This window comes from Bradyrhizobium sp. Leaf396 (assembly GCF_001424605.1).
Classification (GTDB): domain Bacteria; phylum Pseudomonadota; class Alphaproteobacteria; order Rhizobiales; family Xanthobacteraceae; genus Bradyrhizobium; species Bradyrhizobium japonicum_C.
In genome coordinates this window covers 57247-112971 of sequence record NZ_LMQJ01000008.1, presented here as the reverse complement: position 1 = coordinate 112971, position 55725 = coordinate 57247, and the positions used below count along the sequence as shown (strand labels likewise).

The 55725-nt window shown below is 63.5% G+C and carries 56 protein-coding genes and 1 tRNA gene (2 of these 57 cut by a window edge); 26 read left to right on the top strand and 31 right to left on the bottom strand.

Going from position 1 to position 55725, the window contains the following annotated elements; all coding sequences use genetic code 11:
• Nucleotides 1–73 (top strand) — tRNA-Ile (locus tag ASG57_RS10250) (it extends 3 nt beyond the left edge of the window).
• Between the two features lie 186 nt (nt 74–259).
• On the top strand, nt 260–1483 hold the full coding sequence (locus tag ASG57_RS10245; RefSeq protein WP_012046213.1) for a tyrosine-type recombinase/integrase: 1224 nt from the start codon (nt 260–262) through the stop codon (nt 1481–1483).
• Between the two features lie 321 nt (nt 1484–1804).
• On the opposite strand, the gene fdhF is transcribed toward ASG57_RS10245, so the two are convergent.
• The 4 genes from fdhF to ASG57_RS10225 all read right to left on the bottom strand — a co-directional run bounded on the left by fdhF (nt 1805) and on the right by ASG57_RS10225 (nt 6992).
• On the bottom strand, nt 1805–4534 hold the full coding sequence (gene fdhF / locus ASG57_RS10240; protein WP_057196171.1) for a formate dehydrogenase subunit alpha: 2730 nt from the start codon (nt 4532–4534) through the stop codon (nt 1805–1807).
• Between the two features lie 21 nt (nt 4535–4555).
• Entirely contained in the window at nt 4556–5350 is a 795-nt protein-coding gene (gene phnC / locus ASG57_RS10235; protein ID WP_012046215.1) for a phosphonate ABC transporter ATP-binding protein, read from the bottom strand.
• A complete protein-coding gene (gene phnE, locus ASG57_RS10230) occupies nt 5347–6237 on the bottom strand; it encodes a phosphonate ABC transporter, permease protein PhnE (protein ID WP_041750969.1) in 891 nt (296 codons plus the stop codon). Before phnE (ASG57_RS10230) ends, phnC (ASG57_RS10235) begins: the two co-directional genes overlap by 4 nt.
• 68 nt (nt 6238–6305) lie before the next feature.
• A complete protein-coding gene (locus ASG57_RS10225) occupies nt 6306–6992 on the bottom strand; it encodes a phosphate/phosphite/phosphonate ABC transporter substrate-binding protein (RefSeq protein ID WP_200948543.1) in 687 nt (228 codons plus the stop codon).
• A gap of 190 nt (nt 6993–7182) precedes the next feature.
• Here ASG57_RS10225 and ASG57_RS10220 point away from each other — a divergent pair, with 190 nt between their 5' ends.
• From ASG57_RS10220 to ASG57_RS10210, 3 genes are read left to right on the top strand one after another with little or no spacing between them, the layout of a single operon-like run.
• Nucleotides 7183–8157, top strand: coding sequence for an NrtA/SsuA/CpmA family ABC transporter substrate-binding protein (locus tag ASG57_RS10220; RefSeq protein ID WP_012046218.1), 975 nt, complete (start codon nt 7183–7185; stop codon nt 8155–8157).
• On the top strand, nt 8154–8978 hold the full coding sequence (locus ASG57_RS10215) for an ABC transporter ATP-binding protein (protein ID WP_082528907.1): 825 nt from the start codon (nt 8154–8156) through the stop codon (nt 8976–8978). The genes ASG57_RS10220 and ASG57_RS10215 overlap by 4 nt, the downstream gene beginning before the upstream one ends.
• Before the next feature lie 20 nt (nt 8979–8998).
• Nucleotides 8999–9778 carry an ABC transporter permease gene (locus ASG57_RS10210; protein WP_041751665.1) on the top strand — a complete coding sequence of 260 codons (780 nt, stop codon included), beginning with the start codon at nt 8999–9001 and terminating at the stop codon, nt 9776–9778.
• A 379-nt stretch (nt 9779–10157) separates the two neighbouring features.
• On the opposite strand, the gene tnpC is transcribed toward ASG57_RS10210, so the two are convergent.
• From tnpC to ASG57_RS10175, 7 genes are all read right to left on the bottom strand, one after another.
• A complete protein-coding gene (gene tnpC, locus ASG57_RS10205) occupies nt 10158–11741 on the bottom strand; it encodes an IS66 family transposase (RefSeq protein WP_012040933.1) in 1584 nt (527 codons plus the stop codon).
• Nucleotides 11742–11817: 76 nt separating this feature from the next.
• Nucleotides 11818–12165 carry an IS66 family insertion sequence element accessory protein TnpB gene (gene tnpB, locus ASG57_RS10200; protein ID WP_012040934.1) on the bottom strand — a complete coding sequence of 116 codons (348 nt, stop codon included), beginning with the start codon at nt 12163–12165 and terminating at the stop codon, nt 11818–11820.
• A complete protein-coding gene (tnpA, locus tag ASG57_RS10195) occupies nt 12162–12563 on the bottom strand; it encodes an IS66-like element accessory protein TnpA (RefSeq protein WP_012040935.1) in 402 nt (133 codons plus the stop codon). Before tnpA ends, tnpB begins: the two co-directional genes overlap by 4 nt.
• A gap of 56 nt (nt 12564–12619) precedes the next feature.
• Nucleotides 12620–13435, bottom strand: coding sequence for a phosphonate ABC transporter ATP-binding protein (phnC, locus tag ASG57_RS10190; protein WP_230646637.1), 816 nt, complete (start codon nt 13433–13435; stop codon nt 12620–12622).
• Between the two features lie 15 nt (nt 13436–13450).
• The gene (gene phnE / locus ASG57_RS10185; protein WP_041750970.1) at nt 13451–14263 is read right to left on the bottom strand and encodes a phosphonate ABC transporter, permease protein PhnE; all 813 of its coding nucleotides are present in this window, start codon (nt 14261–14263) and stop codon (nt 13451–13453) included.
• Between the two features lie 58 nt (nt 14264–14321).
• Nucleotides 14322–15200, bottom strand: a complete 879-nt coding sequence (locus tag ASG57_RS10180; protein ID WP_012046223.1) for a phosphate/phosphite/phosphonate ABC transporter substrate-binding protein — start codon at nt 15198–15200, stop codon at nt 14322–14324.
• A 307-nt stretch (nt 15201–15507) separates the two neighbouring features.
• Nucleotides 15508–16398 carry a phytanoyl-CoA dioxygenase family protein gene (locus ASG57_RS10175; RefSeq protein ID WP_057196170.1) on the bottom strand — a complete coding sequence of 297 codons (891 nt, stop codon included), beginning with the start codon at nt 16396–16398 and terminating at the stop codon, nt 15508–15510.
• 401 nt (nt 16399–16799) lie between these two features.
• Here ASG57_RS10175 and ASG57_RS10170 point away from each other — a divergent pair, with 401 nt between their 5' ends.
• Nucleotides 16800–17540, top strand: a complete 741-nt coding sequence (locus tag ASG57_RS10170; RefSeq protein ID WP_012046226.1) for a GntR family transcriptional regulator — start codon at nt 16800–16802, stop codon at nt 17538–17540.
• A 232-nt stretch (nt 17541–17772) separates the two neighbouring features.
• Here ASG57_RS10170 and ASG57_RS37630 read toward each other — a convergent pair whose 3' ends face one another.
• The 3 genes from ASG57_RS37630 to ASG57_RS10160 are packed head-to-tail and all read right to left on the bottom strand — an operon-like array spanning nt 17773 to nt 18579.
• Complete coding sequence (locus ASG57_RS37630; protein WP_148221526.1) at nt 17773–17988, bottom strand: hypothetical protein; 216 nt, start codon at nt 17986–17988, stop codon at nt 17773–17775.
• A complete protein-coding gene (locus tag ASG57_RS10165; RefSeq protein ID WP_041750971.1) occupies nt 17985–18251 on the bottom strand; it encodes a conjugal transfer protein TraD in 267 nt (88 codons plus the stop codon). Before ASG57_RS10165 ends, ASG57_RS37630 begins: the two co-directional genes overlap by 4 nt.
• Nucleotide 18252: 1 nt before the next feature.
• Nucleotides 18253–18579, bottom strand: a complete 327-nt coding sequence (locus ASG57_RS10160; RefSeq protein WP_063996990.1) for a conjugal transfer protein TraD — start codon at nt 18577–18579, stop codon at nt 18253–18255.
• A 171-nt stretch (nt 18580–18750) separates the two neighbouring features.
• Here ASG57_RS10160 and traA point away from each other — a divergent pair, with 171 nt between their 5' ends.
• The 4 genes from traA (at nt 18751) to ASG57_RS10140 (ending at nt 22977) form a co-directional block, all read left to right on the top strand.
• Nucleotides 18751–21699, top strand: a complete 2949-nt coding sequence (traA, locus tag ASG57_RS10155; protein ID WP_012046228.1) for a Ti-type conjugative transfer relaxase TraA — start codon at nt 18751–18753, stop codon at nt 21697–21699.
• Between the two features lie 129 nt (nt 21700–21828).
• Entirely contained in the window at nt 21829–22044 is a 216-nt protein-coding gene (locus ASG57_RS10150) for a helix-turn-helix transcriptional regulator (RefSeq protein ID WP_012046229.1), read from the top strand.
• Between the two features lie 253 nt (nt 22045–22297).
• Nucleotides 22298–22579, top strand: a complete 282-nt coding sequence (locus ASG57_RS10145) for a hypothetical protein (protein ID WP_156402632.1) — start codon at nt 22298–22300, stop codon at nt 22577–22579.
• Nucleotides 22580–22710: 131 nt separating this feature from the next.
• Nucleotides 22711–22977, top strand: coding sequence for a helix-turn-helix domain-containing protein (locus ASG57_RS10140; RefSeq protein ID WP_041750973.1), 267 nt, complete (start codon nt 22711–22713; stop codon nt 22975–22977).
• A gap of 358 nt (nt 22978–23335) precedes the next feature.
• On the opposite strand, the gene ASG57_RS10135 is transcribed toward ASG57_RS10140, so the two are convergent.
• The 3 genes from ASG57_RS10135 to ASG57_RS10125 all read right to left on the bottom strand — a co-directional run bounded on the left by ASG57_RS10135 (nt 23336) and on the right by ASG57_RS10125 (nt 28834).
• The gene (locus ASG57_RS10135; RefSeq protein WP_156402631.1) at nt 23336–27151 is read right to left on the bottom strand and encodes a hypothetical protein; all 3816 of its coding nucleotides are present in this window, start codon (nt 27149–27151) and stop codon (nt 23336–23338) included.
• Between the two features lie 148 nt (nt 27152–27299).
• Nucleotides 27300–27833, bottom strand: coding sequence for a hypothetical protein (locus ASG57_RS10130; RefSeq protein WP_057196167.1), 534 nt, complete (start codon nt 27831–27833; stop codon nt 27300–27302).
• A 5-nt stretch (nt 27834–27838) separates the two neighbouring features.
• Nucleotides 27839–28834 (bottom strand): LysR family transcriptional regulator, encoded by a 996-nt coding sequence (locus ASG57_RS10125; protein ID WP_057196166.1) that lies wholly within the window; start codon nt 28832–28834, stop codon nt 27839–27841.
• Between the two features lie 93 nt (nt 28835–28927).
• Between ASG57_RS10125 and ASG57_RS10120 the strand changes: the two genes are divergently transcribed.
• Nucleotides 28928–29914 carry an MBL fold metallo-hydrolase gene (locus ASG57_RS10120; RefSeq protein ID WP_502690780.1) on the top strand — a complete coding sequence of 329 codons (987 nt, stop codon included), beginning with the start codon at nt 28928–28930 and terminating at the stop codon, nt 29912–29914.
• Nucleotides 29915–29946: 32 nt separating this feature from the next.
• On the opposite strand, the gene ASG57_RS10115 is transcribed toward ASG57_RS10120, so the two are convergent.
• Entirely contained in the window at nt 29947–30423 is a 477-nt protein-coding gene (locus ASG57_RS10115) for a DUF3833 family protein (protein WP_057196222.1), read from the bottom strand.
• 241 nt (nt 30424–30664) lie between these two features.
• On the opposite strand from ASG57_RS10115, the gene ASG57_RS10110 reads away from it, so the two are divergent.
• A complete protein-coding gene (locus ASG57_RS10110) occupies nt 30665–30967 on the top strand; it encodes a hypothetical protein (RefSeq protein WP_057196165.1) in 303 nt (100 codons plus the stop codon).
• Between the two features lie 25 nt (nt 30968–30992).
• Here ASG57_RS10110 and ku read toward each other — a convergent pair whose 3' ends face one another.
• The 3 genes from ku to ASG57_RS10095 form a co-directional block, all read right to left on the bottom strand.
• Complete coding sequence (ku, locus tag ASG57_RS10105; protein WP_057196164.1) at nt 30993–31961, bottom strand: non-homologous end joining protein Ku; 969 nt, start codon at nt 31959–31961, stop codon at nt 30993–30995.
• Nucleotides 31962–32132: 171 nt separating this feature from the next.
• Nucleotides 32133–33089: an SDR family oxidoreductase gene (locus ASG57_RS10100; protein WP_024341681.1), complete on the bottom strand. Its 957-nt coding sequence runs from the start codon at nt 33087–33089 to the stop codon at nt 32133–32135.
• Between the two features lie 61 nt (nt 33090–33150).
• Entirely contained in the window at nt 33151–33870 is a 720-nt protein-coding gene (locus tag ASG57_RS10095; RefSeq protein WP_057196163.1) for a hypothetical protein, read from the bottom strand.
• Between the two features lie 283 nt (nt 33871–34153).
• On the opposite strand from ASG57_RS10095, the gene ASG57_RS10090 reads away from it, so the two are divergent.
• Nucleotides 34154–34702 (top strand): TetR/AcrR family transcriptional regulator, encoded by a 549-nt coding sequence (locus ASG57_RS10090; protein WP_230646636.1) that lies wholly within the window; start codon nt 34154–34156, stop codon nt 34700–34702.
• Nucleotides 34703–34742: 40 nt separating this feature from the next.
• Here ASG57_RS10090 and ASG57_RS10085 read toward each other — a convergent pair whose 3' ends face one another.
• Nucleotides 34743–35540: an adenylate/guanylate cyclase domain-containing protein gene (locus ASG57_RS10085; RefSeq protein ID WP_057196161.1), complete on the bottom strand. Its 798-nt coding sequence runs from the start codon at nt 35538–35540 to the stop codon at nt 34743–34745.
• Nucleotides 35541–35710: 170 nt separating this feature from the next.
• Between ASG57_RS10085 and ASG57_RS10080 the strand changes: the two genes are divergently transcribed.
• From ASG57_RS10080 to ASG57_RS10065, 4 genes are all read left to right on the top strand, one after another.
• A complete protein-coding gene (locus ASG57_RS10080; RefSeq protein ID WP_028146025.1) occupies nt 35711–36079 on the top strand; it encodes a rhodanese-like domain-containing protein in 369 nt (122 codons plus the stop codon).
• Between the two features lie 95 nt (nt 36080–36174).
• Nucleotides 36175–36381: a hypothetical protein gene (locus ASG57_RS10075; RefSeq protein WP_024341685.1), complete on the top strand. Its 207-nt coding sequence runs from the start codon at nt 36175–36177 to the stop codon at nt 36379–36381.
• A gap of 86 nt (nt 36382–36467) precedes the next feature.
• On the top strand, nt 36468–36647 hold the full coding sequence (locus tag ASG57_RS10070; RefSeq protein WP_024341686.1) for a hypothetical protein: 180 nt from the start codon (nt 36468–36470) through the stop codon (nt 36645–36647).
• Between the two features lie 177 nt (nt 36648–36824).
• Nucleotides 36825–37118 carry a hypothetical protein gene (locus ASG57_RS10065; RefSeq protein WP_057196160.1) on the top strand — a complete coding sequence of 98 codons (294 nt, stop codon included), beginning with the start codon at nt 36825–36827 and terminating at the stop codon, nt 37116–37118.
• 26 nt (nt 37119–37144) lie between these two features.
• Here ASG57_RS10065 and ASG57_RS10060 read toward each other — a convergent pair whose 3' ends face one another.
• The 3 genes from ASG57_RS10060 to ASG57_RS10050 all read right to left on the bottom strand — a co-directional run bounded on the left by ASG57_RS10060 (nt 37145) and on the right by ASG57_RS10050 (nt 41238).
• Nucleotides 37145–38335, bottom strand: a complete 1191-nt coding sequence (locus ASG57_RS10060) for an adenylate/guanylate cyclase domain-containing protein (RefSeq protein WP_057196221.1) — start codon at nt 38333–38335, stop codon at nt 37145–37147.
• Between the two features lie 150 nt (nt 38336–38485).
• A complete protein-coding gene (locus ASG57_RS10055; RefSeq protein WP_057196220.1) occupies nt 38486–39070 on the bottom strand; it encodes a HutD/Ves family protein in 585 nt (194 codons plus the stop codon).
• Nucleotides 39071–39150: 80 nt separating this feature from the next.
• Complete coding sequence (locus tag ASG57_RS10050; protein ID WP_057196159.1) at nt 39151–41238, bottom strand: adenylate/guanylate cyclase domain-containing protein; 2088 nt, start codon at nt 41236–41238, stop codon at nt 39151–39153.
• Between the two features lie 315 nt (nt 41239–41553).
• On the opposite strand from ASG57_RS10050, the gene ASG57_RS10045 reads away from it, so the two are divergent.
• From ASG57_RS10045 to ASG57_RS10030, 4 genes are read left to right on the top strand one after another with little or no spacing between them, the layout of a single operon-like run.
• Entirely contained in the window at nt 41554–41859 is a 306-nt protein-coding gene (locus tag ASG57_RS10045; protein ID WP_024341691.1) for a BufA1 family periplasmic bufferin-type metallophore, read from the top strand.
• A 43-nt stretch (nt 41860–41902) separates the two neighbouring features.
• Entirely contained in the window at nt 41903–42820 is a 918-nt protein-coding gene (bufB, locus tag ASG57_RS10040; protein ID WP_024341692.1) for an MNIO family bufferin maturase, read from the top strand.
• The gene (locus tag ASG57_RS10035) at nt 42810–43592 is read left to right on the top strand and encodes an HvfC/BufC N-terminal domain-containing protein (RefSeq protein ID WP_057196158.1); all 783 of its coding nucleotides are present in this window, start codon (nt 42810–42812) and stop codon (nt 43590–43592) included. Before bufB ends, ASG57_RS10035 begins: the two co-directional genes overlap by 11 nt.
• On the top strand, nt 43589–44128 hold the full coding sequence (locus ASG57_RS10030; protein ID WP_024341694.1) for a DoxX family protein: 540 nt from the start codon (nt 43589–43591) through the stop codon (nt 44126–44128). Before ASG57_RS10035 ends, ASG57_RS10030 begins: the two co-directional genes overlap by 4 nt.
• Before the next feature lie 82 nt (nt 44129–44210).
• Here ASG57_RS10030 and ASG57_RS10025 read toward each other — a convergent pair whose 3' ends face one another.
• The 3 genes from ASG57_RS10025 to ASG57_RS10015 are packed head-to-tail and all read right to left on the bottom strand — an operon-like array spanning nt 44211 to nt 46294.
• Nucleotides 44211–45056: an SDR family NAD(P)-dependent oxidoreductase gene (locus ASG57_RS10025; protein WP_024341695.1), complete on the bottom strand. Its 846-nt coding sequence runs from the start codon at nt 45054–45056 to the stop codon at nt 44211–44213.
• Between the two features lies 1 nt (nt 45057).
• Nucleotides 45058–45618: a carboxymuconolactone decarboxylase family protein gene (locus ASG57_RS10020; protein ID WP_024341696.1), complete on the bottom strand. Its 561-nt coding sequence runs from the start codon at nt 45616–45618 to the stop codon at nt 45058–45060.
• Nucleotides 45596–46294, bottom strand: a complete 699-nt coding sequence (locus ASG57_RS10015) for a TetR/AcrR family transcriptional regulator (protein ID WP_057196157.1) — start codon at nt 46292–46294, stop codon at nt 45596–45598. The genes ASG57_RS10020 and ASG57_RS10015 overlap by 23 nt, the downstream gene beginning before the upstream one ends.
• A gap of 167 nt (nt 46295–46461) precedes the next feature.
• Here ASG57_RS10015 and ASG57_RS10010 point away from each other — a divergent pair, with 167 nt between their 5' ends.
• The 4 genes from ASG57_RS10010 to ASG57_RS09995 all read left to right on the top strand — a co-directional run bounded on the left by ASG57_RS10010 (nt 46462) and on the right by ASG57_RS09995 (nt 50225).
• Nucleotides 46462–47673 carry an ABC transporter substrate-binding protein gene (locus ASG57_RS10010; protein WP_024341698.1) on the top strand — a complete coding sequence of 404 codons (1212 nt, stop codon included), beginning with the start codon at nt 46462–46464 and terminating at the stop codon, nt 47671–47673.
• Nucleotides 47674–47701: 28 nt separating this feature from the next.
• Nucleotides 47702–48571 (top strand): MBL fold metallo-hydrolase, encoded by an 870-nt coding sequence (locus tag ASG57_RS10005; protein WP_230646635.1) that lies wholly within the window; start codon nt 47702–47704, stop codon nt 48569–48571.
• Nucleotides 48572–48694: 123 nt separating this feature from the next.
• Nucleotides 48695–49663, top strand: coding sequence for a Bug family tripartite tricarboxylate transporter substrate binding protein (locus ASG57_RS10000; protein ID WP_024341700.1), 969 nt, complete (start codon nt 48695–48697; stop codon nt 49661–49663).
• A 25-nt stretch (nt 49664–49688) separates the two neighbouring features.
• Complete coding sequence (locus ASG57_RS09995; protein ID WP_024341701.1) at nt 49689–50225, top strand: VOC family protein; 537 nt, start codon at nt 49689–49691, stop codon at nt 50223–50225.
• Nucleotides 50226–50309: 84 nt separating this feature from the next.
• On the opposite strand, the gene ASG57_RS09990 is transcribed toward ASG57_RS09995, so the two are convergent.
• Nucleotides 50310–51854, bottom strand: a complete 1545-nt coding sequence (locus ASG57_RS09990; protein ID WP_057196156.1) for a L,D-transpeptidase — start codon at nt 51852–51854, stop codon at nt 50310–50312.
• Between the two features lie 266 nt (nt 51855–52120).
• On the bottom strand, nt 52121–53557 hold the full coding sequence (locus ASG57_RS09985) for a lipopolysaccharide biosynthesis protein (protein ID WP_024341703.1): 1437 nt from the start codon (nt 53555–53557) through the stop codon (nt 52121–52123).
• 347 nt (nt 53558–53904) lie between these two features.
• On the opposite strand from ASG57_RS09985, the gene ASG57_RS09980 reads away from it, so the two are divergent.
• Complete coding sequence (locus tag ASG57_RS09980; RefSeq protein WP_024341704.1) at nt 53905–54972, top strand: endo-1,4-beta-xylanase; 1068 nt, start codon at nt 53905–53907, stop codon at nt 54970–54972.
• A 3-nt stretch (nt 54973–54975) separates the two neighbouring features.
• Here the strand turns inward: ASG57_RS09980 and ASG57_RS09975 are convergent, their stop codons facing one another.
• A protein-coding gene (locus tag ASG57_RS09975; RefSeq protein ID WP_024341705.1) for a DUF6492 family protein crosses the window boundary here: on the bottom strand, nt 54976–55725 show its 3' portion. The gene runs 198 nt beyond the window's last position; 750 of the gene's 948 nt are visible here — the last part of the coding sequence; its start codon lies off the right edge, out of view; it ends in the stop codon at nt 54976–54978.

The following is a 55725-nucleotide window of genomic DNA, read 5'->3' as shown; positions in this document are numbered from 1 at the left end:
CCTGTAGCTCAATGGTTAGAGCCGGCCGCTCATAACGGTCTGGTTGCAGGTTCGAGTCCTGCCGGGCCCACCACATTGATGATCCGCCGGCGTTCGTGCTCATCCGCCATCGTTCACCGAAGGCTACAAAACTCCTTATTTTGCAACGATATCTTGCTGTTGTGGCGTTCGCCGCCGTTCGTCCACCGGTTGCTGACATCCCGGGATTTTGTTGGTATATTTGTTGGTAGGTCATCGAAGCCAGAATCGAGATACCAACATGCCGCTCACGGATACGAAGTGCCGGAATGCGAAGGGGCAGATCAAGTCGCGCAAGCTCTCCGATGGCGGCGGCTTGCATCTGTTGATCACTCCGGACGGAGCCAAGTACTGGCGCTTGGCCTATCGGTGGCACGGCAAGCAACGCACGCTTGCGCTCGGCGTCTATCCGGCTGTCGGGCTTATCGAGGCGCGCGCGTCGCGCGACGATGCCAAGCGCAGCATTGCCGCCGACATCGATCCCTCCATCGTGAAACGTGAGCGTAAACGGGCCGCGAAGATTGCAACTGGCAACACCTTCGAAGCGGTCGCGCGCGAATGGCACGAAAACTGGAAGGATGCCCGTAGCCCCTATTACGCCGCGCAGATCCTCCGGCGTCTGGAGGCGGATGCCTTCCCAGCGATCGGTCGGCGTTCGATCGCCGCACTCGAACCGCCGGAACTACTGGACATGCTGCGCAAGGTCGAGAAGCGCGGGGTAAACGAAACAGCACGACGGCTGAAGCAACTCGTCGGTCAGATATTTCGCTTTGCTATCGTGACCGGCCGAGCGAAGCGGGACCCCTCCGTTGATCTCAAGGACGCTTTACGAGCCACCGGAGAACCGCAGCGTCACAGAGCGATGCCGCTTTCAGAGCTGCCAACGTTCTTGCAGAAGTTGGAGAGTTACAGTGGCGAGCAGCAGACCAAACTTGCATTGAAGCTGGTAACCCTGACGTTTCTTCGAACGACTGAATTGCGCGCCGGCAAGTGGAACGAACTGGAGAACCTTGATGAAAATTCCGCTTTGTGGCGCATTCCGGCCGAACGCATGAAAATGCGCCTGGAGCACCTGGTGCCTCTGTCACGGCAAGCCGTCGCAGCATTGCGCGAGCTGCGCACGCTTTCCGGCGGCAGTCCCAATATCTTCCCTTCGCCGGGAAAAGGCGACTGCATGTCCAGCAACACCATGCTCTACGCCCTCTACCGGATGGGATATCACGGCCGCGCCACGACGCACGGTTTCCGCGCCGTCGCTTCCACGATCCTGAACGAAACCAACTTGTTCAACCGAGACTGGATCGAACGCCAGCTTTCACACGTGGAACGAAACGAAGTGCGGCGTGCCTACAACGCTGCGGAGTGGATGCCTGATCGTCGAAGAATGATGCAGTGGTGGGCAGACCATATTACTGCGTTGGCTCTCGAAGGCGATAAAATTATTCCGTTGTCGCGCGCGGGTTAATCCGCCCTCATCCGCCAGCGTTCGCTTTCCCCTATAATCACCGGCCTAGGTCGCATCTTGGCCTTCGCCGCTGTTCACGCGGTTTTGCCGGTATCCGGCAGATTTGTTGGTATCGTTGTTGGTAGATCGTGAGAGTGCTGGTATCGCGATCTTTACGGAAGTGTGTGAATCAAATAATTTCAACGTGTTACCGATAAGTTTGGACGAAGCGTGCCTCATTGATCTTCATGGTGCTTCAGCCCGATCACGCGAACTCATTCCAACGAAGACCGGGCAATACACTCGCCGGATTGTGCGGGAGCTGAGGGCCTCACATCAAGATTACGTTTCGCTCGTGATCCACGCCGCGCAATATTTGTACTCTGGAACCCGCGTCGTCGGGTCGAGCGCCGAATTCGTGAGATCGTTGGCCGCCGCTTCGAAATAAGCGAACGGCATCCAGATCACGCCCGCCTGAAGACCGACGTCGCGACATGGGGCGACGGTCACACCGCCGCGCCGAGTCGCAACGCGGACGCGCGCGGCGCATTCGAGCCCGAGCGCGTCGAATACGTCGGCGGCGATACGAACCATTGGCTCCGGCGCGAGCGCGTGGAGAACCGGCGCCCGCCGCGTCATCGAACCGGTGTGCCAATGCTCCAGCAGCCTGCCGGTGACCAGGATCAGCGGATAGTCCGCATCCGGCTCCTCCGCCGGTCCACGCCCATCAAGCGCGGCGATGCGTGCGCGGCCGGCCGGCGTCGGAAATCGCTCGGCAAACAGGCTTCGGGCCGACCCGTTGGCCGACGCAAGCGGCAGAGCGAGTGCCCCACGGCCCTCCAACATCGACCAGCTTGTACCGGCCAGCATCGGGACGGCCGCCGCCATTTCGTCGAACAGTCCGGCAAGCGCGTCGTGTCGCCACGGCGCATCGAGGCGCCGCGCCAACTCCGCCGTGATCCACCAATCCGGGCGCGCGGCGCCGGGCGCCGGCACGGCGGGCGTGAGCAGTTGCACGACCCGATCGGTGTTGGTCACCGATCCACTGCGTTCCGCAAGCGCCGCGGCTGGCAGGATGACGTCGGCGAAAGCCGCCGTCTCGGTCGGGAAGATGTCCTGCACGACGAGATGATCAAGCCGCGCCAGCGCCTCGCGGGTTCGCGCCAGATCGGGATTGGCCATGGCGGGGTTGCCGCCGGCGACATAGAGCCCGCGGATCCGCCCCTCATGCGCGGCATTCAGGATCTCGACCTGTGTGAGCCCTGCCTTCGCTGGCAGCTCGGTGCCCCACAGCGCGGTGAACCTTGCCCGCGCCTGGGGATCGCTCACCGGCGCGTAGCCGGGAAATGACGACGGTATCAGGCCGGCGTCGCAAGAACCTTGGACGTTATTCTGCCCGCGCAGCGGGTGAAGGCCGGATCCTGGCTTGCCGACATGGCCGCAGATCAGCGCCAGCGCGATGACGCAGCGAATGTTGTCCGCGCCATGCACGTGCTGCGATGCGCCCATGCCCCAAAAGGACATCGCTCGTTCAGCGGTCGCAAACATCCGCGCCGCCGAGACGAGCAAGTCGGCGTCAACACCGGTGAGTCGCTGCGCGAGTTGCGGCGTCACTCCGCGCACACGCGCGGCGAGTTCGTCGAAGCCGTCGATCCGCTCGCGCACGAACGTACGGTCGTACAGCCCTTCGCAGATCACCACGTTCAACATGGCCGAGATAAGGGTGACGTCGGTCCCTGGCCTCAGGGCGAGATGATAAGTGGCGTGACGCGCGAACGATTGGCGATAGGGATCGACCAGGATCAGCTTGGTTCCACGGCGCACCGCGTTCTTCATGAAGGTCGCGCCAACCGGATGGTTCACCTCGGGGTTCGAGCCAACCATCAGCACCACGTCGGCGCGGTCGATTTCGTCGATCGGCGCCGTGACCGCCGAATAGCCGATCGCCTCGCCGAGCGGCGGCACGGAAGCGCACAAACGCGTGCAATGATCGACATGCGGCGTTCCGAGCACAGTGCGCGCCAGTTTCTGCAAGATATACGCGTCTTCGTTGGAAGCCTTGGCCGAACCGAGTACCGCAAGCGCGTCGGCGCCGTGCCGGTCGGCGACAGCTCTGAGCCCGGCCGCAGCACGGTCCAAAGCTTCGTCCCAGGAGGCCGGGCGGAAGAAGTCGCGCACTGCATCGGGCCCGGCTACCGCAACGGCATGCTTGGGCGCGTCCTGGCGACGGATCAGCGGCACCGTGAGGCGATCAGGATGGTGCAGGAAGTCGAAGCCGAACCTGCCCTTGACGCACAGCCGGCTGCGATTGGCCGGCCCGTCGGCGCCGTCCGCCCGCACCACCCGCCCGTCAGCCACCGTCAACTCGATCCGGCAGCCGACGCTGCAAAACGGGCAGATCGTTTCCGCCGTTGTCGTCGGCTCAGTTTCCGCGATGGGCGCCGCGACCGGAGCCAAAGCGCCGGTCGGGCAAACCTGGACGCATTCGCCGCAAGCCACACAGGAACTGTCGGTCAGGGGCACGTTGGCGTCGAAGACGATGCACGCCTCGGCACCGCGACCGGCCACACCGATCACGCCGTTGACTTGAACGTCCTGGCAGGCCGTGCGGCACAGCCCGCAGCGGATGCAGGCGTCGAGGTCGACGGTGATCGCGGGATGCTGCTGCGTGACCCGCTCGATCGTCGGCCGATGGCCAAACCGCGTCGCGCCAACACCAACCTGGGCAAGCGCCTCAGCCAGACGCGAGCCGGGACGCAAGGCCTCGGGGCCCTGTTCCGAGAGAGTCAGCTCAGCAACCAACCGGCGGGTCTGCAGGACCCGCTCGCTCGACGTCCGCACGACCTGTCCCTCCTCCGCCTCGCGGCGGCAGGAAGGCGCAAGCGTGCGCTCACCTTTAATCTCGACCAGGCAAAACCGGCAGGACGCTTCGGCGGCGTAGCCCGTGCGGTCGCAGGCGCAGACATTCGGAATAGCGATGCCGCACTGGCGTGCCGCCTCGAGCAGGGTCGTCCCGGCCGGAACATCGACGACCTGGTCGTCAATGCGAAGCGCAAATGAAGTCTCGGTCATCGCGAATCGCGGAATTTATGGTCAGGACACATAGAGCCGATCGCGCACGTCGCGGCTGAATTCCGACGGCCGGCCATTGAAGAACACCCGCCCGGCCTTGAGCGCGACAATCCGGTCGGCGTAGCGAACCGCGAGGTCAACCTGGTGCAGGCTGCACAGCACCGTGATGCCGTGCTCCTTGGCACTATGCTGCATGATCTGAAGGAGGTTCTCGGCGGATTCCGGATCCAGGCTGGAGATTGGCTCGTCCGCCAAAACAACATCGCCCTGCTGAGCGAGCGCGCGGGCGAACGCGACGCGCTGCTGCTGGCCACCCGACAGACGCTCTGCGCGCTGATAGGCTTGCTCGAGCAGCCCGACATTGTCGAGGCACGCCAGCGCGAGCTGGCGGTCCTCGAAATTGAAGCGGCGGAGCAGCACGCGCCACAGCGACGCGGTTGCGAGGCGCGCGGCCAGCACATTGTCGATAGCCGTCAGCCGCTTGACCAAGTTGAACTGCTGGAAAACGAAACCGATCTGCCGGCGAAACCGGACGAGCTCTCTGGGCCTTAGCGTGGTGACGTCGGTATCGTCGATAACGATGCGGCCGGAATCGGGCTCGATCAGCCGCGTCAGACAGCGGAACAGGGTCGACTTGCCGCAGCCACTGGGGCCAAGCAGCACGACGAACTCGCCTTTCGCGACTTCAAATGTGATGCGATCGAGGATCAATTTTTCGCCGAAACTCTTGCAGATGTCGTCGACGCGGATCGCCGGCCGCAGCCGCTCCACCGGGATCACATCGGCCGAGACATCGATCTTCACCAGCCTGTTCATGACAGTGTCTCCTCAGCGCAGACCTGTTCGATGCGGCGAGCGACGGGAAGCGGCCGAGACCGACCACTGCCCGGGTTCAACACGCGACGGCGCAACCAGCCGCTCAGCGTGTCGATGGCGATGACCATGATCAGGATCACCCCCAACACGGTGAGCATCTTCGGGAAGTCGAGAAGGTCGATGGAGTCCTTCAGGGTTTGGCCGATCCCACCAGCACCGACGATACCGAGGACAGTCGAGGCGCGAACGTTGAATTCCCAGATGTAGAGAATGACGGCGACGATATTCGGAAACACGTCGGGAAGCAGCGCGTAGCGGAACGTCTTGACCGGGCCGGCGCCTGTCAGCTTGACGGCTTCGATCGGCCCCGGATCGGCCGGTTCGATGACTTCCGTCAGCAGCTTGCCGAGCGCACCGGTCATGTTGAATGCGATCGCAAGGACACCAGTGAACGGACCGAAGCCGACGGCGGCGACGAAGATCAGCGCGAACACCAGGATTTCGGTGCCGCGCAACGTCGACAGCAGGCCACGGACGAGGCGGTAAATGACTGGATATGGTGTGGTGTTGGTGGCTGCGAGTGGCGCGAGCACGCAGGCGGCCAGTAGCGCGAAGATCGTTCCGACCGTCGCCATCGCCAACGTCTGGAAGGCGTCGCGCAGGATCCGTTTGATGTCGCTGAGATCGGGCGGAAACATCTGGCCGAACCAACCGGCAACCTTGGGCAAGCCGACGATCAACTTGTTCAGGTCGACGTCGACCGCCATGAAGGTCGCCGCCAAGAAGGCAATGACCAGCACGAAGACCGCGGCTTGCGCCAGGTTAGAGAGGCTGAACACCGGCGGATGTGGCTCAAGATAGCGCCGCCCCGCCGCGTAAGAGGTCATCCTCACGGCTCTGCTCCAGTTCGATAGGATGGATGCGGAGCCCGCCCAGGGCGGGCCCCGCGCATGAGTCAGACCTTGAGCTTGCCGGTGATCCGGCCGGCGTCCTCGATGATCTTGTAGTCGGCGTGAACGGCGGGGACGAAGCCGTTATACCCGCTGCCCATCATCGACTGCGCCTTTTCCTCGCTTAACCCAACCATGATGTCGCGAATGCGGGCCTTGAGGTCCGGATCAAAGCCCTTCGGCACACAGATTGCGTCGTTCGGTAGCGGGTCCGAGGTCCAATAGACCTGCACCTTCTTCGGATCCATCTCGCCGGCTTCGATCATGCCGTAGCGGCCGCGATCCATGTCGGAGCCGAGATCGATCAGGCCCTGTTGTATCATCATCACGTTGTTGCCGAAGGTCGCTCCCTCACGCAATTGGAAGTAGCTGGACGGGTCGACGCCTTCCTTGAGCAAAAACGCGTAGGGAATGAGCCAGCCTGACGTGTTGCCCTGATCGCTCAGAGACAGCTTCAGCCCCTTGGCGTCTTGCGGGAAGTTCTTGATCGGGAGGTCGGGGCGGCCTTCAATGATGGCATGGTAGATCGGCTTGCCGCGGTACTTGGCGGTGGCGATCACCTCAACGCCGGAGTGATGATTGGCGAGCACGTAGCCCCACGGACCGAGCCAACCGAGATCGATATGGCCGTTCGACATCGCCACCGAGATCGCCGCCCAGCTCTCCGGGGAGACCAGCTGGAGGGTTTGCACGAGCCTGACTTTCTGGAATTCGCACACAGTCTCGGTCTGATTGTAAACGGCGAATCTCCGGCATCGTTCGCCGAATTTGTAAGGGGCGAGATCGCCTCGTATGGAGCGTCCACCGCCGCGCTCATGATGATCCGGTCAGAGCACGAGTTTATGCCCGCGTAGCACCGTCTTGAGCAAAAAAGGGAACTCCATGACGCCTCTCTCTTTCGGCACGACCCGTCGGCAGCTATTAACGGGAATTAGCGCGCTGGGCGGACTTGGCGCCATTGGTGCCACGCGCTCGCTCGCGCAGGAATCGATCGAGATACAGATCGGCGAGGGCACAGTCCCCGACTACACGCATTTTTATGTCGCCGATGACCTCGGTCTGTGGAGCAAGCAAGGTCTAAAGGCGACCTCGACGATGTTTCCCTCGGGGCGCATTGCTTTGGATGCACTTGTCAGCGGCCAAGTCAAAATTGCAACGTGCGCGGAAACACCGGTCATGTTCGCTGCCATCAATGAGATTCCCGTAAGGGTAATCGCGTCTGTCATTAAGTATGAGCCGTTCGATCTGGTCGTCGGCCCAAACATACAGAGCCTGGACGAACTCAAGGCAAAGCGCATTGGCTACTCCCAAGGAACCAATGCTCACTACTACCTTGCAAGTTTGCTCAGGAGCAAAGGCTTGACCGCAGCTGACGTTGCCGCGGTGAATCTACCGGTTGCCAATTTCGTCCCAAGTCTCGTCGGCGGCGCTATTGACGCTTTCGTTTGGAGCGAGCCACTCATCACCGCGGCGCTCAAGCAGGGGCCGTTCAAGCGTTTGCGAAGCGAGGGGCTGTACAGTGCCTATGGATGCGTCGTCGCGATGCAATCGACCATCGACAGTAACCCGGAGATGCTGATTAGGGCCGTGAGAACACTCGTGGCCGCTCATGCGGTCGTGAAGAGCGCGCCCGAACAGGCAATGGACATCATATCAGCAAAGCTCAAGCTGGAGCGCTCGTCTGTTCCCGAGCTCTGGAAAGACTTGCATTTCGGCGTCGGCATAAACCGCGCATCGATGACCGTTGATCTGGTCAAGGAAGCTGAATGGGCATTCGCGAATAATCTCGTGAAGCCTGGAGCAAAAATGCCGTCATTCGACCAGGTCGTGACGGATAGCATCGTGAAACGAGTATGATAGCAACGGCGGCGCCGGCTATTCCCTTCGCTGAACTGAACGCAAGGAGTTCACAGCGAACGGGCGGACGCTCCGCGATCGATTGTCGGGGGGTGACGTTTGGGTACGCCGCTTCTGTCGGCGCAAAATCGATCATTTTCAATCTCAGTCTAACAATCAAAAACGGCGAATTCGTCTGCGTTCTCGGACAGAGCGGATGCGGAAAGACAACCTTGTTGTGCCTCATCGCGGGTTTTCTCCGGCCGACCTCCGGCGACATCGTTGTCGAAGGGCAGAGAGTGCGAGGGCCAGATCCCCAGCGCGGGATGGTGTTTCAGGAGTACTCCCTGTTTCCATGGCTAACGACACGCGGGAATGTCGAGTTTGGGCTCCGCATGCGAGGGGTAAGCAGGTCAGAACGTCGTGCCACGTCTGATCGGTACCTAGAGTTGGTTGGACTGGGTCAGGCTGCTGGCAACTATCCGTTCCAGCTTTCAGGAGGAATGAAGCAGCGCGCCGCCATTGCACGAGCGCTGGCCGCAAATCCGCGCGCCCTGTTAATGGATGAACCGTTTGCCGCATTGGATGCGATGACGCGGGCCCATTTGCAGGAACAATTGCTTGCGATCTATAGGCAAGCCCGAATGACCATTGTATTCGTTACGCACAACATTGCAGAGGCGATATCATTGGCGACACGTATCATCGTGCTCGGCCAGGGCGGCCAAATCATCGAAGATTTGCCGGTGACGAGCGACTATCCGCGATCGCGCACAGGGCCGGAATTCAATGAATTGTATAATAGGCTTGGAACTGCGTTGGGCGCGAGGCAGATCGAATGACCAGGCAACACCGGGGAAGCATGAACGGCGTCAATCTGGCCAAGGGGTTGATCGGCATCGCAACTTTCCTGGCCGCATGGCAATTTCTAAGCGTGACCAAAATGGTCGACCCTGTGCTGCTTCCGCCTCCGACAGACATATTCAAGAGCAGCCTTGAACTTCTGCAAAGTGGTGAGCTCGCCAAACATGCGGCCATAAGTGCCAGAAGGGCGGCGGGCGGATTCGTGGTTGGCGCCCTGCCGGCAATCGTTATCGGCCTTCTGACGGCACGGCTTCCCCGCTTGGCGGCCTATGTAGACCCACTTCTGCAAATGTTTCGCTCCATTCCGCCGCTTGCCCTCGTACCTTTCGGCGTGTTTTGGTTTGGAATCGGTGAAACCTCCAAAATTGCTCTCGTAGCCTGGAGCGTCTTCTTTCCAGTGTGGGTCAACACGGAAGCAGGCGTGAGGGAGGTTAGTCCGCTTCTGGTGCGGGCAGCATTTTGCCTTGGAGCAAAGCGATGGCAGATGTTTTTCTTCGTGCACTTGCCGGCCGCACTCCCTTACATCATCACGGGTCTTAAGGTGAGCTTGTCGGCTGCAATTTCGACGCTTGTGGCGGCAGAACTAGCGGGTGCCGTGTATGGGCTTGGTTACCTCGTGCAAATCTCCCAGCAAGTGTTCCGGGTGGACTTGATGTTTGTCGGCCTGATTGCTCTCGGCATGGGAAGCTTGATCGTGAATAGGGTGTTCGACATCTGCGTCAAAGCGCTGGCTCCTTGGTATGGAGGAGAGAGAGAGGCTGTATCCGAGTCCGCGTAGGGGTTCGGCAACCATGGTCGGCTGAGATAGTCCGCTCAAGGTGAACGCGATTGGCTTAGACCAGTTGCATTTTCTTGCCGCGCTGTGAATGGGTCGGGTGCAAGATGCGCCGATTGAGGCAAGCTCCAAAATTGGTGCTCGCAGGCGCTTTCGATCCTCACCTGCGCGACGGGGCTAACCGACGGACGGGCTCAAACGCCATCGGAAACCAAGACGGGATCCCGATCACCCAAACCAAGGACCGCGCTGCGTTCTTTTTCCACGGTCGAGTAGCGGTCCGGCATCCCGGAGTGCCCGGTCGTCGCAGTGTTCGATCGCGGGTCCGCGGAACCGTACGCATCCGGCCAGCACCCCAGGCACGATGACTACCGCGAAGCGCTCAGGCAGCAACGGCGGCCTTTGACCGTTGGTTCGCCTTCCAATTCCAGGGAAGCAATTCGTTGACTTTGTTCGCGGGGTGATCTGGAAGCCTGGCCAGCACGTCCGCGAGCCAGGCTTGCGGATCGACGTCGTTCATCTTGCAAGTTTCGATCAAGGTATAGACGGCGGCAGCCCGATGGCCGCCAACGTCTGAACCGGCAAAGGTCCAATTCCTTCTTCCGACCGCCACACCCCGCAACGCTCGTTCGGCGGCGTTGTTCGTAAGACAGACGCGACCGTCGTCGAGGAAGCGGGTGAACGCTGCCCAGCCGTTGAAGAGGTAGTTGATCGCTTTGGCGGTGTCGTTCTTGGTGGAGAGTAACGCTTGCTGCTGGCGCATCCAGATTTCAAGCTCGGCAACGAGCGGCCGCGATCGTTCACGGCGTACGAGAAGCCGCTGTTCCGGGGTTTTGCCATTAATGCTGCGCTCGATCTCGAACAGCATGTCGATACGACGCACCGCCTCGCTGGCGACCGGCGCCTCTCCCTGTTTTACCAGGTCGACAAACTTCCTCCGGCCGTGGCTCCAGCAAGCCGCTTCAACGATCGGAGCCGGCTTCCTTTGAGCCATGTAGAGCTGGTTGTATCCATCAAAGGCATCGGCCTGCATGAGGCCCACATAGCCGGCAAGATGGCCTTGCGGATGCTCCCCGGCACGACTGCGCGAGTAATGGAACACCGCCGCCGGTGGATCCCGACCGCCAAACGGCCGGTCGTCGCGAACGTAGGTCCAGATCCGGCCGGTGACAGTCTTCAGTTTCGCCAGCACGGGCACCGTCGTGTCATCGGCATGGATGCGTTCCGCGCTCATGACATGAGTCCGGATAGCCTCAATAATTGGGGCGAGCGCCACCACGCAGGCCCCGATCCGATCCGCCAGGGTCGAGACATCGATCTCGATCCCTTCCCGGGCATAGGTCTGGCTCTGCCGGTTCAGCGGCTGATGCAGCAGGAACTTGTTGACCAGCACCATCGCCAGCAGGCTCGGCCCGGCGAAGCCACGCGGGATCGGATGGGACGGTGCCGGCGCCTCGGTAATCGCCTCGCAGTCCCGGCAGGAGAACTTTTCGCGGACGTGCTCGATGATCTTCCAGCGCCGCGGCTCGCATTCAAGGGTCTTCGATACAACCTCGCCAAGCTTGTGCAGCCGCTCGCTGCCGCACTTACCGCAGGCGCAAGGCGCGGGTTCGACGATACGTTCGACCGGCAGATTATCTGGCAGGGGACGTCGCGGCGGCCGCGGATTTTGTGCGCGCTTCTGTTTGGCGGCTTCAGGTGCCGCGATCTCGGCCCTGGTTTCCTGCTCGGCCTGGGTCTCTTCAAGATCCTCGATGGCCAGCTCAAGCTGCTCGACCAGCAGCCTGCCGCGTTCAGAAGATTGCCCGAACTGCTCGCGCCGTGCCTTGGCCAGCATCAGCTTCAGCCGCTCGATTTCCAGGCGGCCGACGGTCACTTCGCTCTTGGCCAGCGTCAGCTGCTCGCGCTGCGCAAGGATCATCGCATGCGCAGCGGCAAGATCGGCGGGAAGCGGATCGGAGGACATCGTCACACCGACAAATCAATCATATTCGCCGCTAAAAATCCCGCCGGATTTCCTTCGTGAGTCAAAAAGCCACAGCTTATCCGGAAGCCTGCGGCCGCCAGGTTGCCTGCGGCATCCGCCAATCAATTCCGGACAAGAGATAGGATAGTTGCGCAACGCTGATCGTGACAACGCCGTCCGCCACCGATGGCCACAGAAAGCGGCCGCGCTCCAACCGCTTCGTGAAGAGACACGCGCCCTGGCCGTCATGCCAAATGATCTTGATCAGGTCGCCCCGACGGCCCCTAAAAACATAGAGATCACCAACGTGCGGATCCCGCTTCAAGCTCTCCTGAACCAGACGTGCCAGGCTCGGGAATCCGCGCCGCATATCGGTATGGCCGGTCGCAAGCCACACCCGCACATTACCCGGTATGGCAATCATCGGCGCTCAAGCACGTCGAGCACCCGCGCCAGCGCCTCGGGATCAACCTGTGCATCCACCCGGATGCGTCGCCGGTTGCCAAGATCGATCTCGATCAAGCCACTCCGCGCGGTCGGCATGGGCTGCAACCGTCGGTCATCTTTGGATAGCGGCTTCGCTTCTTCCGCGCTCGGTGCCACCGCTGCGGCGATCTGCACCGGCGCAAAACATGGCCCGTCATTCACGACCGTACGGGCCTGGCGGCGCCAGGTGAACACGACGCTGGCCGCGACACCGTTGCGGCGCGCAACATCTGTCACCTTGGCGCCCGGTACCAGGGTTTCCTCGACGATCCGCGCCTTGTCATCTTGCGACCAGCGCCGCCGCCGCTCCAACCCGCCTAAAACCTCGACCCGCATCGCCTGATGACCTTAAAGCTAGACTTAAGGTCACACGCTTCGCGAAATATACCGCATCAGACAAGACGGCGCTCGTCGGATGCGTACGCGGAACCGTAGAGCGCGTCATAAGCAGCCTCGTTCAAGCTCCGCGTCGGCGCATCGATGACAACGCAGCCGCGCGCAAGACCGATGACGCGATCGGTGAAGGTTCGCGCATAGCCGACCTGATGCAGGCTGCAAATCACGGCAACGCCTTCGTCGCGGGCGATGTCCTTGAGAAGTTGCATGACCCCGGCAGCCGAACTGGGGTCGAGACTTGCAACCGGCTCGTCGGCGACGATCAACCGTGGCTCCTGGGCAAGCGCGCGCGCGATCGCGACCCGCTGCTGCTGTCCGCCCGAAAGCGTGTCGGCGCGCTGGAGTGCGTGATCGAGCATGCCGACACGCTCCAGGCATTCGAACGCCTTGAGCTTGTCCGCGCGTTCGAAACGGCGGAATACACCCCGCCAGGTCGGTAAATGGCCGAGCCGCCCGGCAAGTACGTTGTCGAGAGCCGTGAGCCGCCGCACCAGATTGAATTGCTGGAAGACGACCGCGATTTGCCGTAGATCGCGGGGCGTCAGCCGCTCGATCTCGGTGCCGCCGAAGCGAATGCGCCCCGTGTCCGATTTGGCCGAACCGGTGATACAGCGAAACAGCGTGGTTTTACCGGCGCCGCTCGGCCCCAGAACCGCAACGAACTCATGCTCCATCAACGTGAAGCTTACATTCTCTACCGCCGATCGCGCACCGAAGCTCTTCGAGAAGCTCTCGACGGAAAGTACCGGCGGCTTGCCGACAATGTCCGGTTGCGGGCAAAAGGCGAGCCCATCGGCAGATATCCTGTTCACGGGGTCACCCATTGGTCATACGAGCCTCTTGCGCAGCCACCCCGACAGCCAGTCCAGCGCCGTCACGACAATGAGGATGACCGCTATGATTGTGAAGAGCCGGGAGAAGTCGAGAAGGTCCATGCTGTTCTTCAGCTCCTGACCGATGCCGCCGGCGCCGACAACGCCCAACACCGTGGAGGCGCGGACATTGAACTCCAGCCAGAACAGCGAGGTTGAGAGCAGAAGCGGCAGAATATCCGGCAGGAGCCCATATGTGAGTGCAGTAAGCCGTCCCGCACCGGTTGCGCGGATCGCATCGTGAGGACCGAGGTCGGTGCTTTCGATCTGATCGGCGAAGAACTTGGCGGCCGTGCCGGCCGTATGAAGCATTATGCCGAGCACACCTGCGAACGGCCCGAGCCCGACCGCCGCCACGAACAACAGCGCAAACACAAAGGAATCGATCCCGCGCAGCGCATTCAGAAACCATCTCGTCGGGAAATACAGCCACGGTAAAGGCGTGATATTGCGGCTCGCAAGGATTGCAAACGGCAGTCCGATCAGTGTGGCCAGCGTTGTGCCGATCGCTGCCATCGCGACCGTCTCCGCCGTTCGCCAAAGGAACAGCGGGAGCTCGTCGAACCTCGGCGGCCAGGCCCGCGACAGCCAGTCCCAAAGTTTAGGGAGACCCATGCCGAGCTTGCCGAGGTCGAGTTGTGCGAGATCGGCGGCCACGAGATAGAACGCAACAATGGCCGCAACGAGCAGCCAGCCTTTGACTCGCGCAACGCTGAATGTGCGTTGCGCGGCTTCGAGCTTCGCCAGCGCTTCTGCAGCGGTTTTCATCCCGCCGTAACGAGTGATCGCACCGTCGAGGAGACGTCCCGCTCCCGTAGCGTTCATCTCACACCTTTGCCTTGATCTTGCCGACGGAGATACCGGCATTTTCGATCGACCTGTAGGAGGCATGGGTCGCCGCGACGAAGCCGGTGTACCGGTTCGGCAGCAGCAACTTTGCCTGTTCGACCGTGATCGCGGTCAGGATGGCCTGCACTTTGCTCGACATCTCGGCGGAAGCGTTGGCGGGTACCGCGATGGCATCGTTGGGCAGCGGGTCTGATGTCCAGATGATCTTGTTTGAGTCCTCCTTGACCCGGCCGGACGCGATCATTGCATTGCGGTTGCGGTCGAAGTCGGTAGCCATGTCCACTTGGCCAGACGAGACGGCGATCTCGTTGGCCGCGTGTGTGGCCCCGTCACTGTACTTCCAGAAGGCCTTGGGATCGATTTTCCAGACTTCCTTTGCGTAGAAGGTCGGGATCAACCAGCCGGAAGTGGAGCCGACGTCGGCAAAGGAAATCGACTTGTCCCTCGTATCGTCGGGGAATTTCGTCACCTTGAGATCGGGCCGCGCAATGATGATGGCCTGATAAGTCGGCTTTTCATCATATTTGGCGGTGGCGACCGCCCGACAACCGGTCGCATTGTTGGCAATGATGTAGCCCCACGGCCCCATCCACGCCAGATCGAGCTGACCGCCGCCCATGGCAACTGCCATCCCGGCCCAATCGGTGGTCGCCGCCAGCTCGAAATCTGCACCGAGTTCTTTTGCAATGTGGGCAAATACCGGTCCGAACGCCTTTTTCGTGTCCTCGGGGTTGGGCAGAAGCGGCCCAACCGCGAACCGAAGCTTCTTGGTCTGCGCGATGGCTGGCCGAAAAACTGAAGTGGCCGCAGCCGCTGCCGCAGTGGTCGCCAGGAACTTGCGTCTGTTAATGCTCATAACGTCTCCACACATTGCTAGATCGAATAAGGACTAACTTAAGGGTCTGTAGATTGATGCCTTCGCTCGCGAACTCGACGTACAGCGCTCCGCCGGCGACCAGCACCGCACGGACCGAGTTTCTTTCATCCAAGCCCCGTTTCCAGAAACGGGGCGGACACACCCAGATCGCTCCACTTGCTTCCGCAAAATTCGCCGTAAGCCCGACCTGCGGCGCAAATCCGGCTTCGCAACTGACGGCGACATCGGCCCTGACCCGCACGTCGCAAGAATCAAACGCGCGCGGTTGTACCCAAGGATTGCGCGCTCAATTCACCTCGGCGGGACGATCGTAGAGCAAGCGCCGCGCCCGCTTCTGGTTGTCGAACAGGCTGAACCGTTCTTGCGCTTCGGGCGGCATCGGAAAGGGCACGGGGCACGGCAGTGCGACCATCCTCGGGTTGCGGGTCGATTGTCCGCAAACCATGTCCGCTTCATACTGGTCCCAGTTCCTCACGCCCAACAGCGGCCACGCGTCAGCCGCAGCATATCCAATCAAAAGCAACCGGCGGGGCTGGGCGGACATGTTTGGTCCGGAGGCGTGCATTGTACGGACATGGTGGAACGACACGGTCCCTGCCGGACCAACGCACTCTTCGGCGCCGGTGGCGTTCACAGGATCGGCATCCAGATCGACCGCGCTGCAGAAGTACCCGGTATCAGGGTTGTGGTGATCGTAGATCTTGCCTTGGTGCGAGCCTGGCAGGCACAGCAGAGGCCCATTAACACTGGTGATATCGTCCAGGAACACGCCCACCGTAAGGAACGTGTCGTTGGTGTGCGGATAAAAGCACCAATCCTGGTGCCACTCGACGGGCGAACCGATCCGGCCCGGCTTCAGGTTGATCTTGGAATTGTTTACTCGTACGTCCGGGCCGATCAGCTTCTGGAGACTATCGATAAGGGCGGGATGTCGTACGAACTCGCTGAAGAAGTCGAAGTGCCTGTGTGGCATCTCGATTCGACGAACGGCGGGTTGTTCCGGAGTGTGGGATGGCTCGAGCTCGAAGGTCGGCGTCGGACTTGTTAGCGCTGAGGCTTCGACAATCAACTCGTCAGTGACACGCCGCAACTCGCCGATCTCCTGTTCGGCAAAGAGCCCCTCGGCGACGGTAAAACCTTTGGTGTGATATTCGGCGACGTGACGACCCGTCAACATGCTCTGCTCTTTCCTGGTGACGGGCGGCGCGATCAGCGACGCCGCCCCGTTCGAAATCCCCTCCAGCGCTCACTTGTCCACTCAAGCTAGCTGGCAACCCGCGTTGTTCTGATAGCTCTCTGCGGTGACAGGGGCGTGTATAGTATGTGTCGGTGGTGCGACATTCGCTCCATTGCGCAAAAATACTGCCTGGATCGACTGTTCGATTAGACAAGTGGCTTAGACCAGTTGTATGGCTGTGTTGATTGTCATGAATGCAGAAAGACTCCTGCAGCAGACACGAAACCCGCTGCAGTTTCGCGACATAAGCATTACAAATTATCTTCTCCGCGCAGTGGTCTACGTTAGCGCAACCGAGCCGCATTATTCCCGACAGCAACCATCTTCGATGCGATGTCATCATGAGCGAACAGCAGCAAGCCCGGCGACGGTCGGACCACGAAGAGCGCGGGGTCTATCTTCACATTGCACGGCAGCTTCAGGGACGTATCCGCGCCGCCTATAAATCGGGTGACCGGCTGCCGTCGGAGCGCGCGTTGGCGCACGAGTTCAATGTGCACCGGAATACGATCCGGCGCGCGATCGAAGCGCTGAACAAGGCGGGCATAATTTCAACGACCTGGGGCGCCCGGAGTGTCGTGACGAAGAAGCGGCTCAACCATCGTATCACCTTCAATACGAGTTTCACCGCGTCGGCACTGGCGGCAGGCGTTACCCCCAGAACGGAATTGATTTCGGCCGCGGATCTCCCGTCCCGCACCTCGCTCCAGATCTGTCGCCGCGTCCTGCAAAGGGACCCGACCGGCGAGGTCACCACCGTTCGGTATATGGACGACGAGCCCGTTTGCTGGATCCGGCAATTGCTGTTTGGGTTTAATGCGCAGTGGCTCATGGAGGGCTTTACTGGAGCTTCCGTCCACGAATGGATGTGCGAGAAGATCGGCGTCAGTCCTCAACGTATCGAGACCATCGTCGGAGCCGATCGCGCAACGAGCATCGATTGCAAAATGCTGCGGGTGCCCCGCGGGGCCTCGATCTTGTATTCCCACAGCGTCAACAATGATCCGCGAACCCAGGAATTGATGGAATTGTCGATCACTCGCTTCAGGAGTGAAGCCGCGGAATTGAGAATGACGCTGTAGAAGCCCGGTGGAGCAAGAATGCCGGACTGCGAAAGCCACACACGACGAACGCGCCACAATAGCCCTTAGGACTTCTTGAGCCTCCTTCCGTCTTCTCAACCAGCTCAATCACCATCTGCGTACTATCGCATTCGAACCGTTGATTTACGGCGCATTCGCGCTCGGGCTGAAATCTCGGTTTGCTGGAGAGGCCGATCCTGACCTCTGGAATGTGCTGAGAGGAACTCGCCACTCACGACACCGGCCAGCGAATTGCGATGGCGGGCCAAGCATCGACCTGATGTACAGGTGTGAAGAGATCATTTTGAAGCAATTTGACGCCTTCTGATCGGACGATTTTGGTTCGTCTTGGTTCAGTTTGCGTCGGAGAACCTGCGGCGACGTTTGCATGATCGAACATTACCCCGGCACGCAGTCGTTCGGCTGACATCCCATCGTCATGCATCAACGACGAACTCCTGAAACAGTTCGATCTGTCCCCTTCTGTGTTGCCGGATCCGCCTCGAACGCCTGCTTCCCCTTTGCGCCCCATAGCTCGCGCGCCTGTGCGCCTTGATCGCTTTTGAGCTTGTCTGCCATCCAAAGCAGCGCGCCAAGGATGGTAGCGCGATCATCGCCGGTCAGGTCGATGAGTCCAGCTTTCACGACGAGCCCGCCGAGTTCGATCAGATGCCGCGTGCGCTTGCGGCGCTCGACTTGCCATGTGCGCATATCATGCCGAGCCCTTGCTGCCTGGCGACGGTTGCGCGCCGCCCAGTTTCGCCGGAGCGCCGCCAGTGTTGCGCTCAGCTGCCGGTGCAGTTCGCCGCGCCCGGCCCTGAAAGAACGCGGCCCCACGTTTTGCCCATGCCTCCTTTCTTGCAGTGTCCTTCGTCTCTGCCAGCATGATCAGTGCGCCTGCCAGTTCGTCGGCGCCGAGGCTATCTGCTCCGGTGGCGATGACCACTTCGCCGAGCTGCTGCACCTTGCGGCTCTTGAGGTCGCGTGCCTTGTCCTGAAGTGCTTTCAGTTCCCCATCGAAATCCCGTGGCTTGCGCATCACGTTCTCCAGCAATGTTGATGGAGTGATGATAGTCGAGCGCCCGGTGTAATGCTGTAAGGTTACCGGGACGGCTTGAGACGGTGTAATCCCGCCCGAGAATTTTTCGAAGGAGGGCGCGCTTATACGTCGTTCCGACGTGCGCTTCTCCGTGTAGATGATTCGGTCGCGATGGCGATCTATCATCTTCACGTCAAGGTCATTGGCCGCAAGTCTGGCTCCAGCGCGGTGGCGTCGGCCGCCTACCGCTCGGGCTCGCGGCTGCGCGACGAGCGGCTTGACCGCAGCCACGATTTTTCCGGCAAGCGCGGCGTCGCTCATTCCGAGGTGATGCTGCCTGAACATGCGCCGGAAGCGTGGAGCGACCGTGAACGGCTCTGGAACGATGTCGAGGCGTTCGAGGTTCGCAAGGACGCCCAGCTTGCCCGTGAGGTCGAATTCGCCATCCCGCGCGAGATGACGCAAGCTCAAGGCATCGAACTGGCCCGCGACTTCGCGCAGGCGGAGTTTGTAAGTTTGGGCATGATTGCCGATCTCAATGTGCATTGGGACATCGGCGAAGACGGTCTGGCCAAACCCCATGCCCACGTCATGCTGACCATGCGCGCGATGGACGAGAATGGCTTTGGTCCCAAGGTCCGGGACTGGAACCGCACGGAGATGATCGAGCGTTGGCGCGAACGCTGGGCGGGGCTTGCCAATGAGCGGCTGGCGGAACTCGACATCGACGCGCGGATCGACCATCGCAGCTTCGAGGCGCAGGGGATCGCGCTGGAGCCGCAAAGCCAGATCGGCGCACCCGCGCAACGGATCGAGCGCGAAGGAAACGAGGCCGACCGCGCCGAGATGCACCGCGAGATCGCGCGCGGCAATGGCGCGCGGATCATCGCCGATCCTTCCCTCGGGCTGGACGCGATCACGCGACAGCAATCGACCTTCACGCAGCGAGACATAGCGAAGTTCGCCCACCGTCACAGCGACGGTCTCGACCAGTTCAATGAGGTCATGGGCGCGATGCGTAGCGCTCCAGATCTTGTCGAACTCGGCAATGACGCTCGCGGCGAGGATCGGTTCACCACCCGCGAGATGATCGAGGCTGAACAGCGCCTGCACCGCGCCGCCGAACTCATGGCGGAACGGGAGCGCCATGAGTTGCGTGACACGGATCGCGAAGCGGCTTTGGCGCGTGCGGAAGCGCGCGGCCTTGTCCTTTCGAGCGAGCAAGCTGATGCGCTGTCGCATGTCACGGATGGGCGCGATTTGGGCGTCGTGGTCGGCCATGCCGGAACGGGAAAGAGCGCGATGCTGGGCGTGGCGCGGGAGGCATGGGAAGCAGCGGGCTACGAGGTCCGGGGCGTAACACTGTCTGGCATTGCGGCGGAAAACCTCGAAGGCGGATCGGGAATCTCGTCACGCACCATTGCGAGCATGGAACATGGCTGGGGACAGGGCCGCGACCTGCTCACGATCCGCGACGTGCTTGTCATCGACGAGGCGGGCATGGTCGGCACACGGCAGTTGGAACGCGTACTGTCCCATGCTGCCGACGCCGGCGCCAAGGTCGTGCTGGTCGGCGATCCGCAACAGCTGCAAGCAATAGAAGCGGGAGCGGCCTTCCGCTCGATCCATGAACGCCATGGCGGTGCCGAGATCGGCGAGGTGCGCCGTCAGCGCCAGGACTGGCAGCAGGACGCCACCCGTGATCTCGCCAACGGCAAAACCGGCCATGCGCTGGAGGCCTATCGCTCTCACGGCATGGTGCATGAGGCCCAAACACGCGAGCAGGCGCGCGACGATCTGATCGACCGCTGGGACCGCGACCGGCAGGCATCGCCGGACCGTGCCTGCATCATCCTCACCCATACCAATGACGAGGTGCGCGCGCTCAACGAGGCTGCGCGGACGCGGATGCGTGCCGCCGGTGATCTCGGCAATGAGGTGCGTTTGACCGTCGAGCGCGGCGACCGCGGCTTCGCCAGCGGGGATCGCGTCATGTTCCTGCAAAACGAACGTGGCCTCGGCGTGAAGAACGGCACCCTCGGCACCATCGAACAGGTGAGCGCGCAGTCCATCACCGTTCAGACCGACGATGGCCGATCCGTGCACTTTGATCTCAAAGATTTCAACCGCATCGACCATGGCTATGCGGCGACCATCCACAAGGCGCAGGGCATGACGGTGGACCGCATCCATGTGCTGGCGACACCGGGCATGGATGCCCATAGCAGCTATGTCGCCCTGTCACGACACCGCGACGGCGTGGAGCTGCATTATGGCCGCGACGATTTTGCCAATCGGGACCGGCTCACCCGCACCCTGTCGCGCGACCGGTCGAAGGACATGGCTTTGGATTACGAGCAGCGCGATCCGGTCCAGAGCTATGCCGAGCGGCGCGGCATCACCTTCGGCGAGCGCGTTGCCGAAATTGTCAAGAAGATCGTGCCGGAGAAAGTGCGCAACATGTTCGACGGCCTGCGGCCGTCTCCCCACGCCGTCCCTGGCCCGGACGGCACGCGGAGGCTGGAACTGGAAGCGTCGGAAAAGAAGTCGGTGGAAGACCTGGAAGCGGCGCTGCGCAAGGCCCGCACCAAGGCGCTGCTCCGCCATGCCCAAGCCGTGGATGCGATCTTCGATATCCATGAGCGGGGCGGCAAGGCCAGCCCGACACAGGTGAAGGAATTGCAGGAGGCCCGCAAGGTCTTCGAGGGGGTGCGGCCCTATGGCTCGCACGACGCCGAAGCCGCCTACAAGAAGAATCCGGAACTCGCCCGCGAGGCGGCTGGCGGCCAGGTCAACCGCGCCATCCGCGCGCTCCAGCTCGAAACCGAGCTGCGGACCGATCCGAGCCGCCGCGCCGACCGTTTCGTGGAACGCTGGCAGAAGCTCGACCACACCAGCCAGCGTCAATATCAGGCTGGCGACATGTCCGGCTACAACGCGACGCGCTCGACGATGGGCGACATGGCCAAAAGCCTCGAACGCGATCCGCAAATGGAATCCATCCTCGCCAACCGCAAGAAAGACCTCGGCATCGCGTTCGAATCAGGCCGCCGGCTCGGCCAGGAGTTGGCCTTTACCCACGGCATCGACCTTGGCCGCGGCCGAGGCATCGGAATTTGACCCATCCTATTTTCCGCCGTCTCTCCGCCACGCTCCAACGAGTCGAAAAACCCCTCTTGCGCGTCTTCGAACGCCAGCCTGTCTGGTCTCAGCAGCCGTCAGAAACAGCCAGCAGGAGGCCGCGCGGCCATGCGCGAACCGGACCGTATCATCCGTCTGAAAACTGTCCTTTCCCGGACCGGGCTGTCCCGGTCCACCATCTACCGCAAGATCGCCGAAGGCACGTTCCCGGCTCAGCTCAAAATCAGCACCAACGGGACCGGCTGGCATGAATCCGACATCAACCGCTGGATCGCAGATCCTGTCGGATGGCGTCCGACAGGCGAGTTCGATGAAGTCCGCTGAGGTCAGTGGTTGCCTGCCTTCGGCCAGACCATCCGGCGGCATGTCCTTTTGCTGCTGACAGCAGTGAACCGGACCGGCCTGAGGCCGTAAAGGCTGGCGCTGTCGCCCCCCGCTTCGCGGCTTCGGCCTTGACGGCCTGACGCCGCCCCGGTTTGGGCTCTCCAAGCAGACAAGGCGGATAGCGCTCCCAATCCGGACTGCTATGCCCTGCACCAACCATGTGCTTGGCAACGGCTGCGACGACGCCTGCGCCGTGGACCGCAAGGCGCTGGAAAGCCGCGTGCTGACCGGGCTGCGCGAGCGCATGATGACGCCGGAGATCGACGCCGAGGTCATGCGCGCCTATTCGCAGGAAACCAATCGACTCAACCGCCAGCGCCGAAGCTCATTGGAATCCACCCGCCACGAGCTTGCCGAAGCCAGGAAAGGCCATCGCGGAGATCGCGCTCGTCATCGAGCAACGCGGTTGGCACCGCGCCCTGTCCGACCGGCTGACCGAGCTTGTGGCCAAACAGACAGCCTCACCGCCCGCTGAGCGGACGCCATAGCGTGGCACAGCGCAGACTTGGGCTGTTCACCTACGCCAAGACGCGTGACACAATGCGTACCATGGCTCATCCTCGCAGATCCCATGACCACGTTTCGACGAACAAGGCAGTGTCGAGTGTGGACAACGATAAGAGTACCGGAGTTGATCCGATCGACCCCTCGGCCCTCGGTTTTACGAAAGTAGCGTACGCGGTCGACGAGACACTTGAGTTGCTCAGTATCGGCCGCACTGCGCTGTACGCAGCGGTCAAACGAGGTGATCTCAAACGCGTCAAGTTCGGCAAAAAGACGTTGTTTTACGCTGCCGACCTTGCCGCGTTTATGGCGCGGCTTCGGCACCTGAGCGAATCGGATGAGAGCCAGGGCGATCACGGGCCTCGCTAGATATTAGCGCCTAAATGCAAGATTGACCTGCAGCCCGCCGTGGCACCGACAATCAAGCTGCTCGTGCCGGACCAACTTCAAAAAGTACTTTCCCGACTGATAGCGATCGAGCTACCTTCGTAGTTCGATCGGACGCGATGGACGACCAGAGCGCCGCTGGCGACTGCACGTAGGGCCGGCGGACCGATCTTCTTCCCCTTGGCAACTTTGTTGGTATCTTTGTTGGTACCCGTTGAATCAACATTTTGATAAGACCAAGAAACCCCTCAAGAAAAGCAGCTTCATATGGCGGCTGCCGGGCCCACCAATGTGATCAGAAACTTATTAGGCCCGTCCTATCGCTCCCCTGCCCGACCTATCACTCAAAGCGCCCACTGCGCGCCGAATCCTCTTCCAAATCGCGCTGCCGCCATCTCGCGGCTTCGTCAGCCAGTTCTCCCCGGAACTTGCCGACAGCCACGCGGAGAGCGGCGTTCTCACCAAGCTCGAGGATGTCGAGGAGTTGCATCCGAGATTCGAACTTCGAGGCGGGTGAACCATCGAAGCTCGTCGGCCAGATTCGCTGGCCCATGGCTTCGAAGACGGCAACCGGATCCGGAGCCCGTTCGAGCAGCAGCTTGGCAATAGGCTTCCATTCATCCGACGACTGATCGTTCGGACGCGAGTAGAGCAGCGCCACGCCGGCAGCAAATGGATAGCGCCGGGCAGGATCGGCTTCGCACCAGCTAAGTAACACGTCGTCAGGAACAACGCTTGAAGGGCTTTGCCGATTACGCAGCATGTCCTGGATGAGCTCGGTACTGCGTTGCCGGTCCTTCTCCTCACCGGACGCGAGTTCATCAAGCGCAGCGACAGGTTGCTTCTTGAAGATACTGAGAAGCAGGTCGTCCTGCTCGCCAGCCGAGACGTCATACCTTGCAACGGCCTCTTTTAGGTCGCGCAGTAACTTGCGTGTAATTGATGCCCCCTCCGCCCCGGCGAGCGAAGCTGCCGCCACAAGGCCCAACCGGTAGTCGTCGGAATCGGCGGCATTTCCTCGGCGGGTAAAGCGATGATCGACGAGCAATTGGCGCCCCGCCTCAGCACTCTCCGGCAAAGGCGTACGCTTTGCGGTCGCGTTGGAATGAAGACGCATGGCGAGAATTTCGAGCGCAATGCGATTACCGTCGGGCTTGGCACCGATGGCAAGGACGAGGTCTCGAAACGCAGGTCCCGGGATCGGCTCGCAAACGCCGCCATACACGAGACTGAAATATTGGCCGATCGGCGCCTTGCCGAGATCCAAAGCTCGCCGCAGCCGAGCGACTCCTTTGTCGTCAATGGTTACACCCGTCTGCAGCGTCGGCAACCATGGAGCCAAGATCGGGTCATCAACAGCTTCGTCGAGCAAAGCGTTGGCTTGGGCACTCTCTCGGACTTCGAGGCCACTCAGAATGCCGAGAAGTACCTGAACGTTGGCATTATCGGTCCGACTAACCTCGTCGACTAACCGGCGCCACAGAAGGCGGGGCTCGAGGGCCTCCAGCGCGAGACCCCGACCAAATTCGCTAAGATTTCCTGGAGCACTGACGAGTTCAGGAAGCAGCGCAGAAAACGCCGCATCATCCATGGCAACGTCCCGGCCTAATTTTTCGGCCGCGATGTTGGATCGCCTCATGCGTTCGGACGCCTTTACCGCCGATTGATCGTCGATACCGAGGTCGTCCAGCGTGAGGCGCCCACTGCGATCGCCCAGGACAATCGCCCGCACACGGTTGACCAAGTCCTTCGGCCGAAGAAATTCCTCTAAGCGCGTAAGCCGCTCGGCGGCTTCTTTCGTCAGGCTCTTGCCGTCGTAGTGGTGGGTCTGACGCGTAGCGACCCAGCCGTCGCGCCAGAAGCCGCCTCCAGCGATACTTTTGGCGATCCGCTCCAGGGCATCGTGCCGACCGCCATGAGTCCAGAGCCAGCGGAATTTATGAGCGATCGACTTGCGCACGCGGGCCGTGATTGGGCTGTCGCCAAGCGCAAACGGCTCTACGAAGCTCAGGACATCCTCAAACCACCTACCGGCTTCCGCGCCACTTTTCGGGTGATAGCCATAGTTGCGTGACCGCGCGCCAAACTCGAACTGGCCATAGGGCGCGAAGTTGTGTGTCGTCATCAGTGCTTCAAGCGCCTGGATACCTAGATACTGCTCGACCGGCTTCTCTGACTTCAACAATCGCTTTACGACAGGCAAGCGCACGGCAAGGGGGGCGTGCGTGCCGGAAAACGCGGGATAAAAGAGGGGCGTCGTGGCCCTCGCGGCCTCGCCATCGAAGCTACCTTCCTCAAGAACGCTCGCAAACGCGATAAGCAGGCGAACCGCCCGCTCGAACAGAGGTGTGTCATAGGCAAGGGAATGCAACAAGCGAATGAGGTGCCCTCCTCTCAAGAGAGTGAGCCGATCGGCATTCCCAAATACATTCTCAAGCGCCGAGAGCGTAGCTTCTGGTGCCACAGGCGCGACGTTTTCAAACATCGCGCGTCCGAGTTCGTTCAGCTCCAAGACATCGGCGAGGAGCCCGGTCTTGGAAAGCCAGCCTCGCACGATGTCCTGCGCCTGCTTGCTGTCATTGAGATAGCCAAGGCGCCGCGAAAACGAGCGAAGCAGCCGTTCGGAGGGACCTTCAACGATTTCGGCCCTAATGAGAGGATAGGGAATGTTCTCAAGCGCCAGTTTCGCGAGCCGGTTTGCTATGGCATGCGGCAGAACGGCTCGCCATTCCCGTCGCTGCTGGAGAAGATCGCGTCGCTTTAGCTCAGCGGCCGCTGCAAATACGTCTTGAGCGGACCTTCCAATCAACCGGCCCAGTATGGGGAGCTCTGCGTTCTCACCTTCCAAGGCCTCTCCCTGAAACGAGTAAACCAAGGAGCAGGCTTCAGCGATCTGGAGAAGATTGGCATCGTGGCTGTGACGCTGCTGAAATAAGCGCGTGAACAGCTCGGTGTTGGTCAGACCCGAAATGGTCTCGGTTTTCTTCAGGGTTCCTGCGAGGGCGAGGGCGATCCTGGCATTCCCGTCTGAGAATTCAGCGATCGTGCGGGCGTCGATTTGGGATATGTCCCGAAATCGGGCTCGCACGAGCTTTTCGATGAGAGGGAGCGAGGACGTTTCCAGCGAGAAAACATCAGTGCCTTCGGGCTGATCGTCGCGGAAATCGTATTCGATTGTGATAACGCTTATCGTCGAACCAGCGATGCGCGCCACCTCAGCGAGCTGCCGATGGGTGTCAAAGGGGCAATTGTCGACGACCAGAATTGCGCGCGTCCTTTGCGCAAGAAGGTCGGAGGCAAGACCGCGTGGCTGCGGGTCAGGTTCATGAGCCGTATCGGCATAAATCGCGAGTGACGGGTCGAGAGCCTTCGTCCCGATCATTGGGTCGAAAAGCGCTTCTACCAACCTCGTTTTGCCAACGCCGGACAAACCGACCAACCGGACGACCTGCCCCGGATTGCGGAGCGCGTCCCGCATGCGGTCGATACCGTCGACGACGGTCACCCCGTCAGCATCGTCGTCCTTTTGGCCGGTGGTCTTGATGCGGGCCTTGTCATCAAGAAGGTACGTATTGTCGGCACCCGCCGGTAGCGGGGACCATCCGCCGTAGGATTGCCATCCACGGAACGCCCTGCCGATCCGCGACCGAACCCAAGGGATCAGCCCGGCATGGTCCCGAACCCAGCTTGCAACGCGGCTGCGGTCGTAGAACTCGAGATGAAGCTTGGCAGCATCCGAGCAGCCCTGCATGGCGTCGGCCATAGCTTTGCCGCGGCTTTTTAGGGCGGAATCAGAGGTCGAGCCGTTCGAGCTAACGATGACGTAGGCTCCGCAGGCGGCGGCCAGTTCCTCGATGACAGGCCGAAGCACTCCCTTGGGCTTCATCTCCTTTATGATTTCGGCGGCCGGCATATCCGGCTTCTTCACCTGAAAGCCCGTGGCCGCCCTTGGGACGAAGCCTTGGATATGGGTACCGGGCGCGAGTGCAACCCGCACATCGAGCCCACCATCCTTGGCGGTCTGGTCGCCGCCCCACGTGACGGCAGAGACCGGCAAGTCCTTGCGGCGCAATTCGGCCTCGCAAAGACGGCCAATCAGCGCTCGCAAATCCTCATCGTTCAGGGCCGCAATGTCGTCGCGCGTGATCTCAAACATGATCCAGATAGGTCTCGTGGAAACGTCTGGCTGCAACTTGTGCCGATATTGAGCGGTTCCCGCGACCATACACCCATCCGGTCCACATGTTTTTGCGCCTCTGCACAGCGAGAGAGCCGCGGGCTTGCGGATCGGCGAAGCCAATTGGTCACGGCCGACCAATGGTGAAGAGATTCTCAGCCGGTCGGCCCGGCTCTTGGTGCGCCCAGACCTCGACGACGGGCAAGGCCGGAATTCGGCCTGCCAACCGGTCGATCCATGCGAAAATGCGGTCGAGGCGCTCGCCTCCATATATAAGATAGATCGCCCGCTCATAGCCCACGGCTCGCCGAAACAAAGAGAGTGTGTTGAGATCCTTCTCTATGCCGTTGACGCTCGCGCGGAGCGATTTGACTTCGATGATCGCGTGATTAAGGCCCATATCGCCGGGCCCATGAACCAAAAGATCAGGCTTTGCGTGGCTCGCACCGCGCTCCGACAGGATAGGATGCGCGGCCTTATCGACTTCACCATTCAGGCGAAATGGACCTTCATTTGGCCATCGCAAACGCATCTGGTGATAAAGCTCGTAGCAATAAACGCGCTCACGATAGACAGGGCCGCCACCATGGATCGGCAGGTGAAAATACTCCGCGCCGATATGCGCCGTCGCTCCGCCCAACACGTCGGTCAATCGATCCATCGAAGCTATCCCGCGATGCCGATGATAGTTGTACAGTTACTGCGACAGAAGCCAGGTCTGACATTTACGCGTTGGGCCACAGCGCCCCTCGACTTGACGCCATCGACCACCAGCCGGCGCAGCCAGACCGCGCCGGGATCGTCGTGGCTTCGTTCGTGCCAGAGCAGGCGATAGCCGTAGGGCGTCACCTGCGCCGGCGGCTTCAGCATCACGAGGCCGAGCCGCGGCGCGAGCTGCCGGGCGGCCCGCGAGGGCATGGTCACCAGGTAATCCGACGCTGCCGTGATCACCGCGGCGGTTGCGAAATAGGGAACGCGCAGCGCGACGTGCCGCTTGTAGCCACGCTCGGCCAAGGCGGTGTCGATCGGCCCGCCCTGCCCGCCGAAAATGCTGACGACGATGTGCGGCCAGGCCGTGAACAGCTTGATCGGCAGCACGTCCCTAGCCCCGCGCATCTCCTTGAGCAAAGGATGCCCTTGCCTGACCAGCGTCACGAAGCTTTCGCGGAATAGCTCGCGCGCCCGAAAGGATCCGGAGACCGGGTTATCGGCATACAGCACGAAATCGACCTGACCGTCGGCGAGCATGCGAAACACATCGCGCGAGAAGCCGACGACCTCGATCGCCGCACCGGGCGCCTCGCGCGCAAAGCGGGCGGCGACATTGGGCAGGATGGCGAGCGCGCCATAATCGGTCGTCGCGATGCGAAAGACGCGGTCGGTGGCGGAAGGATCGAACTTCGGCTTGTGGAGAAATGCCTCGACGCCGCCGAGCAGGTTCGCCAGCGGCTCGCGCATCGCCTCGGCGCGGAGCGTCGGCACCATGCCGCTTGCCGCCTTCACCATCAGCCGGTCGCCGAACAGGCGCCGCAGCCTTGCCAACGCACGGCTGACCGCCGGCTGGCTGCTGCCGAGACGCTCGGCGGCGCGCGTGACGCTGCCGGCCTCGAGCAGCGCATGCAGCACCACAAGCAGATTGAGGTCGACTTTGGCTAAATCCATTGAGCGCATAATGCAAATTCTATCATGACATTTGTGGATGACGCCAGGTGGGCGTACACAGCCGTCCATCGCCGCCAGGCCGGAGAAGCCGTCATGCCACTGCAACTGAACATGAGCCGCCGCCTCCTGCTCGCCGGCAGCACGGCCGGAGCGATGACGCCGCTGCTGGGCATGCCGGCAGCGCTCGCGCAAGCGCCTGCGCCCAGGACCAATTCCGGCCATTACAGTTTCCGGATCGGCGATATCAAGGCAACCGTCGTCAGCGACGGCACGCTGAGCGGCAATCCGCGCATCTACGCCTCGACCGCGCAGGCGGAGGAGCTCGGCAGGACCTTGAGCGATGCGTTCCTGCCGACCGACAGCTTCAGGCTCAACCTGAACACGCTTCTGCTGGAAAAGGGCGGCAGGAGAATCCTGATCGAGGCGGGTGCCGCGCAAACACTCGGCCCCGATGGCGGACATCTGTTCCGCAATCTTGAGGCGATCGGCGTGCAGCCCGAACACATCGACGCCATCGTGATCACGCATACCCATCCCGACCACGTCGGCAATCTCAGCCGCTCCGACGGATCGAGCGCCTTTCCGAAGGCGACGGTCTATATTCCCGAGGACGATTTTGCGTTCTTCATCCGGGGCGAGCCGGACCTGTCGCGGCTGCCCATGCCGGAAGACTTCCGGCGCGCCTTCATCGCCAACATCAAGCGCAGCGTGGCGCCGGTCGCCAGGTCAGCCGTGCTGTACCGGCCGGGCAGCGAAGTGTTGCCGGGCCTGACGACGATCGCCGCCGGCGGCCACACGCCGGGCATGTCGGCGATCCTGGTGCATTCCGGCGCGCAATCATTGCTGATCACGTCCGATGCCGCCTATAGCCCCCTGCTCAACATCGACAACGCTTGGCGGCCCGGCCCCGATCTCGATCCCGACGCCGCCTTGCAGTCGCGCAGGCGCTTGTTCGACCGCGCCGCGGCGGACCGCATTCCGGTGCTCGGGTTTCATTTCCCGTTTCCGGGCATCGGCAACATCAGGAAGACGGATGTCGGCTATCGCTGGGTGCCGGCGAACTGGCGGTTCGAAGGCTGAGCCGGTCACGCCTGAGGCCGTGCCGCCCAGACCTAGAGCCTCCGATAGGTCACATGCGCCGTCGCGAACGGGATGCCCGCGCGCCCGGCGCTGCCGCGCACGATGCACGCGCGATCATCGATCGCGTAGAACCAGTCGTCGAAGTTCAGCATGAACGACTTGCCATCGCCCTGGGGCGTGTCGCGGGTGTACTTCCAGTGGAATGCACAACCGGCCTGCTCGCCGGCGGCTTCACCTTCCAGGCGATTTTCATGGCCGGTGTACCGACCTTCGCCCGTTTTGTGAATCGTCCAGCGCAGCGTGTCGCTGTGGCCGACATCGAAGGTGTAGGTTTCGGTCAGGACGACAGTATCGGTGTCCGCGTCCAGCTCGCCATGAGCCGCGATCGTCGCGCGCTTCAGGAGCCCGCCAATGAGGCTCTCGACCACCGCCCATCCCTCAAGGCGGCCGACGAAGAACTGCTCGGGGAGAAACACCGGCGTGGAGCCGGCGAACGCATCAATGGCCATGGCGAGTCCTCCGAACCGATGGCGACATAAGTCGCCGCGCGATGCCTGGTTCCCAAAGACGAAGCCTGCCTGGCCGCCGAGTGCCTTGCGGCGCATGAAGACCCTGCGCCACACCGCGCGCTCCCCTCATGCGGAACACGTGGACAAGGCCCAGCCCTGCCGTTTCGGAATCCCTGCTCCGTGCTAACCGCCCGGAACGATCCGGCGACGCTACGGATTCGTCCCGCAGGAGTGATCTCGCATGCTGATGACCAGGGAGAGACGGCCGGCGATCCGCACCTTGAGGGGCTGGGCCATCCAATTGCTGCAGGAGGCCGGCGCGATCTGCGAATGCGAGGAGCATGGCTGGGCCAGGGATCGTGCCGACCCGCACGCGCGCCATCGCGCGCTCGCGCTTGCGCGCCGGGAGCCGCCAGACGGCGTCTCTCCGGATCAGGCGGTCGCGGAGATCAACGACGTGCTCGATTCGATCGGCGATGCCTGTCCGGAGTGTCCCGACGAGGGCCTTTGGGGCTTCCACAGGCGACCGCGGTCAACGAAGTAGCGTCCATCCGGCGTCACCGGATGCTTCATGCCGACTTCCGCCGCGCCCCTGCGGCCGGCTTCTTCGCGGACGAGTCCCTGGCGGCGGCCGCCTTCCTGCCCGCGATCGGCATCAGCATCTCCTTCTGGCCTGCCGCCGCCTTCCTCGGCTTCTTCGCCGGCTTGCCCGCCTTCGCGGGCGCGGCCTCCTGCCCGGCCTGCTTGCCGGCTTCCTTCCCGGCCTCCTTGCCGACGCTGCGGCGCAGCGCCTCCATGAGGTCGACGACGTTCTCGCCCTGCGGCCGCTCCTTCGGCCGGATCACCTTGCCGGCGCGCTTCTCGTTGATCAGCTCGATCAGCGCGGTCTCGTAATGGTCCTCGAACTTCTCGGGTGTGAAGCGTCCGGCCTTCTGGTTGACGATGTGCCGGGCGAGATCGAGCATGTCCTTGGTGACCTTCACGTCCTGGATCTCGTCGAAATAGTCCTGCTCGCTGCGGACCTCGTAGGGGTAGCGCAGGAGGGTGCCGACGAGGCCCTTGTCCATCGGCTCCAGCGCGATGATGTGCTCGCGGCTGGTCAGCACCACGCGCCCGATCGCGACCTTGTCCATCTCGCGGATGGTCTCGCGGATCACCGCGAAGGCGTCGTGGCCGACCTTGCCGTCGGGCCGGATGTAATAGGGGCGGATCAGATAGCGCGCGTCGATGTCGGACTTGTCGACGAACTCGTCGATCTCGATGGTGCGCGTGGACTCCAGCGCGATCTCCTCGAGCTCTTCCCTGGACACCTCGATGTACTGGCCCTTCTCCAGCTCGTAGCCCTTGACGATGTCCTCGTTCGGCACCTCGTCGCCGGTGTCCGCATCCACCTTCACGTATTTGATGCGGTGGCCGGTCTGCCGGTTGAGCTGGTTGAACGAGATCTTCTCGCTTTCGGATGTGGCCGGATAGAGCGCCACGGGACAGGTGACGAGGGACAGTCTCAGGAAGCCTTTCCAATTGGCGCGCGGGGCCATTTACGCAGAACTCCGGTTCGAGGCACGGATTCAAGACGAACGGCCGTCCTGGGTTCCGACATGGCTTGTGGAGAAAACGGCAGCCATCCGTCGACCGGCCGCGGCGGGCCCGACGGGACCGGTTTGGGCCGAAAAGCGGCATGAATCGCGTGGATTTCCGGTATTCGGGCGTCAAGTGCACGGATCTGTCTTCGTCCGGGCGCGATGTGACTCCGTCGCGAAGCTGGCGCCGGTCAATCTTGCCGAGACATCCCACAGGCGAGACGCCACCGCGTCGTCATCGGCCTGCGGCGGCACGCGCGCCACGGAGGGCGAGCCGCGCGTTTCCCCGAACTTGTCCGGGCCGTAATAGCCACCGGGGACAATGTCCGGCGATGTCGCCGCGAACAACGTCGGCAGCGCACCTTGCGCCGCCGGCTGAAACAGGAACCAGAGGGCCGTCCGCGCCAGGCCGGGGAGGCTCATCCGGCCGGCCCCATTCGGGATGAGGTCGGTGCGCGACACGCCGGGATGGGCCGCAACGCTGGTGATGCCCCAGCCGAAGGCCCGGCTGCGCCGCTGCAACTCGAACGCAAACATCAGGTTCGCAAGCTTGGACTGGCTGTAGATCGGCATCGGCTCGTAGCGACGCTCGGCCTGCAAATTGTCGAACGCGATCGCTCCGCTGCGCGCGGCCACGCTGGAGACGGTGACGACACGGGGCTGAACGCCTTTCCGCAGCAATGGGAGAAGCTCGGCCGTTAGCGCGAAATGGCCGAGATGGTTGGTGCCGAACTGCAGCTCGAAGCCGTCGGCCGTCAGCTGCCGGGTCCGGGGCGTCATCACCGCGGCGTTGTTGACGAGCAGGTCGAGACTGTCCCGTTCGGCGCGCAATCGGGCGCCGAAGGCTCGAACCGAATGAATATCCGCAAGATCGAGCCATTCGAACCGGACGTTCGCATTCGGCTCGTGCGAGCGGATGCGCGCGACGGCGTCGGCTCCCTTGGCTGCATTGCGGCCGGCGATGATCACCTCGGCGCCCGCGCATGCGAGCGCAAGCGCATCCTCGTAACCGAGGCCACCCGTGCCTGTGACGACGGCGCAGCGCCCCCGCTGTGACGGAATATCGCTCGCATTCCAACCGGGCATCGGGCCACCTCCCACGGCACAACGTGACGTCCGGCGCATTAAATTACACTGAGTGTAATTTTCAAGCTTCGTGCCGCGTGGGCGTGTTGACCTTCTCGTGAACGGCGCCTGCATCGCGGCCTGGTAGCACATTGCGCTTGTTCGGCTGCAGCGAGGCTTTCAGGACGCCGCGCAGCCGAACAAGCCCGAGCGCGGCGAACGAGCGCAGCTTCGCCAGCATCCCGGCGCGGATGACGGTCAGCGCCGGAAGCAGCGCGAGCAGCAGGCTGAGGCCGATCCAGCGCAAGAGGCGGCCGGCCAGAAAGGCCTGGATCGTCGGCGTCCACTCGTTCACGACGAGATTGACGGTCGCGGCGAACGCGGCCTTCGCACCGAGACACAGGAAGCTGTTCGAGACGATCTTCGCCAGATCGAAGCAGGGATGGAACGAGATGGCGCAGAGCAGGAGGAGGATGCCGATGTTGCCGAGATACGGCGACCGCATCGCCTTCGCCGCGCGGGCAAGGCTGCGCGCGGCAAATCGACGCTCGTCGCGCTCCCCGGGCGAGGCGCGCACGACGCCGTCCCGGCGGTGCCCGCCGGAATGGAAGGCGCGCGCGTCGCGTACCGTCGGGGTGGTGATCTGCAGGCCTCTGTGAGGTCTGCCGATTGCACGGCGAGGCCGGTGCATCGCGCCTGGGCGGTTGGTGACGACGGCGTAGCCGGCGGGCCGGCGGCGCAGAAGCTCGATATGGCCGGAGCTGCGCACGCGCTGGTCCATTCCGGCGGCCGGTTGCAGCAAGCCTGGCTCTGCACCACGGGAATCGCAACACGAGGCATCGGCATCCCGGTCGTTCGCCGGGCCGTCCCTGTCTGCAGTCATCTTGCTCCGGTTCGCTTGGTCTTGGACGCGTTGACCCGGTCGAGCCTTGCCGGCCGGCCCCACATGCAGTAATTTCGCACTTGATGCGGAATTTTATCGCACTAAGTGTAATTTTGAATGAGGCCGTTGTGTGTCGGAACGGGACGGAGACGACGCATCACCAAAAAGAGAAGGACTGCGGGAACAAAAGCGCCGCGAAACGTTGCGACGGATCGCAGACACCGGGCTGAGGCTCTTCCTTCGCAACGGCTATGAGGCGACGACGCTCGATGCCATCGCCGAAGCAGCCGGAATTTCGCGCCGGACCTTCTTCTATTATTTCAAGTCGAAGGAAGACATCATCCTGGCCTGGCAGGGCGGTCTCGCCGACGCCATAGGGCGGGCGGTTCTGGAGCAATCAACCAAGCAGACGCCGCTGGAAGCGGTGAAGAACGCGCTGGTCAAGCTCACGGCGTCCTACGAGGACGTTCAGGCCCGCAGGCAAATGATGGAGATCGACCGCTTCATCCGCGCCAACGAGACGCTTCGCGCCCGCGAGGCCACCAAATACGCGCAGCAGGAGCAGGCGGTCTTCGACGCGCTCTGCACGCTGTGGCCGCAGCCGAAGCGGCAGACCGCACTCCGCATGGTCGCGATGGTCTCCATCGGAGCCTTTCGCCTTGCGATCGACAGCTGGAGCCAGGACGAGGGAAGGCGCTCGTTTGCCGCCTATCTGCGCGACCGTTTCGCCAACATGAAGGCGGAAGCTTGAGCGGCCGGTGGCGTTTGATCGGGTGAGAGTCCGATCGCCCTCACCCCTCCACCCGCCACAGCCGCCACCGCTCCGGCACGCCCTTGAGCCGGTGCATGCCGTGATCCCTCAGGCTCGCCGCCGCCTGCGCCGTCATCAGCTCCCTCACCGCGCTCGACACCAACACCTCTCCTCCGCGCGCTTTCGCCGCGACGCGGGTGCAGATGTGGAAGGCGAGGCCGACCATTTCGCCGCCGCTGATGGTGTATTCGCCGGCATGCAGGCCGACCCGGATCTCGAGGCCGAGCGTGCGCACCGCCTTCTGGACCGCGTTCGCGCAGGCGATGCCGGCGGCGGGCTTCCGGAATGTCGCCAGCACGCCGTCGCCGGTGGTCACGACTTCCCTGCCGCCGCACGTCTTCAGTTCCTTGCGGACCGCGGCGTAGTAATGGCCCATCACCCTGGTCCAGCGCGCATCGCCGAGCTTGGCGGCCTTCGCGGTGGAGCCGACGATGTCGACGATGAGGATGGTGGCGAGCGCCTGCTTGAGCTCCGGGTTGCGCGCGGCGGACGGGCGCCGGTTCGCGATGGGTCCGGTCAGCGGCTCGTAGCGATGATTGCGACGCCGTGCGATCGCGGCCTTGGTGTAATCCTGCGCGCGCTGCGCGGTGCGGCAGCGGATCGTCTTCTCCTGCGGTGATCGCGCCCAATACACCTTGCGCGCGGCCCCGGTGCCCTGCACCTCCACGGCGCCCCACTTCAGGAAGACCGCCGAGCCGACGCACCTGACGCACCACGCCTTCGACGTGTATCCGGAGACGTTGGATTGATGGACTCCGATGCGAAGGAATTTCGGCATGAAGATGCGGACCGTTTGGGCGTCGCTTTCGCAAAGGCTAGTCGCACATTCCTGCGTTGGCAACCGGGCCTCCGCCCCCCTCGCTTCAGCAAGGCAAGCTCATCCGGGAGCGACTTCCAATTCGATGTGCTATCCTCTTGCGGGGCGGCAGAAGAAAACCCGGAGAAACCATGGCAACGAGTGTCAAGCAAATGCTGGAAGCTGCGAACGCGGAGGTCCCGAAGATCGCCTCGGAGCAGGCGGCCGAGATGATCAACAAGGGCAACACGCTGGTGGTGGACGTTCGCGACGCGCCGGAAGTCGCCGCCAGCGGCAAGATCGCCGGCGCCGTCAACGTCTCGCGCGGGATGCTCGAGTTTCGCGCCGACCCGGAGTCGCCCTATCACGACAAGGCGTTCGACAGAAGCAAGACCGTCATCCTCTATTGCGCATCCGGCGGCAGGTCGGCGCTGGCCGGCAAGCTCCTGAAGGATATGGGCTACGAGAACGTCTACAACCTCGGCGGCTTCAAGGACTGGACGGGCCCGGTGGAGAGGTAGGGGATACAAGCAGCGCGGTTCCCTCGACTGCGCTGCGAACTCCGATTGGCACTTCCTGCGACAAGGCGCGTTGCGGTCTTTTCGAGGAGGTGCAGATGACCAAGACGAAGGCGTCCGACACGCAAGTCGCGAGCACCGGAGCGCAGCCGGCACTCAATCCCGGCGATGAAGCCCCGTCGGGAACGACGGGCACCGGTGAGGATGTCTGCCCGGACTGTAACGGCAAGGGGCGGATCGACGGCGCTCCGTGCGAGACCTGCAGGGGGAGCGGGACCGTCACCCGGGCCATCGGCGGGGCCTGACCGGCTCGGTCGATCGAGGCTTCATCCTTGAAGCAACGATCGGCCTCCACGTGCGTTTTGCCTGCGGAGACTCCGCGAGGCGCGCCATGAGCAGGGATAACGAACTGAAGCCCGACGATTTCCCGATCCAGGCCGACAAGGACAAGCTGAGGACGCACAAGGGCGAGCCGGTTGCAGTGGCGGAATCGGAGCAGATTGCGGACGAGATCGCCGACCGGCTCAACGAGCACGCCCACCAGGAAGAGCAGGATCGCTGGTCGGCCTGAGGGCACGCGCGCTCCGAACGGGAAATAGGAACGCTGATAGGTACGGCTTGATAGGAACGCCTTGGGTTCCCGCGCATTGGGCCACGCCGGGGTTCTGCAATTCCGGCACATGGCGGCCCCGGCAAGCCCTCCCCCGGACCGGCCGGGGCCGCCTGACCCCAACCCGCAGGAGCCGACATGAAAGCACTCGTTCTCGCAGCGCTTGTCGCGGCGCTCGCCTCGCCTCTCGCCGCATTCGCCCAGGGCGGTACCGGCGCATCCAGGACCGGGTCGAGCATCAATTCGAGCGGGACCGGCGGGACGACAGGCGCGGGAGCTTCCGGCCTCAACACATCCGCGGACAACAACAGCGGCGGCGCGAGCGCACCGGCAAAGTCATCGACCATGCGCCCGGGCGACAACGATCCTTCCAGGCAAGACCAGGGCGGTCGGCAGGCCGAGCCGAACGCCCCCGGCACCCAGCGCAAATAGCCGCGGCGTTTTGCGGCCGTTCGCGCTCACTCCGGATAGGCAAACAGCTCGATCGGTTTGCTGAAGCCGCGCACCTCGTGCTCGCCGACATGCTCCAGCGCGAACTCGTTCTCCACCAGGTCGGCGAAAGCGCGCGAGAGAAGCACCTTCCTGCCGATGGTCTTGGTCAGCGCCTCGAGGCGGGAGGCCATGTTGACGGCCGGGCCGATCACGGTGAAGTCCAGCCGGCTCGATGATCCGATATTGCCGTACATGACGTCGCCGACGTGGACGCCGATGCCGTAATTCAGCGGCGCGCGGCCGGTCCCGTTGTTCCGCTCGTTCAGCGCGGCCATGGCCTGCCGGGCTTCGGTCACGGCATGCAGCAGGTTCGCGCAGGCGTTGGGCTGGCTCAGCGGGAAGATGGCGAGCAGGCCGTCGCCGATGAACTTGAGGATCTCGCCGCCATGGCGCGCGATCGGCTCGGACATCGCGTCGAAATAATCGTTGAGCAGATCGATGACGTCGTCGCGCGGCCAGTTGTCGGAGATCTTGGTGAAATCCCTGAGGTCGCAGATCATGATCGCCGCGCGCACCGTGGTGCCGGTGCCGCGCCTGGTGGCGCCGGCCAGAATCAGCTCGCCGGCGTGGGAGCCGACATAGGTCTCCAGCAGCGTCCGCGCCAGGCGGTTCTTGATACGGATCTCGCTGACCAGCGCCAGCACCGGCAACAGCTTCTTCAGGCCCGCAATGTGCGCACCGTCGAAGCCGCCGGGCCGATCGGTCGCGAAAGTGACGAGATGGCGCTTGCCGAGCGTGTGGAGTAGCGGCCAGGCGACATAGTCGGTCAGGCCCTTGGCCCGCATCTCGTCATAGAGGGTGTGCTTGCGGCCCAGCGTGGGATCCTGCTCGAGCCGCTCGCGCACCTCTTCGGCGCCATCCTGGATTTCGCTGGCGGCGCTGCCGATATACTCGGACCGCTCGCGAACTTCATAATCGACCAGCGCGATCTCCGCATTGCGCATCCCGTCGGACCACATCATGCGGGCCCCCAGCCATTGCGGGTGATTGATCAACACGTGCAGCGTCGCGCGCTTCAACGGAATGCCGGCCTGCTGGAGGCGAATGCACATCTGCGCGAAGATGTCGTCGATGAAGCGCTCGTCGCGTGTGCCGTTGGTGAGCCAGTCGACGACGCCATCGGCAGGTGTGGCGGCGTTATTCGGAAGCGCGTTCATGTCCTGCCCTCGAGCGGCGGTCTGCATCGGGGCAGTTATCGTGCTCGCCATTGCCGCGTCAACCTGCCCAATTGCCCGGTTTGTACGCAGTGGCTTGCGGTCGTTGTTTGAGCTTGAACCTTCCGGAAAATCGCTGCGCACTTCTGCGGATCAACCGACGATGCGGATCGATCCCAGCACAGCCAGGCCGGATGCGAGGACGAGCTGCGATGGCTCCCCCGTTTCGACCTTCAGCGTGCCCTGGCTCGGGATCGCAAGATCCTCACGGCCAAGACGAACAAGGCAATCGCCGCGCGCGGCGTAGACGAGATGCGTTCCCGCGGCGAGCGGCCGCTCGCCGGGTTCCCTAAGCGCCTCGAGCTCGATCTCGGCCGCCCCCCGCCGCGCCATCAGGTTCACGACCTCGACCGGACCGGCCTCGAGCTCGGTGACGATCTCGAGCTCGCCAGTGAAGCGCACCGTCGTAAAAGGTTCACGCTCGTCGAATTCCTGCGTAGGCGATTTCAGCACCAGCCCGCGCCCGCCCACCACCATCTGCAAGCGGTCGATGCCGGGCATGTAGGAGAACGGGCCGGGCGCCACGATCGGGGTCGAGGCAAAACGCCAGACCAGGCTATCCCAGTCCTTCTGCCGCGCATCGGCCCGGTGGGCGTCCGCGATGTCGGTGAAGGTGCCGCCGCCGTTCTTCCAGGGCGAGCGGGTGTAGTGTTCGGATTTGAGCAGTGTGGTTTTCATGTCCACATCATGCGCGGGACAGACCGGCTTTGCCACCGGTTTTCACTTCAGCCGCTGAAGCTCGAGTCGGGTTTATGTCGCTATTTCGACGTCAATGCCGCCACGGGTCGCCAGGCGCTATCAGGCGACGTCGCGGCGAACTGCCGGCATCGGTCACGCATCAGTTCGGCCGGACGATCGCGGCCGCGCTGCTTCAACACCATCTCGAAGTCGGCGAGCGCGTCGGCGAACCGCCGCGCACGATAGGCGGCGAGGCCGCGCTCGTAATTCGCGATCCAGCCGGGGTCCGCCGCTGTCTCGTTCACCATCCCAATCAATTCGTAGGCCGAGAGACCCTCCTCGCGTCCGTAGACAGCGATGCTGTCGACCTCGCGCGTGATGACGGCACCGCGCACCAGACGTTCCGTCGCTTCGCCGATCAGGATCTGCGTGCCATAGGATTTGTTGGCGCCTTCGAGCCGGCTGGCGACGTTCACGGCATCGCCGATCACGGTGTAGTTCAACCGCAGCTCCGAACCGATATTGCCGACCAGCATGCGGCCCGAATTGATGCCGATGCGGATCTGGAGCGGCTGGCCGAGATCGTCGACGAGGCCCGATTGTTCGATCGCCCTGCGGCAGGCGAGCGCAGCGCGGCAGCAGCGCGCAGCGTGATCGGCTTGCGGCTGCGGCGCGCCCCAGAACGCCATCACGGCATCGCCGATGAACTTGTCGATGGTCCCGCCATTGGCGACGATGATCTCCGAGGTCAGGTCGAGATAGCGCGACAAGAGCGGCACCACGCGATCGCCCAGCCGCTCGGACAGGCCGGTGAAGCCGGCGATGTCGATGAACATCACGCTGAGCTCCTGCACGCTGCCGCCGGGCCTCGCCTCGACGCCCTGGCGCAGCAGGCCGCGGACGAGATCGGCCGGAATGAATTTGCGGAAGGCGGAGAGGCCGGCCGCCATCTCGGCGATCGCACTCGACAGGCTCGCGATCTCCTTGAGCCGCGAGGGATGACGGCGCACCTGCTCCAGCGCGAATGCCTCGACGTGGCGAAGCTCGCCGACGACGCGCGACAGCGGCGCGGCGATGACGGAGCGCGCCAGCATCGCCGAGCCAAGCGCTGCGAGCACGGCACCGATGGCGAGGCCAAGGATCAGGCGCTGCAACGTCGTCTCGACCGGCCCGAGAAACTCGGCCTCCGGGATCACGGTTGCAAGCGACCAGCCGGGAAACGGCAGCGGCGTCAGCGCCACCTCGTAGGCCGCGCCGCCTGACGTGAGGCGACTGCGCCAGGCTTCCTTGCGCCCCGCTTCACCGGCCTTGCCGAGCGCAAGGCGCGCGAGCGGCAGCAATCTCGTATCGCCACGTGCCGGATGGAGTTCGTCAGCGTCCTTGTCCGGCGCGGCGACGAGCTCGCCGCTGCCGTCGACGATGAAGGCCGTGCCGGTGCGCCCGACCTCCAGCTGCGACAGGAAGCGCGCAAGGCGCGTATACTCGATGATGACGGCAAGCACGCCTTGCCGCTCCTGGTAGACGTCGATCGGCCCGGCAAAGGCGATCGACGGCCGTTCTCCGGACGCATGCTCCGACACCCTGAACCATTGCGGATCGTCCGCGCTGAGCCCGGATTTGAACCAGGCCTGGTCGGCAACATGGAACGAGGTCGGCTCGAAGCGGCGATTGGCGAACTCGATGTCGCCGGGCACGACGTCATATTCGTCGATGCGGCGCTGACCCGGATGATCCGTCAGCGAGATTTCCATCATCTCCAGGCGGCGATCGCCGAGCTTGTGCGCGGCGAAGAAGGAGCCGTCGGGCCAGCCGAACGCGACCCAGGAGATCGTCGCCTGCGACTGCAATTGCGAGAGGAAGACGAATTCGCGCTTGTCGGCCTCGCGGGTGTCGAGCACGTTCTGCAGGAACAATGTGCGGATCGCGGTGTGCGCGGCGCGCGCCTCGTCGACGATGGCCGCGACCTCCTTGCGCACCGCCGCCACGATCTGCTCGTTGATGGTGGAGGCAAGCTGCCGGCTGGTCGCCTCCGCCGTACGCCACCACAACAGGCTGGAGAGGGCGGCTGTCAGCAGAATCGCCGTCAGGACCAGCGCAGACACGGCGAGGCGGATGCTGACCGTCACCCCTGCGATCGCATGAAGCCGTCGTTCGGGATCGACCTTCATCGCTGCCTTCGCCTTACGCGTCCACCCCGGAAGCACTGACAGTGCCTACGTCGCCGGTGCGCGTTCGTTACCTCTCTGGCGGAATCATGGGCCCGGCACCAATGCCCGGCGGCTAATGTCTCGATAGAAGCTCGGCATTGGCTTTGCGCCGGCGCCTGCCCGCTAATCCCTCCAAGCGCACCGCCCGTGCGCCCGATCCAACGGGTCTTCACGAATTCGTGAGCAACCTCGTCCGTAACGCCGGCTGCACGCGATCGAAGGAGACGAAGCGCCAATCGCCTGAAGGGCGATGCCATCTCGAAACAGGAGAATTCGATGTCTGCCAAACACGCCGTTACCTCCCTCGTCCTCGCCGGAGCGGTGTCGACCGCGCTCGCGACCCTTGCCGCCGCCGGTCCGCTGAGCAAGGCCGAGGCCGAAGCCGCCGTCGCCGCCAAGAAGGAAAAATGCTTCGGCGTCGCGCTGAAGGGCCAGAACGATTGCGCGGCCGGACCAGGGACGACTTGCCAGGGCACCTCGACCGTCGATTACCAGGGTAATGCCTGGAAATTCGTGCAAGGCGGCACCTGCACCAGCATCGAGCTGCCGAACGGCAAGAAGGGTTCGTTGAAGCCGGTGTGACGACCGGCGCGAGGTCGGCCCGAACTGCGAAGGGAGCAGCACGATGAGCACGGCGATCAGGCCCACCTCGCCAACAGCGATGCCGCTCCGCTTTGCACTGCCGATCGGCGGCGTCGCCGGGACGAGCTTCAAGCCCGAGCATCTCCCGGCGATTCTCGAAGCAGGACCTCGGCGCGGCTTTTTCGAAGTCCACGCCGAGAACTACATGGGCGCCGGCGGCCCGCCGCATCGCGCGCTGGAAGCGATCCGCCGCGAGCATCCACTCTCGCTGCATGGCGTCTGCATGTCTATCGGCGGACCGCGGCCGCTCGACAAGGCGCATCTGGCGCGCTTCCGAGGCCTGGTCGCACGCTATCAGCCAGCGCTGGTGTCCGAGCATCTTGCATGGTCCACGCACGAGACCAGCTTCTTCAACGATCTTCTTCCCCTGCCCTACACCGAAGCGACGCTGGCCTGCGTCTGCGACCACATCGATCAGGTACAGGAAGCGATCCGGCGGCCGCTGCTGCTGGAGAACCCGTCGACCTATGTCGCATTTCGCGAATCCTCGATGAGCGAGACCGAATTCATTCGCGCGGTGGCAGAGCGCACCGGTTGCGGCCTGCTGCTCGACATCAACAACGTATTCGTCTCCGCAACCAACCACGGATTCTCGGCGCTCAACTATCTCGCGGACTTCCCGCTGTCGCGCGTCGGGGAAATTCATCTCGCCGGGCATGCCGAGCAAGCCGACGACGAAGGTGATCTGCTGTTGATCGACAGCCATGACGGCCCGGTCGCCGACGCAGTCTGGAAGCTCTATGAGATCGTGATCGGTCGCCGCGGTGCCGTGCCGACGCTGATCGAGTGGGACAGCAGGATTCCCGATTGGCCGATCCTGGAGGCGGAAGCCACGGCGGCCCAGGCGATCCTCGACCGGCGTCAGTCTGCCGTGCCAGCAGGAGAGCGCCATGCCGCCTGAGGCCAACCTGTCCTTCGCCGCTGCATTCGCGCCGGCGCTGCTCGATCCGGTACGCAGCACGCCCTCGCTCGTGACCGGCCCGAACGGCAAGGCTGCCGGCCGACGCTACGACGTCTACCGCAACAACGTCACGGTCAGCCTGATCGATGCGCTGGCCGCAATTTATCCGGCGGTGCAACGCATCACGGGCACCGACTTCTTCCGCGCCATGGCCCGCTTCCACGTGCGCAGCAATCCGCCTGCATCGCCGCTGCTGTTCGAGTATGGTCGCGATTTCCCGGACTTCATCGCGCAATATGAGCATGCGCAGGCCATGCCCTGGCTCGCCGACGTCGCACGCATCGAGCGGGCCTGGCTCGATGCCTATCACGCCGCCGATGCCGTGCCGTTGTCGCCGGCCCGGCTCTCGGCGGTGGCGCCCGATCGTTTGGCCGGTCTGGTGTTCATTCCGCATCCGGCGGCGCGATGCCTGCGCTCGGGCTATGCGGCCGTGACGATCTTTGCGGCCAACCGCGACAACACAACGGTCACGCGCATCGATGCCTCCAAGCCGGAAGATGCCCTGATCACGCGGCCTGAATTCGACGTCACCGTGCGCCGCCTTCCGCCCGGCGGAGCCGTGTTCGCGAGCCGCCTGATATCGGGACGCCCGCTCGGCGAGGCCGCGGCGGCGGCGCTGGAAGCTGCAAGCGACTTCGACATTGCCGCGAACATCGCCGGGCTGATCGAAGCCGGCGCCTTCACCTCGCTCGCCGACGGAGACCGATCGTGATCACAGACCAACCCATGAGCACCGGCGGCAGCCTGCCGTCGCCTGGAGCACTCATCGCCAAGTCAAATCGTCTGATACAGGCGCTCGCAAAGCCGTCGCTGGTCCAGCTCGTGCTGCGCATTGCGCTGGCCGTGCCGTTCTGGCGCTCGGGCATACTGAAATGGGACGGCTTCCTTAGGCTCAACGAGACGGCGGTGACGCTGTTCAGCGACGAATTCATGCTGCACTTGCCGGGCGGGCCCTATCACTTTCCGGCACCGACGATGATGGCATTCCTGTCGGGCTCAGGTGAGATCATGTTCCCGATCCTGCTGGTGCTGGGATTGGGCACACGGTTTGCGGCGCTCGGGCTTCTGTTCATGACCGTGATCGTCGAGCTCACGGTGCCCGACGGCTGGCCGATTCACCTCACCTGGGCGGCCATGGCACTCGGCATCATGGCTTACGGACCCGGGAACGTCTCGCTCGACCATCTCATTTGTCGCGTCCGTAGCCCGGATGGAGCCAACGGGCCGGCGCGAAGCGCCGCCCGATGACAGGCTCCGCGCAATCCGGGGCAGCTCGCGCGATGAGGTAGCGGCCCCGGATTACGCTTTCGCTCCATCCGGGCTGCAGGCCTTACATCCCGCTCAGCCCGCTATCCACGGCGAGGGCCTGCGCGGTGACGTAGACGCTTTCGTCCGAGAGAAAGAACAGCACGGCATAGGCGATCTCCCAGGCGGTTGCCTGGCGGCCGAACGGGATATGACCCTTGCCGCGGTTGGGGCGGCCGGCACCGGCTTCGCGGCCGTTCGGAGTGTCGACGAGGCCGGGATAGACGAGATTGGCGCGGATGCCGCGGCGCGCGCCGAGATGGGCGATGTTGCGCATCAGGCCGCCGAGCGCGGCCTTGGAGGAATCGTACACCGCCATCTGGGAGCCGGCCTTCAGCGCGGCGATCGAGGAGATGAAGACGACGGCCCCGCCGTCGTTGAATTTGGGCAGCGCCGCGCGGCAGCACAGCATGGGGCCGCGGACATTGACGTCGTAGATCCTGTTCCACTCCTCGGGACTGACGGCATCGAGCCCGACCTTGCCGAAGGTACCTATGTTCAGCACCATGCCGTCGAGTCCGCCCATCATGCGACGGGCTTCCTCGATCATGCGCTGAACGTCCGCTTCGGACGTGACGTCCGCGGCGATGGCGAAGCCCTCGCCGCCTTCGTCGGTGATGCAACTGACGGTCTGCTCGGCAGAGGGGCGATTGAGATCGGCGACCGCGACCTTCGCACCTTCGCGTGCGCATAAAATGCTCATGGCGCGGCCGTTGCCGATCGGATCGGTGGCGGCGTCGAAGACGCGCTGGCCGCCGCCGACGATGAGGATGCGGCGCCCTTTGAGGCGTCCCCTGCCCGGCGCCTCGCCTGATGATTCCGCGCTGGGCGGGCGGATGTAGCGTTCCGGCCTGCTCTCGGTTTCCGCCATCTCAGCCGCCCGGCCTCTTGCCGCCGTCATAGACCTTCATGCCGGCGGCGGGATCGAGATCGGTTTCGGTCGCCTCGGTGAGGCGCGCCATCATCATGTAGAAGCCGAGTGCGACAATGGATTCGACGATCTCCTGATCGCTGAAATGCGTTCGCACGGCAGCGAAAGTGGCCTCGGGCACGCGGACGTTCTCGACGACCTCGCGGCCGAACTCGAGCAGCGCACGCTCGGCTCCGCTCAGCGCGGCCGCACCGTAGTCGCCGCGCTCGACCGCATCGATCTGCGCCTGCGTACAGCCGACGCCGAGCGCGATCGGAACGTGCTGGCGCCATTCATAGGCGCCGCCCTCCAGCTGGGCGGCCTGGAGGATCAAGAGCTCGCGGTTGACGGCCGAGAGCTTCTGCTTGTGCAGGATCGAATTGCCGAGCCGCATCGCCGGGATCATGTTGGCCTCGGCATGAGCCATCATGCGGAAGATGTTGAGCTTGACCGGCATGCGGTCGAACGAAGCGCGGATGTCGCCGCTCGTCGTCTCCGGATCAATCAGGGGCAGCCTTGCCACGGTTCTCTCCCTTGGGCTTTCGTTTCTTGTTGTCGGCGTCGTTGCCTGCCGCGATCAGCGACAGGAAGAAGGCGAGATAGCGGTCGATCGCCTCGATCACCTTTGCTCGCGGCGAAGGCGCCGCACCCATCACGTAATGTTCGAGACGGATGTAGATGAGCCCGGCCGCGAACAGGCGTGCGGTCTCGCGCGGGTCAGTCGTCGAGATCAGACCGGCGAGCGCAAAGCCGCGAAAATAGTCCGTCATCAGGCTCTGCTCGCGCGCGTAGAATTGATCGGCGAACTTGGCCCGGATGCCGGGGACGCGGTTGCGCTCGGCGGTGATGACCTTCTGGAACTGGTGCTCGCGCGGATCGGACCATTGCTCGACGAGGTCGAGCGCGAACTGCCGGCAGAACGCGGCGGGTTGACGTGCGAGCTGCTTGTAGCGCGGCTCCTCCAGCCGGCTCGCCGAGCTGGCCGGACCGTGCTCGGCCACGATCGCCTCCAGGATCGCGGCCTTGCCGGCAAAATGGTTGTAGAGGCTGCTCTCGCGGATGCCGACCCGGCGCGCCAGCTCGCGCATCGAGGCGCCGCCATAGCCGCTCTGCGCGAACAGGTCGAGCGCTTCGGAGAGGATGCGCTCGCGGGTCGTGGGCGCAGCCGCGTCCGCCGCGCTGGAGGTAGGGACAGCCATGCCGCTTGACTAACGAACGATCGTTCGATAGTCAACCGTACGAACGATCGTTCGTCTCGTCATCCTGCTGGGAAATGATCGTGGCCCGCAAGTCCAGTGCGGGCGCTGTCATCGCGTTTCAACTCCGCTCCATCGAGAAGCGGGGAGCAATTTCGGGGAGATCTTTCATGGCGCGCCTTGCCCGTCTTCGCCTGGCCTCGGCCTGCATCCTTGTGCCGCTGCTCGCAGCCGGCACCGCGTCCGCCCAAAGCGCAAAACACGATCCCGGCGCCGACGACAAGACCATCAAGATCGGCACCACCGCGCCGTTGAGCGGGCCGGTCTCGGCCTTCGCGCAGATCGCGAAATCGGCCGAGGCCTATTTCCGGAAGGTGAACGACGAAGGCGGTGTCAACGGGCGGCGCATCCAGATGATCATCGCAGATGACGCCTACAGCCCGCCCAAGACGGTGGAGCAGACCCGGCGGCTGGTCGAGAGCGAAGAGGTGCTCCTGATCTTCGGCGGTGTCGGCACGCCGACCAACAGCGCCGTGCACAAATATCTCAATGAGCGAAAGGTGCCGCAGCTCTTCCTCGGATCGGGCGCGGCGAAGTGGGACGACCCGAAGAATTTCCCGTGGACCGTCGGCTGGCAGCCGACCTATCGCGACGAAGCGATCGCCTACGCCAAGTACATCAAGGCGAGCCACGCCAACGCGAAGGTCGGCGTGCTCTACCAGAACGACGATCTCGGCAAGGACTATCTGAAGGCGCTGGAGGAAGGGCTCGACGGCGGCGAAGCGATCGTCGCGCGGGCGGCTTACGAGACCTCGGCGCCGACCGTCGACACCCAGATCCTGCAGTTGAAGACCGCGGGCGCGGATGTCGTCCTCGTCGCGGCGACGCCGAAATTCGCGGCACAGGCGATCCGCAAGATCGGCGAAATCGGCTGGAAGCCGGTCACCATCATCTCCAACGTCTCGGCCTCGATCAGCGGCGTGCTTGAGCCGGCCGGCAAGGACAACTCGACCGGCGTCATCTCAAGCCAGTACCTGAAGGACGCGACCGACCCCGCGCTGAAGGACGATGCCGGCTACAAGGAATGGCTCGCCTTCATGGACAAGTACATGCCGGACGGCAACAAGAGCGACTGGCTCAACGTCTATGGCTACACAATCGCGCAGACGCTGGTGACCGTGCTGAAGGCATCAGGCAACGATCTCACCCGCGCCAATGTCATGAAGCAGGCGACCTCCATGAAGGACGTGCGGCTGCCGATGCTTATCAACGGCACCGCGGTGAGCAATTCGCCCGAGCGCTTTACGCCGATGACGAGCCTTCAGCTCATCCGCTTCGACGGAACTCGCTGGGTGCCGTTCGGCGGTCTCCTGAAGAATTGAGCCGATGCGGCAGGTGAGGATCGGCAGCATGCGGATCGATCTCGTCAGCGAGATCCCTTCGCTTGCCTTCGACAAGAGCTGGCTATTCGCGAACGTCACCGACGCCGTGATCGCGGAGAACCGCAGCTGGCTCGATCACCGCTATATCGAGCCGGAGACCGGCCGCTTCATCCTGAGCCATCACTCCTATCTGGTGCGCACGCCGAGCTGGACCGCGATCGTCGACACCTGCTGCGGCAACCACAAGCACCGGCCGCGCGTGCCGGCATGGAACGGTCTCGACCGACCCTATCTCGAAAACATGCGGGCGCTCGGCGTTGCCCCTGAAGAGGTCGACTTCGTGATGTGCACGCATCTGCATGTTGACCACGTCGGCTGGAACACGCGGCTCTGCGACGGTCGATGGGTGCCGACCTTTCCCAACGCGCGCTATCTGATGGGACGGGACGAGTACCGGCACTTCGAGGCCGCCCACAATGCCGCGCCGGCGACACCGGTGAACCACGGCTCGTTCGAGGATTCCGTGCTGCCGGTGGTGGCGGCCGGGCTTGCCGAGTTCGTCGCGACCGATCATTGCGTGTTCAGCGATCGCGATGCGGCCGTGCGTTTCGCGCCGGCGCCGGGACATACGGCGGGCAACATGCAGATCCACCTCAATGGTGGCCACGAACACGCGGTGATGTCGGGCGACGTCATCCATCATCCGATCCAGTGCGCCGCGCCCTGGCTGTCCAATGCCGCCGACGTCGATCCGGCCGCGGCGCTCGCAACCCGGATGGCCCTGCTGGAGGAGCTTGCGGACACGCCGAGCTATCTGCTGACCGGCCATTTTCCGGCACCGACCGCCGGGCGCGTGGTCCGGCACGGCGATGCCTATCGCTTTCGTTTCGAGGATTAGCCGTCGTGAGATCAATTCAGTCGGCACCGAAGATCACCTCTCTCCGGCGCGGACAGGTGGTCGAGTTCTTGGCTCGCATTCAATTCCAACCAACGCTCTTTCTTGCTTGAGGGGAACCCGATCATGAAGCTCAGCACCGTCACGCTCTCACTGTTCGCGTCGTTGATCATGGCGGCGCCGGCCCGCGCCGAGGACCCCGCGTCCTACCCCACCCGCAAGATCCGGATGCTGTTGCCCTATGCGGCCGGCGGCGGCGGTGACGTGGTCGGCCGGCTGCTTGCGGACAGCATGGGCAAGGCGCTGGGGCAGAGCATCTATGTCGAGAACCACACCGGCGCTGCCGGAACGCTCGGCACGAAGATGGTCGCGACCGCTGCGAATGATGGCTACACCATCACCCTCGGCGGCATGACCACCCATGTGCTGGCGCCCGCGATCTATCCGAAGCTGCCCTACGATCCCATCAAGGATTTCACCACAATCGGCCGCGTCGGCACCTCCTCGATCATGCTGGTCGCGACCAGGAATTTCGCCGCCAACGACGTCAAGGGCCTGGTCGCGCTGGCCAAGAAGGGCGAGCCGATCCAGTACGGCAGCTGGGGCGTGGGTTCGACCGGGCAATTCTGCGCGGAGATCCTGATGCAGCAGACCGGCATCAAGATGGACCACGTGCCGTTCAACGGTATCGCAAAGCTCGCCGGCGACCTGCTCGGCGGCCACATCTCGCTTGCAACGCTCGACATGGCAACTGCGACGCCGCTGGTGAAGGACGGCTCGATCAAGGCGCTGGCAGCCTGCGGCGAACGTTCGCCGAGCCTGCCTGACGTCGCCAGTTACAAGGAACAGGGCGTGCCATTCGACCGCAATCTGTCCTGGGCGATGTATGCCCCGGCGGGCATCGCGCCTCCGATCGCACAGAAATTGTCAGCGGCCTTGAAGGAGGCGCTCGGCGACGAGGTGGTGAAGCAGAAGCTCCTGGCGCTCGGCATCACGCCCCAATTCGTCCCCGGCGAGGAGCAACGCGACATCAACGCACGCGACATCGCGGCCTGGAAGCAAGTCGCCAAGGGCGCGGGCATCGAGGTGAAGTGAGCAGGTTGAGAAGGGGAGCGCGGGCATGAGCCGCATCTTCGGCGCGGTGCGCCAGAACGGGTATGTGGTGCGGGACATCCACGCCGCCATGAAGCACTGGATCGAGGTGATGGGCGTAGGTCCCTGGTACTACATGGACCGGGTGAAGACCGATTGGTTCCGCCATCGCGGCCAGGATTCCGCCGTGGAGATGAGCATTGCGCTAGCCAATTCCGGCGATCTTCAGATCGAGCTGATCCAGCAGCGCAACGATGCACCTTCGCTGTACAAGGAGTTTCTCGACGCCGGCCAGGAGGGGCTCCAGCACATGTCGTACTGGAGCCATGACTACCAGGCGCTGTACGACACGGCGCTTGGGCTCGGCTACAGGATCGGCCATGAGGGCCAGATCGGCGGCGACAGGGGACGCTTTGCCTATTTCGACACGCAGGCCCATCCGGGCACGGTGATCGAGATCTCGGACATCAGCGGCGCCAAGGGCCCGTTCTTCGAGAAGGTCCGGCTGGCCGCGATGAACTGGGACGGCACCCGGCCGGTCCGCGAAGTCGGCGGCCGTTCGTAGGATCGATCGCCGGCTTGGCCGAATCTTGCAACTGGAGCCTCGACAGTAGGGATCGCAGCGCAAGGGCGAAGCGCGCGGCGTCCCTTACCAGAAGCCGCGCTGGAACGGCTGCGCCGGCTGATAATACTGATACTGGCTGCGGCGGCGCGGATTGCCTTGCTGGACGTAGGGATCACGCGGGTAGAAGAAGCCGAAGCCGTTGTCCCATCCGTCATCGCTGGCGACCATGGCCGGCGCGGTCGGCTTGCGCGTGATGAAGCCGCCCTGCGGTTCGTTGCTGAGCACCGCGACGAACTCGGTCCGGTAATTGGTCTCGTTGCTCAGCGGCTCATCGGAGATGACGATCGACGAGCGCGGCAGCGCGGTCGGTCCGATCCGATCCCACACGTCCTGCGGGATGGTGACCCGGTCGAGCGCGCTCCTGGCCTCATCGCCATTCTCGATCGTCACCACGCTCCAGCGCAGGCCCGTATCGGTCTTCGCCATCGCCGTGAAGATATGCGTTCCGATCGGCTGCTCGGGATTGCGGATGGTGACGGGGACCTCGATGCTGGCATCGAACACCTCGCCGCCGCCGTCGGGCGCCGGCTTGTGCGTGTTCCGCCGCACGTAGAGCTTCTGCGTCGCGCGGCTGATGTAAACCGAGACCGGCTCGCCGGCGAGCTTTGCGTCGGTCGCCGCCTTGACGGCGTCGGCTTTCCTGGCTGCCGCCGCCTTCGCGGCTTCCTTCGTGGCGGCGACCGCATCGCGCTTCGGCTGCGCCGCGGCCATGGCGGCCTCGAGCTGCGTTGCCGCGTCGGCAGCCTTGGCCTCGGCCTTCTGCTTCCGCTCCTCGGCCCTGGCGCGGGCCTGATCCGTCTTGGCATTGGCGAGCGTCTTGTCGGCGAAGGCGAGCTCGGCGTCTGCGCGGGTCTTCTGCTGCCCCAGCTTGCGCAGCGTGGCCGGCAGCGCGGTAGCCTCCTTCGCGGCGGCGGACGCAGCTTTCTTGGCCTCGTCGGCCGCCCTGGTGGCCTCCTCCGCCTCGGCGGAGAGCTTGTCGGCCCGGCCGGGCACGGCCGCGATGGCCTCCGGCTTGGGCACGAACAGCGAGGGATGCGAGATATCGGTCGGGACCGTGTCGTGCGGCGAGACAATCACGCGCATCCCGATATAGGTCCTGTCGAACACGTTCTCGGCAAAGCCGAACGGCATCCGCACGCAGCCGTGCGAGGCGGCATAGCCGGGCAGCGGTCCGCCATGCAACGCGATGCCGTTCCAGGTGATGCGCTGCATGTGCGGCATCCAGGCATCGTCATACATGCTCGAGCGATGCTCCCGGTTCTTCTCGAGGATGGCAAAGACGCCAGCCGGGGTCTCGCGTCCCGTGGTGCCGGTCGACACCGGCGCGCGCACGATCCAACCCTCGGCATCGTAGAAAGTGATCTGCTGGCTCTTGATCGAGACGATCGCCATGATCGGCTCSCCGGCCTGGCGGGGCGCGACCGCCTCGGCGGCCTGGCGCTGCTGCTTGGCCGCGGTCGCGGGGGCCGCGCCCACGAATGTGGCAAGCGTCGCGAGCGCAACCATTCCGGCAGGCCGGAGACGTCGCATCGCCTTGGTGAATTGCGCCGTCGCCAGTTGATTTTTCATGCCATCCTCGGTCGAGCTGCCAGCCTGCTGTTGTCGCTCACGTGCAGATTGGAATCATTGCTTAAGAAATCGCAGCCGCCTTACGTTCCGTCTGTGGCGGGATTCGGTACGTTCGAGCGACAAATCTCTCATATACGAGGGTTGGCACAGGCGGAAGGCGGGCTTCGGCCGAGGCCGGCCCGAAGCTGGGCTCGATCGCTGCGGCAGAATGTCCGGATCACCTTTTGGTGCAGCCGTCCCGGCCGAGCGGGGCGGATGGTCCCTCGCTAGACGCCGAGCGCCTTGCGGTTCAATGTTCGCAGGAAACGCAGCGACAGCGTTCGCACGTTCGCAACATTCAGCAGCCAGGCCGCGGCGGCATAGGCGAGGCCGCCGGCGAGACTGACCATGACGAGCGGCACGAGGCCGGTGCCGCCCGCTTGCGATCGGGCCATCAGGATCGCGGCGGCCATCGCGGCCGCGGAGACGGCAACGCCGGCGAGGCGATTGAGCTCGAACGGGACCGGGTGGGCCCGATGCATCAAGACGACCGCAACGAGCAATCCGATCGCCTCGGTCGCCAGCGTCGCCAGCGCCGCGCCGTGAAGGCCATAGCCGGCGATCAACGCGAACATCAGGACGACGCTGATCAGCAGCGTGAGGAAGGATTGCGCCGCCAGCATGAAGGGCCGCTCGGCAAGCTGGAAGCTGATCTGCACGTAGAACTGATTGGCGATACCGAAGAGGCGGGCCAGCACCAGGATCGGCAGCAGCGCCGAGACGCCGGCGCGGAAGTCGACGCCGACGAGCGTGCCGGCGACCTGGTCCGCCGCAAGCGCAAGCCACACCGCAACGGGTGCGACGACGACGAGCAGAAGCTCGAGGCTTTCGGTCAGCCGCTCCCGCGTCGTCTCGCTGTTGTTCTCGGACAATGACCGGAACACCAGCGGCACGGTCGCCGCGGCAACGCTGGAGGCGATCATGACCATGAACTGGCGCGGCAGATCGGCGGCAACGCCGAAGATGCCGGCGGCATCCTTGCCGAGCAGATAGGCGACGATGAGCCGGTCGCTGGCCGAATAGACCGCAACGGACAATCCGGCCAGCGTCAGCGGCAGGCCGTAGCGCGCCAGCTGCATGAACTGGCTGCGCTGGAAGCGTGCGATCCTGGTGCGGTCGCCGACGAGATTCATGATGATGCCGGCGAGCGATCCCAGACCGAACGCGGCGAGCAGCCCCAATCCACCCCAGCCGAGCCAGATGCCGAGAAGACCGAAGCCGACGCTGGAGACGCTGCGCACGATCGAGATCGCCGCGAACCGGTAGGGGCGCAACTTGGCGCGCTCGAACTCCTGGCCGACGTCGACCGCGTTGGCCATGATCGCCACGAACATGCTGGCGAGCAGCAGCCCGACGCTGACGTCGCTGCGGAACAGGAAGACCAGCGGAGTGGTGGCGCAGAGCACTGCGGCCGTCAGGGCGAACGCCACGATCGCCGTGCCGCGAAAATCGACGTCCGCCGACATCGCCTGATAGCGCGACACCGACAGCTTGATCCAGGCGAAGAAGATCGCGCCCAGAATGCCCGCAAGGCTGATGCCGACCACATAGACGCCGTACTCCGCCGGGCTCAGCAGCCGCGTATAGGCCGTGACGGCGAAGAAGCCCACCGCCGCGGGCAGGATGTAGGCGACCAGGTAGATCGAGAAATGACGATTCAGCATGCGATCAAGGGACCGGCGGCGGTCTTGCGAGTGTGGTCGATCCGATCGGATCCTGGCGGCGAACGAAACGGCGCCGCAGCATCTCTCAAGAATGTCACATTAGTCTGCAGATCGGGCGGCGAATGAGGCCTTGCGGCCGCTTTCGCGCGTTAGCGTTAAATTTGCCCTGTGCCGAACCGGCGGACCGGTCATCGAAAAGAAACCATGTTCCGGGCGATCTCCCGCGTTCGGCGCGGCCGTAACACACACGCGCCGAAGGTTCCGAGTTAACCCAACAACATGAAACCCGGGCGGTGCACGGCGCCGCTTGGTACGAAGGCGCGTTGGTTGCAAAAGGAACGCCCAACGTGGTCAGGCTCGATCGACGCGAATTTCTCCTCGGCAGCGCCGCAGCCCTCGCGGCGGGCGCATCGGCGTCCGCAGTGCCGGCGTCGAAACGCGCCCAGCGTCGTCCCGGCTTTGGCGCTGCGGCCACGTTGTGGGATCTGCAAGCGGATCCGCGGCTCGGCGAGGCCATCAGCACCTATTGCACGCAGATTGTGCCGGTGCTCGAGCTGAAATGGCCGATGCTGCGGCCGGATGCGCACACGTTCGCTTTCGAGCGCGCCGACGCGATCCTGGATTTCGCGCGAGACAACGATCTCTCGATGCGCGGCCACGCGCTCGCCTGGTATCATGACATTCCGGACTGGACCAAGCAGATCAAGGACACCAAGGGCGTCGAGCGCGCCTATCGCGACCACATCGGCACCGTCGTGTCCTACTACAAGGACAAGCTGACATCGTGGGATGTCGTGAACGAGCCGATCCCGGACAATCCTCGCAGTCCGAAGGACCGGCGCGACACGTTCTGGACGCAGCATCTGGGTCAGAGCTGGATTCCGCTGGCGTTCCGCACGGCGGCTGCGGCGGACCCCTTCGTCAAGCTCGCGATCAACGAATACGACATCGAATCGGCGAAAGACTCGTTCATCGCCAAGCGCGCGGCCTATCGCAACCTCATCATGGATTTGCTCGACCGGGGCGTTCCGCTCCACGCGGTCGGGCTGCAATCGCATCTGCACGCCGAGCTCGAGATCGACACGCACGGGCTCGCCGAATTCGTTACCGAGCTGCGTTCCTGGGGACTCGATGTGCTCGTCACCGAACTCGACGTCGACGACCAGAAGCTGGCGGGTAGTCCGGCGGAGCGCGACGCCATCGTCGCCAAGCGCGTCGACGACCTTCTCACCGCAATCTCGGTCAGCGGCCCGGTCCGCTCGATCCTGACCTGGGGACTCTCGGACCGCTACAGCTGGATCAACGGCACGTTTGCCCGCAAGGACAAGCAGCCGAACCGCCCCTTGCCGCTCGACGGCGAGTTCAAGCCTAAGCCGTTCATGGACGTCATCAGCAAGTTCACGAACGAGGCTTGAAGGCTATCGCATCTTCGGCGTTTCGAACGCGGGCGCATCTCCGACGTGATCGGGAGCCAGGCCCGGACTGCGACGATCGCGCGATGAGAGACGGAACACGTCGCGGATGTCCTCGACCGAGGTTGACGAATAGGACTGGATGCAGAGTGCAACCTGCTCGGGGGAGGCCGCATGCATCATCGCTTCGATGGCCGGGCGGTCAAGGGGCGTGTCATCCCAGTGCGAGACTGCAATGCTGTCTTCGGTGACCCGATGTCTCGCCAGATGGTCCGGCGAATTCGCGACGAAATTCCCGTAAAGCAGATATTCGGAGAATTTCTTCTTCCGGCACAATGCCAGAGCCCAGCTCAAGCCCGTGGCCGACTTGATGGCGCCGACCATCGCACGCACCGTGTCCTTGTCCCAGACCAGCGCGTTGCCGACATAATCGTCGGCCGGGAACGAGCGCTGCTCGATACCGAGAAGCTGATCGACCGTGCGGAGCCAGAGGCCATGCAGCGGATGATCCGCCCCGATCGCCTTGGGCGCGACGAACAGCGGCGTCTTCTCGGCGCCTGCATATTGGCGGACGTCGAATTCGCGGAAGAAAAGATTGTCCGAGTCGAGAATGCAGACGCGCTGCTCAGGTGCATTCAGGACGCCGGCGATCTTCAGGATCTGCTGGATATGCCAGCCGTGCACCGGTGAAGACAGCAGCGACAGCCAGATGCGCCGGTTGCCGAATTGCAGCGCCGGCGGCAGCGCGAGCAGCCA

Excerpts from the sequence above, each read along its gene's own strand:
- ASG57_RS10245 (WP_012046213.1), top strand. The coding sequence starts at position 260 with ATGCCGCTCACGGATACGAAGTGCCGGAATGCGAAGGGGCAGATCAAG.
- fdhF (WP_057196171.1), bottom strand. The coding sequence starts at position 4,534 with ATGACCGAGACTTCATTTGCGCTTCGCATTGACGACCAGGTCGTCGAT.
- phnC (WP_012046215.1), bottom strand. The coding sequence starts at position 5,350 with ATGAACAGGCTGGTGAAGATCGATGTCTCGGCCGATGTGATCCCGGTG.
- phnE (WP_041750969.1), bottom strand. The coding sequence starts at position 6,237 with ATGACCTCTTACGCGGCGGGGCGGCGCTATCTTGAGCCACATCCGCCG.
- ASG57_RS10220 (WP_012046218.1), top strand. The coding sequence starts at position 7,183 with ATGACGCCTCTCTCTTTCGGCACGACCCGTCGGCAGCTATTAACGGGA.
- ASG57_RS10215 (WP_082528907.1), top strand. The coding sequence starts at position 8,154 with ATGATAGCAACGGCGGCGCCGGCTATTCCCTTCGCTGAACTGAACGCA.
- ASG57_RS10210 (WP_041751665.1), top strand. The coding sequence starts at position 8,999 with ATGAACGGCGTCAATCTGGCCAAGGGGTTGATCGGCATCGCAACTTTC.
- tnpC (WP_012040933.1), bottom strand. The coding sequence starts at position 11,741 with ATGTCCTCCGATCCGCTTCCCGCCGATCTTGCCGCTGCGCATGCGATG.
- tnpB (WP_012040934.1), bottom strand. The coding sequence starts at position 12,165 with ATGATTGCCATACCGGGTAATGTGCGGGTGTGGCTTGCGACCGGCCAT.
- tnpA (WP_012040935.1), bottom strand. The coding sequence starts at position 12,563 with ATGCGGGTCGAGGTTTTAGGCGGGTTGGAGCGGCGGCGGCGCTGGTCG.
- phnE (WP_041750970.1), bottom strand. The coding sequence starts at position 14,263 with ATGAAAACCGCTGCAGAAGCGCTGGCGAAGCTCGAAGCCGCGCAACGC.
- ASG57_RS10180 (WP_012046223.1), bottom strand. The coding sequence starts at position 15,200 with ATGAGCATTAACAGACGCAAGTTCCTGGCGACCACTGCGGCAGCGGCT.
- ASG57_RS10175 (WP_057196170.1), bottom strand. The coding sequence starts at position 16,398 with ATGTTGACGGGTCGTCACGTCGCCGAATATCACACCAAAGGTTTTACC.
- ASG57_RS10170 (WP_012046226.1), top strand. The coding sequence starts at position 16,800 with ATGAGCGAACAGCAGCAAGCCCGGCGACGGTCGGACCACGAAGAGCGC.
- ASG57_RS10165 (WP_041750971.1), bottom strand. The coding sequence starts at position 18,251 with ATGCGCACATGGCAAGTCGAGCGCCGCAAGCGCACGCGGCATCTGATC.
- ASG57_RS10160 (WP_063996990.1), bottom strand. The coding sequence starts at position 18,579 with ATGCGCAAGCCACGGGATTTCGATGGGGAACTGAAAGCACTTCAGGAC.
- traA (WP_012046228.1), top strand. The coding sequence starts at position 18,751 with ATGGCGATCTATCATCTTCACGTCAAGGTCATTGGCCGCAAGTCTGGC.
- ASG57_RS10150 (WP_012046229.1), top strand. The coding sequence starts at position 21,829 with ATGCGCGAACCGGACCGTATCATCCGTCTGAAAACTGTCCTTTCCCGG.
- ASG57_RS10135 (WP_156402631.1), bottom strand. The coding sequence starts at position 27,151 with ATGTTTGAGATCACGCGCGACGACATTGCGGCCCTGAACGATGAGGAT.
- ASG57_RS10130 (WP_057196167.1), bottom strand. The coding sequence starts at position 27,833 with ATGGATCGATTGACCGACGTGTTGGGCGGAGCGACGGCGCATATCGGC.
- ASG57_RS10125 (WP_057196166.1), bottom strand. The coding sequence starts at position 28,834 with ATGGATTTAGCCAAAGTCGACCTCAATCTGCTTGTGGTGCTGCATGCG.
- ASG57_RS10120 (WP_502690780.1), top strand. The coding sequence starts at position 28,928 with ATGCCACTGCAACTGAACATGAGCCGCCGCCTCCTGCTCGCCGGCAGC.
- ASG57_RS10115 (WP_057196222.1), bottom strand. The coding sequence starts at position 30,423 with ATGGCCATTGATGCGTTCGCCGGCTCCACGCCGGTGTTTCTCCCCGAG.
- ASG57_RS10110 (WP_057196165.1), top strand. The coding sequence starts at position 30,665 with ATGCTGATGACCAGGGAGAGACGGCCGGCGATCCGCACCTTGAGGGGC.
- ku (WP_057196164.1), bottom strand. The coding sequence starts at position 31,961 with ATGGCCCCGCGCGCCAATTGGAAAGGCTTCCTGAGACTGTCCCTCGTC.
- ASG57_RS10100 (WP_024341681.1), bottom strand. The coding sequence starts at position 33,089 with ATGCCCGGTTGGAATGCGAGCGATATTCCGTCACAGCGGGGGCGCTGC.
- ASG57_RS10085 (WP_057196161.1), bottom strand. The coding sequence starts at position 35,540 with ATGCCGAAATTCCTTCGCATCGGAGTCCATCAATCCAACGTCTCCGGA.
- ASG57_RS10080 (WP_028146025.1), top strand. The coding sequence starts at position 35,711 with ATGGCAACGAGTGTCAAGCAAATGCTGGAAGCTGCGAACGCGGAGGTC.
- ASG57_RS10075 (WP_024341685.1), top strand. The coding sequence starts at position 36,175 with ATGACCAAGACGAAGGCGTCCGACACGCAAGTCGCGAGCACCGGAGCG.
- ASG57_RS10070 (WP_024341686.1), top strand. The coding sequence starts at position 36,468 with ATGAGCAGGGATAACGAACTGAAGCCCGACGATTTCCCGATCCAGGCC.
- ASG57_RS10065 (WP_057196160.1), top strand. The coding sequence starts at position 36,825 with ATGAAAGCACTCGTTCTCGCAGCGCTTGTCGCGGCGCTCGCCTCGCCT.
- ASG57_RS10060 (WP_057196221.1), bottom strand. The coding sequence starts at position 38,335 with ATGAACGCGCTTCCGAATAACGCCGCCACACCTGCCGATGGCGTCGTC.
- ASG57_RS10055 (WP_057196220.1), bottom strand. The coding sequence starts at position 39,070 with ATGAAAACCACACTGCTCAAATCCGAACACTACACCCGCTCGCCCTGG.
- ASG57_RS10050 (WP_057196159.1), bottom strand. The coding sequence starts at position 41,238 with ATGAAGGTCGATCCCGAACGACGGCTTCATGCGATCGCAGGGGTGACG.
- ASG57_RS10045 (WP_024341691.1), top strand. The coding sequence starts at position 41,554 with ATGTCTGCCAAACACGCCGTTACCTCCCTCGTCCTCGCCGGAGCGGTG.
- bufB (WP_024341692.1), top strand. The coding sequence starts at position 41,903 with ATGAGCACGGCGATCAGGCCCACCTCGCCAACAGCGATGCCGCTCCGC.
- ASG57_RS10035 (WP_057196158.1), top strand. The coding sequence starts at position 42,810 with ATGCCGCCTGAGGCCAACCTGTCCTTCGCCGCTGCATTCGCGCCGGCG.
- ASG57_RS10025 (WP_024341695.1), bottom strand. The coding sequence starts at position 45,056 with ATGGCGGAAACCGAGAGCAGGCCGGAACGCTACATCCGCCCGCCCAGC.
- ASG57_RS10015 (WP_057196157.1), bottom strand. The coding sequence starts at position 46,294 with ATGGCTGTCCCTACCTCCAGCGCGGCGGACGCGGCTGCGCCCACGACC.
- ASG57_RS10010 (WP_024341698.1), top strand. The coding sequence starts at position 46,462 with ATGGCGCGCCTTGCCCGTCTTCGCCTGGCCTCGGCCTGCATCCTTGTG.
- ASG57_RS10005 (WP_230646635.1), top strand. The coding sequence starts at position 47,702 with ATGCGGATCGATCTCGTCAGCGAGATCCCTTCGCTTGCCTTCGACAAG.
- ASG57_RS10000 (WP_024341700.1), top strand. The coding sequence starts at position 48,695 with ATGAAGCTCAGCACCGTCACGCTCTCACTGTTCGCGTCGTTGATCATG.
- ASG57_RS09995 (WP_024341701.1), top strand. The coding sequence starts at position 49,689 with ATGAGCCGCATCTTCGGCGCGGTGCGCCAGAACGGGTATGTGGTGCGG.
- ASG57_RS09985 (WP_024341703.1), bottom strand. The coding sequence starts at position 53,557 with ATGCTGAATCGTCATTTCTCGATCTACCTGGTCGCCTACATCCTGCCC.